The following is a 56641-nucleotide window of genomic DNA, read 5'->3' on the forward strand; positions in this document are numbered from 1 at the left end:
CAATGATTTTCTGAAGCTTTTGCGAGCGGTGCGGATGCTGACGGTCAGCGGGGGGAGGGAGAGACGATTGGGCGATGGGTAAAGGGTTCATCGTCAAGGTGCGAGCGGTACCAGGGGGTGGCGCTACCATGGGGCCGCTCGCGATTCAAAAGGGGGATGTCAAAGAGCAGCCGGGTCGGCCCTGGGGTGTGTTTACACCACGTAGCAGGGGGCGTCAAAGTGTGTGTAGGGCAGGCCTAACGCAGCAATGACACGATCTCCGCGGCCCTCGGACGGGCCGAGGGAGACGAAAAGCACCTGGTCCTCATCGTGTTTGATGAGGTCCTTCAGTTCGGTTTCGAGGCGCGCTTTTTCTCTTGGGTTCAGTTCGCACTCGAAGATGGAATACTGGAGATGGTTGCCATAGTTCCGGCAGGTTTTGAAGACCTTCCTCAATCGCCGGTCATTGGCGATGTCGTAGCAGACCAGGAAGGTGGTGCGTGTGCTGAGGAGGGGTTGTGGGGTGGCCATGGGAAGGGGGCGATGCGTTGGCGAGAACGGACCTGCCAAGCCTGGGCTTAGCGGGTCATCATGGGCACGTATTCGGGGATCTCGCTGGTCAGGTAGCGGGCCAGCATGCGGGCTTGCAGTTCCAGCACGCGCCGGTAGCTGGCCTTGTAGTCGAAGATGGGATGGGTCACCAGGCTGGACATGCGCTGTTCATAGGCTTGAAAAAATGCTTTGCGGCCATGGACGGTGAGGTTCACGGCTTCGCCGGCGCGCACAAAGTGGCCGGGATTGATCATGCGATTGTTCAGGGCGGTGAGCACGGCACTTTCGGCGATGAGGGGGCGAAATTCTTCCATCAGATCCAGGGCCAGTGCTGGGCGACCATGCCGGGGTTGGTGGAAAAAACCGATGTAGGGGTCAAAGCCCACCGCCAGGGCAGCCAGGGTGCAGTCTTTGGCGAGCAGGCTGTAGGCGAGGGACAGGAGGGCATTGACGGGATCTGTCGGTGGTCGGCGGGCGCGTTTGGTGAAGTCGAAAGTAAAGTCGGGGCGGTCCGCCTTTTTCACGGGCTCCAATCCTGGCAGCTCATCATCATCCGCGCCCACCTTGATCATGCCGGCGAAGTTTTGGAAGTACATGGCTGCGGCTGCACCTTCCATCCCCAGCAGCTCACCCAGGGAGCGGGCAGCCAGCACATCACCGGCAGCGCGCTTCATTTTGAGGCTGACCCCATCCGGCAGATTGACGTGGTTGCGCATGAGCTGGGTGCGATGGTTGCGGATTTTTCCATGGATGAACCGTTGCGCCAGGGCCAGGCAGCGGTGGGGATCCTGGGCGGACTGAAATTGCTCGATGCGGGTATAGACGTTCTTCAGGCCATGGCCGCGAGTGAGTCCATAAAACCATCCGCCCATGCTGAAATAGGCCACGGGGATCTCCGCTTCGCACAGCATTTGCACGGTCTGGGTGGTGATCTGGATGTTGCCGAACAAGGCCACATGGCTCAGGTCTTTGAGGCGAAATTCCCCCAGCACACTGTCCTGCTCCTTCACCACCACCACCTCTCCGCGCAGGGTCACCCGTGCACCTTGGGTGTTCAGGTAAAGCGCGCGTTCATCGTCTCGCGGAGCCATGAGCCGTCGCGGGGGCGGCATGGTGGAAAGTCGCTTGTCGGCGGACCTGTCCGGGCTGTCTGGCAGGAGTGGCGCGGTCACTCGTTTGAGCAGGCGTGTCTCATCCGGCAGGCAGACGGGGGCGAGTGAGCAGCGCACGCATTTGGGGCTGTTCATCAGGGGCGGCGGGATGCTGCGGGAGGCGGCCACCTGCCGCGCCTCGGCGATCTTTCCGATGATCCACCCTTCTAGCTCATCCGTCATCGCCAGCGGCACGCGTTGTTTTGTCGCCCGGTAATAGATCACGCCTTCATCACAGGTATAACCATTGTCCCGCAGGATCAGGATCTGGAGGCCCAGTTGCATCTTGTCCGCCTCCCACATTTCATTGCCATCTTCACCCCGGCGTGGAGCACCCAGCTTATAATCCACGGGTGTCACTTGGTGCACCACGCGTTGTTTCAGCTCCACATGCAGCAGGCGGGCGGTCGGTGCCACAGGGGCTGGCAGGCAGGGTGCATCAATGGCCGTTCCCGCTGCCGGGGGCGGAGTAATGGCGGCTGCAAACAGGTCTGGCTGATCCGCTGCGGGGCGTGATTTTTTTGACGTTCTTTTGGTTAGGTTGCACATGGTTCCGCTCTGCGTATCCAGAGGAGGACTGTCATCAGGCGGGCTAGGAGGGGACGGCATCGGAGCAGTCACACTCGGGGATGCCTCACGCTGAGCGTCTTTGAAAGATGTCACAGGCACCCAGCTGGAGCGGTCTTGCGCCACGGTCACCATCTGCACCTCGATCAAATCCATCTTTGCCAGCACGCCCAGCCGCTCGGACCCCAGGGTGGCGGAGCGTGAATGGATGGTCTCCAGCTTGGGCGATCCGTCAGCCGCCATGTCTTCCTGGGCCGCATCTGCATCGGCTATGTCCGCAGGTTGGGGTTCTTTTCCCGGCGTGGTATCCGGGGCCAGAGCAACGGCTGCCACCGCGGCAGGCTGGCTTTCTTTGCTGCCGCGCTGGGCTGCTTTGGGTGGCGGCAGATCACCCCGGCCTTTGTCCACTTTTTTGTGAATGGCGCTGCCGCGTTCCGTATCCGCACTCTCCAGGAATACGCCGTCCACGTGCTCGTAATAAAACAGGCGTGGGCAATAGACATACTCGTTCAGCATCCGCGCAGGCAGGGGTTCATCCGCCACGCGTGGGTGGAAAGCGGCCTCACTTTCCCTGCCTGTCCGCTCATTGAGCGCGGCGGGTATCGACGTCCCGGACAGGCCCTCCGAGATCGATTGCAACTCCTGGCTGAATAGGCCTAACTCAGGATGATCATCCGGGATGGGCAGCGGTTCATAGAGAAATTCCGGTTCCCACATCTCTGGTCGATGCGGATATAGCGCGCGGGCCGTACGGTAAACAGACGCTGTCATAGGCGGGAGAAGACTACTCTGGCGGGCGGTACTATGTCAGATCCGACGAGGTGCGCAAACAAAAAGCATGTAATGAAAAGTTTTAGCCGGGTTTCGTCTTCTGCACAGCCTCCGCCCATTGTACCCGGCGGAGGAAATCGCTGCGGATAAAGTCTAACAGGAAATCATTCAAGGCGCAGCAGATCACCACCAGGTTTGCCGAGGGCAGGCGATAGGGATTCGCCGTCAGGTGACCGTGGGCGAAGATGTGGCGGATGCACGCGGCCAGGGTCAGCACGGAAAAATCATGCCCGTCCCGGTAGCGGGCCAGATACATCTCATGCACCGGCAGCAGGGCCTGGGTGATGAGAAATCCCACCAGCTTATGCTCCGGGTCCTGGGCCCGGCACAGGGTCGCCAGTTCATGCACCCGCTGGCGTGGATGATGCGCAAACAGCTCTCGGAAAGGCGGGCGCGCATTCGCCAGGTCCGCATACCTTTCAAAGGCCGACCAAGTGAAAAACACCTGGGTCAGGGCATCATAACCCGTCGCCGTATCATCCGTGAATCCCTTCAGATGCAGCCCGCCAAAACAGGCCGCCAGCCTCAGCCGGTTGGCGAAGCGATAAAACTCCTGCTTCACCCCGATGAACCCCAACAACCCCATTGCATCCCCCGCCTCCTTCACCACCGCCCGTCCCCGATGAAACCCCGGCAACACCTCCTCCAAGTAAGGGTAGGGGAGTGGTGGGGCGTCAGGCATGATCGGCGGGAACGAAGAGGCCGAGGCCGAAGTGGGAACCGTAGCCAAGGGCGAGTGGGCCAGTGCGAGGTTCAAGAAATTCGATTACAAAGGCACCTGCGTCGCCATTGCCGCGTTTGCCAGCACCATCCGGGCGGGAAGTCTGGTATTGAAGACTGCGGAGCGTGCGTTGGTTCGGCAGGGTGATCTGCTTTTCTTGCCGAATACCAGCCGCAGCGTCTTCCTTGTTCAGCAGGCGCTTCAAATCGTGTCCTGCAGAGCCAATCTGCCAGCCGTTCATGACGTCAATCTTTGGGCGGCCATCACCATAGCTTTTCATGTGAAGCGTGGAGACAAAGGGAGTCAGCGAGCGCCAGACTTTGGATGCACCGAGTAATTGGCAATCAGGGAATGTGCCTGAGTCACCAATACCAATGAGCACGAGGCGGATGTCATGACCTTCGTGCCCCCAGACTTTGTTCAAGCGGCGGAGTGCGAGACGTGCGGCATGGTCAAAGCCCATCCTTGCCCAAACAGTGATGTGGGTGATTGCATCTCGGGGACCGTTTGCCTCACAGAAGATGTGGGCGTGCTGGTGGTCAGGTAGTGGCTGACCGTGCTCATCTTTGCCAGTGAAGACGGTAGCGCGGCCCTGGCCTTGATCGGACCATTTGCAAAGAGCCTTGTGCACGCGATCCGCCACGGAGACGGCTTGGGTAATGCGCGGTGCCACTTTGCTGACGACCTGATAACGGGCCACGGTATGGCGTGCGGAATCGTCACTGACAGTTTTGCGTTGCTGGGATGCCGGAGAGATGATCTGACGGCTGTAATTCACGGTGGCTGAGCCTGGAGGAAGGTTCCAGCCGACAGACTGGAGATCACCCGTGTCTGCATGAAGCGCAGTGTAGAGATCTTCCGGCACAGACGGGCTTTTGATCTTCTTCGTCTTGGGCTTTTTTTTGCCATCCGTGTCTTCCTGGGGAGCATTGGCAGCGATGAAGTCTGCACGCCATACAGTGTAGGCATCTGCTGAGACCGGAGCGAGCAAGCGTACGAGTTCTGCCCGCTTCGGCAACGGTTCGTCTTCAGCCAGTGGCACGGCATTGGCCTGGATGGCGGAGATGTCCTTCCGCAAGCGTGCTTCCACGAGGCTCTCTGCACGGCCAAAGTAGCCCATTCGCTCGGCGAGGAGACGTAGCGCTTCGAGCTGGATCTCTGGCAACTCCACCTCCCAGGCGATAAGCAGTGCATCCTCTGGGGCTAGCTGGAGGAAGGTGTCAAAGACCTTGGTCGTCTTCTCCTTTGATCCCTCCACATATGGCATGTAGTGCCTTGTGTGGCTGCCGGTGGTGGCGGGCAGTTGAAAATGAGGCAACCGTGAGGCCAGCGCGATGATTAGGCCGCTTAAAACGTCCTCCGGCACCTCAGTTCGGGCTTTCAGATGCCGGGTGGCGATGAGGCTGCGTAACAGTCGCCAAGGCGAGGGCGGCCACTCCACCGCACCTTCATTCACGTGACGGCCCCAGGGCGTGGCGTGGTAGCGCCCGGCTGGGAAACAGAGTTCTAGGATGGTCATGGCTCAAGAGTCGAAACTGACCGTGGTGAAACGCTGATCCGCTTTGCCGCCAAATGCCTTCTCGATCAGCGCAGGGAGTTCTTTTTCCAAAACCTCCAAGCTCGGCAGCTCGAAGCCCGCTTTGGGCCGGGTGACTTGCAGTTCTTCCAGATCAAGGTCGCAAGCGGTGCGGAGCCGGAGTCCTTCGTTCAGGAACTTTTGAATCTTGTAAAGCGAGATCGCGATGAGCAACGCTTCGACATCAGTGCCGAGTCCAAAGCCGCGAATCAGGGCGAGATCAAGATTGAAGAATGCGGTGATCTTACCGGTAAATTCTTCTCGGTGGAAGGGGACGTTGCCGAAGCCTTCTTTGGCCGTCTGTCCTTCATCGCCTTTCGAGGCTCTCACGCGATCATTTTTCACGCCGCCACTGGCCACTGTGCTGACCTCAGATGCCTCGATGAAACCCGTCAGTGCTCGCGGCAGGCGGATGACGCCAGCGATCTTCTCCAGGAAGATGCCGTGGATGAGCGAGTTCACATCATACTTGAGCAACGCTTTTAGCAGAGGGTCTCGGTCAAAAGGCTTCCTGTCGTCAAAGGCGATGGCTTTCTTGATCTCTTCGAAGTCCTTCGTGGTGGCAATATAGGGGCTGTTCAGTCGATGCGCTTCGAGCACGGAGTTTGTCAGCGGCTTGCCGTCCTTGCCATTTACCAGCACGGCGGGCAGCCCTTTGAGCGGTGTGACCCAGTCGTTATTCACGGTGTCCCAGCAGACGGCTTCGAGGCGGTTCGCCATGCTTTGGGCGGACTCGACAAGGAGCATTTTGGCACCTCCAGGTCCATCAAAGGTGGCGGCCCCGAGATCGGGAAAGCCGGTGGGCTGAAACCGACTGCCCTGCACAGGCTTGAGTTTGGCTTCGAGGAGGAGGCGTGGTTGGACGGCAAGCGTGGCGAGGTTCATGCGGTTTGTTCTTGGGTTTGATGTTGGAGGGTCAGTTTGAGGAGCTTCATATCGCTCGGGGAGATGGGAAAAAGCATTGCCGCAGCGGTGCGGCGGGCGGTGGTAGCTGCGACCGGCAGGTCGGTGACCAGTGGTGCCTCGCCTGAGGCACGCAGACGGCGGGCGGCGAGTCGTGAGGCTGCCTGCCCATTGCCAATGCGGGCGAGCTGATGAAGGGTCGCCTCAATGGGGATGCCGTCATTATTATGCCTGAAGCAGAGCTTCAGCAGTGCATAGAAGGAAGATGGGATGGCGCGGTGGCGGTATTCTTCGTCATCACGCCAGTCGTAGGTGATGCGCTCATCCTGCTCCTGCTCCCTGCCTTGCTTCTTCGCATATGCGACGGTCTGCCAGTCGATGAGGCTGAGTCCCCAGATCAAATCAGCTAACATAGCGGGATCAATGCGGCCTTCGATGAAGTCTGTGATGTCATCCAGCCGGGCATAACACGGAGACCAGTCTGGCCAGCCTTCGCAGCCTGCTTTCTCGACCCGGTGGATGCGACGAGCCATAATGGAGTTCAGGCAATCGGTGAGATCGCCATCGTGCCAGGTGACGTCATTGCTGGGGTTTTTCAGCCATGAAAGCCAGACGCGGTTTTCACCTGTTTTGATGTCCACCGGTTCTAACTGACTGCGGAGCCAAAATGTGCCCTTTCCGTCTCCACGACCAAGCCACGCATTCGTGCTGGCAAGTGAGGCGGCGAGACGGAACTCAGTGGTGGGATTATCAATTAACCACTCAGGCCGCAAACCCGAGAGAGGCGGGATAAATGACTCTGCTACCCAGGCGAAGCTGCGGGCGAGGGCACGCTGCGTCCGTCCTGCGGCGACGAGCAGTGCCACGCGTGCATGTGGCGAGTCATCCTGGCAGAACTCGAAAACCCTGCGTTCGATCTCGTTCAGGCCGCGAAGGACGGTAGCAGGTGCGTCATCGGCTTTTGAACGCAGGCGGCTATGCCAGGCATCAAGGTCGCTCAGAATATCCGAGTGTGCATTTCGGCGGACTCGCACACGATCCAGTGGAGTGGCGAAGTAGGCCAAGCCATTGCGCACCTGAAAGCCGTAACGCTGGAAGGCTGAGATGCCTCGGTCCACGCCGAGGCTCACTGCCGCACGGGCGAAATCCACCCCATTTTTCGCGGCACGTCCGCCTACTTGAGCACGGCCTTCGCTAAAAATGGCTCGCAGCTCGGGAAGGCTAGTTGCACGTTCCCAGAGCGGCATCCACATCTCACAGCGGGCATCTTTTTCATCTGCCATGCTGGCGCTGGCATAGCCCACCCCCGTTTGGCGGACACAGAAAGGGTATATCAGTGAGCCATCGCCACTGCTCTCCAGACGTTTCACGGACGCGGCGGCAAAGAGCAGTGCGCCTTCGATCATAAGAACGAAGTCCCATGGATTCACGGCAGAGGCCGCGTCGAAACCCGAAGTAGCATTTGCCCCGCCTGCGGCACCCGGGAAAAACTGTCCTATTGGAGCCTTAGCTGTTGAGCCAGAAGCGGCAGCGCCAAACAAGGCCGCACGCAGCCACCGCTCTGAATGCGGTGAGGGCTGACCAGTGGCACAGTCCATCAACTCAGTGATGCGCTGCATGAAGTTATTCGTGAACTCCAAACGGCCATCATTGCCGCCCGTGCCTAGCAATGGCGGAAATTTGGGTCCATCCTGGCTCAGGACGAAAACCGCATCCAGCCATCCAAGCGCATCATCGGGGAGCGTGTTACGGCAGATTTGGAGCAAGCTGGCTTTGGCTTCTCCATCTGGCTTTTCTTTGAGATCAAGCTGATTCACTGCCTGCCGGGCTGCGGTGAGACTATTCTGATAATTCAGTAGCCGCGCAGCACCGCTGGCCATGATTGCATCAATAGCCTCGCGGTTGTCCTTCTTGAAAAAGCCACTCCCACCATTCCATGGGGCGAGCACTGGCGTAGGCTGGTAGTCATGCAAAAAGAAGTTCAGCAGGCCTTTTCCATCGAAACGTGAGGTGAGGATGATCTGATCGTTGTTCCAAGCGGCGCTGGCAGATAGATCACCCTTCGGTGATTCACCGACGAGACGTAGGATGCCTAGGGCTTTCAGATAATGCGCGAGCGGCACGGGGGCGCAGCCGGAGAGAGTGAGAGTGGGCATGATTTGGGTATCAGTTGGTGGCTGGAAGCAAGGTCCAACCGCTCTTCTTCGTCCGCGTCGATGCGCGAATAAGGGTTTCCAGACGGCGCTTCGTAAAGCCAAGAATTTTGGATTGTGTAGCGATCACTCTGCATGGTGAGACTGTCGCTTTATTGAGCACGCCGTCAATAACACTTTGCAAGAGAGTGAAATAGGTGTTAGAGAAAATCTCGACACGCCCGCCTGCGATCTGCCCAGCCTTCTTCACGGATGGCAAAGGCAACTCCGCACTCCAACGAGTGCGGCTCCGTTGAAGTGCTAGAGAGTGGAATGATAATTTTCTAAAGGCTTTCATACCGCAGGTTGGGCGTGTTTCTTTTATGTGCATATTGGGTAACGCCTCAGTCGTTCAAGCCTGCCTCTCGCCAACAGCTTCCTCGGTTGCTTCTGCTGCCGAAGTCCTCATGTCCGCAGAGCGAAGGAGAGATTCCAGATAGGCTAGGGTGAAGGGACCAAGCTCATCTCGCAAAGAGATCATGCGGGCGAGCCAGGAGCGGCCGAGCTGCCCCTCTCCCATTAGCATGACGCTAAGATCGAGCACCATGGACTGCGCGGTAAGGCCGGGAACGGGCGGAAGTGCATCACCATCCCAGATGCCACGAGTGAAAAGTCGGGCGGGAGCGGTTCCATCGCCTTTTTCACCCGGCAAAGAGCGGATGGACAGGCGCACTTTGCCATGATGTGCGGCGATGATGTAGGCGGCCAAATCCCTTTGAGGAGTATCAACGGGACTGGCGATGAGAAAGGCAAGTGCGGAGGCCAGTTCATGGCGGAATCCATAGCGGTCGCAGGAAGTGACTTTGAGGGCCGACTTGGCCCTCAAGATAGCGGGCTCTTCCTCACCGCATAGCATCTTTTGGAACACGCGGTGTGCTTTGCCTGCATCATGCCAGAGGGCGGCGAGGCGCAGCAACTCCTGATCGGACTCCTTCATACACAGAGCACGAACAATGGCGTCAGCCCGCTGGATGACGCCATCCACGTGCTGCTGATAGCTCAGATCGTAGCGCGCGAAAGTGCTGTAATCGTCAGGATAGCCCTCAGGCGACATGCTCAAGGCGGGCGGATGAGCGGTGGGCTTCGTTTTACTATCCCCGGTCCAGCCAAGAGCATCCGCGTAGCCGCCGCTGCTGACGTGGAGCAGATACACTCCACCAGGTCGGACAACTTTGCTAGATTCCCATTTTTTATCGAGGGCGTTCCAGTGCCAGGCGCTGGCTTTGTCGCCTTTCAGAAATTTCGAGGCATCGCCGATGGAGACGCGACATAACTCAGAGCGTTGAGGCTGCGGCTCTGCGACAGCAGGCGCGTCGCTGCTGAAATCTCGCCAGAAAAACTGTACGTCGCTGTCCTCCCCATCGCGGATGTAGCGGGAGATGTCGAGATCCTGGCCGCAGAGATCGGGCGTGGTGTCGAAGAGGTCTAGCAAGTCCCGGCGGCGGATGACAGGTCGGATGATTTTTTCCCCCTCGACACGAACGCCGCTCAAGCTCTGCGGACTGGCATCTGTGAGCGACTGGAGGGCGGCGCGAGCTTTGTCGAGTTCTGCCTTCGTATAGGGCAAAGCGAGGTCATCTTTGTCATTCTTCAGTTCGAAGTCGATCCACTGCACAGCAGCGTCATCTTGGTCAGCACGGCGATTGCACCGGCCTATGCGCTGAACAAGCGAAGACCATGGAGCCAGCTCAGAAATCAGCAGCCGCGCCGAGACATCCACACCGGCCTCAACCGCCTGGGTGGCAATGACGATGCGGTCTCCCTCGCCAAACAGCAGCCGCGTGTGCCGATCCCGATCCACCGGGCGAAAACGGGAGTGGATGAGTGCGACGCGAGCGGAATCGACAAGCGGAGGAAGACTCTGTTTGCCCTTCTTTTCAGGCGTGGTGAGCGCCTCATAAACTTCACGGGCACGAGCCACGCGGTTCAGTATCACCAGAGTGAGTGTTCCTTCGCGGTGTAGCTTGTGTATGTAAGTGGCAAGCTGCCGGGCATAGCCAGACTTGTTGCTGGCGCTCAGTTTCAGTGATGCCGCGCAGAGCTGCTTTTTGGCATTAATGAGTGCAAAGGGTCTGCCACTGGCCTTCTCCTCATCACTCAACATAAGTTTTGGCCATCCATTCGTCGGCATGGGGTGATCTACCGTGGCGAGACGTGCATCCTCCAGCGTTGCACTCATCCACCATGTCTGACACGGGCCATACTGAAGCCACTTTGCAAGATGACGGAAGCCATCGAGCTGGGCGCTTGTCTCGACACCAACCCCCATAAGTTGAGTTTCATCTAGCACCCAAAGGCAGTCATTGTTCAGCAGACCGAAGTGCATGGGCCAGCGGTAGCGGCTCATGCCGTAACCGCGATTGAGGGTACGGCTGAGAAGCATGTCCTGGGTGCCGATGAGGATGGCGTCTTCTTCGGGGTAGAGGTCCCAGGGATCGGCATCCTCGCCGCCCATGAGGATGTGGAGGCCGACCTTTCCTGTGTGCGGCTCTTTGCCATCCCAAAGCAGTCCATGAGCCTCCAACCACTTCTTTGCTTCATCTCGTGTTTGCTCCACGAGTGTGCGCATGGGGAGGCAGTAAACGAGACGGCGGGGCCATTGGTTTCGATGGTCAGCTTGGGGATGTCCGACACGGTTCCAGAGCCAGGCGAGGACGACGGCGGCGGTTTTTCCGAGGCCGGTGGGGATGCTGATGAGGCGGCTTTGGCAGGGTTCGGCGGCTAGGCGAGACTGGTAGTCGTACGGCTGGCGATCTGGGCCGCTGGCGGTGGAGAAGAAGGTGCTGAAATCGGGGGCGGGCATGGCTTGGGGAATGGGGTCAGTTCATGCGGGGGGCTTCGGTTTTAAAGGGGGATGTCACACCGAGACGAAGATAAAGTGGCGGGTGGGTTTTTGCTTGAGAAGGATGCCTGAAATACGAGGATTTAATAAGAATCTATGTTTTGGGAATATTGGCAATCCATTAGAATGAGAATTTTATTTTTAAGGTGGATGGATATGATGATTTTTTTAATCAGCGGGGGTTATTGAGGTTTTTTCTCTTCTTCTTGGACGATTTCTTCGAGGGTTTTGGTGTCGTCGGCCTGGGCTTGGGCGTCCATTTGGCCGCTGGCTTTCATGCGGATGGAGCGGATTTTGCGGGCCATGGCGCTGCCGGTGGTTTTCATGCCCCGGGGGGTAAAGTCCACGGTGCCGCTGAGGGAGATGTCCATGCGCAGGGAGGCGGCGGTGGCGATGGCGTCCTGATTGGCGGCGAGGAAGAGGAAGTCCCAGTTTTTCTGGTCGCGGTAGAGGCGGATGAGGTCGCTGATGTGCGGGGTGGTGTATTGATGGGAGGCGTTTTCCTGGCCGTCGGTGAAGATGGCGAGGATGACTTTGCCGGGGCGGCTGGACTCGGGGAGGGCTTGGATGCGGCGGTCGGTCTCCTGGATGGTGCGGCCAATGGCGTCGAGGAGGGCGGTGCTGCCACGGGGGATGTAGGTGGCGGCGGTGAGCTGGGGGACGTCCTGGATGGGGCAGGCGGGGATGGGGACTTCGTAGGCGTCGTCAAACTGGATGAGGGTGAGGCGGGCGTCGCCAGGGACATCGAGCTGGGATTTGACGAAGTCGTTGAAGGCGGCGATGGCGGGTTCCTGCATGGGCTGCATGGAGCCGGAGCGGTCGAGGATGTAGGCGATTTCTGTGAGGTGGAGGTTCATGATCTGGTGGGAGGATGCATGAGGGGGTGGGACATTCGTAGGGTGACAAGTGAGGTTTTTTGATTATTATTGCTTAAGATGTCCAAAACGTTGTTTCCTGTGAAATCTGTGATTGCCACCGATGGCACGGCGATGCCGGTGCGGACGGGTGTGAGCCGGCCTGCGCTGTGGCGGATTTTGGAGATCCATAAGATCATCCGGGCGGGGCGGTATCCGAACTGCTCGTCGCTGGCGAAGGAGATCGAGGTGACACGGAAGACGATCCAGCGGGATGTGAGCTTCCTGCGGGAGCAGTGGGGGCTGCCGCTGGAGTATGATGCGGAGAGGAACGGGTATCATTATACCCAGGAGGTACATGAGTTTCCCATGCTGCATCTTTCGCGGAACGATCTGGTGGCGTTGTTTCTGGCGCGGCATGCGCTGGAGCCTTTGCGCGGGACGGGGCTGGAGCGGATGCTGGCGGCGAGTTTTAGCAAGATCGCGGAGGCGTGTCCGGGGGAGGTGTCCATCCAATGGCATGAGCTGGACGGTGCTTTTTCAGTCAAGGCGATGGGGGTGCTGGCGGCGGATGTGAGGCTTTTCAGCGATCTTTTGGACGCGGTGATGGCGCGACGGGAGGTGGCTTTCGACTACTGCAAGCTGACGGCTTCAAAGGCGGAGCGGCGGACGGTGCAGCCGTATCATGTGGGGCAGATCGAGCATGGATGGTATGTGCTGGCGTATGATCCGGGGCGGCAGGGGATGCGGACGTTTGCGCTGCAGCGGATGACGAACCTGGAGATGCTGGGGACGACCTTTGTCCGCGATGCCAGGTTCGATGTGAGTGATCACCTGGGAGGCGGATTCGGGGTGTGGAGTTATGAAGGGCAGGAGGGCGGGCCGCATGCGGTGCGCATCCGTTTTGAGGGATATGCGGCCAGGGTGGTGGCGGAGCGCTCCTGGCATCCCTCCCAAGAGATCAAGGAACTGGACAAGGATGGGGATGTGATTGAATTCCACGCGACTCTTTCTGGCCTGGAAGAAGTGACGCGATGGGTGCTGAGCTGGGGCAGCAAGGCGAAGGTGCTGGGGCCGCCAGAGCTGAAGCGGCGGGTGCGGGAGGAACTGGTGAAGATGATGGCGGACGGGGCTGAGCCTCCATGGCAGGCAGGAGTGCCCGCCTCACTTTAACCGCTGAGCCAGGCCACCTTTTAGATCTGCGGGCGGATGACGACGATGTCTCCGAGCATCTGCTCCTGCTCCACCATGAGGTGGTTTAGCTTCATGAGCTCCAGCATGGCCAGGAAGGTGACGATGACCTCGACACGGGAGGCGGCGGTGCTGAAGAGGGAATCAAAGCGGACGCGTCCGCCCATGGGGATGGCCTCCAGCAGGTGCTCGATCTTGTCGGCGACGCTGTAGCGGTCGCTGACGATCTCGCGGATGTCGGTGGTGTTTTCGAAGCGTTTGAGTACTTTTTGGAAAGCGCGGATGAGGTCGAAGATGCCCACCTGGCCTGCCACATTCGGGGCGGGGGCGGAGAGGTCCGGCAGCTCGGGGGTGGTGGCGAAAAATTCGTCGGCTTTGACTTCCTGAGTGCCGAGGAAGCTGGCCACGTCTTTGAACTTTTTGTATTCGACGAGCTGGCGGATGAGCTCCCAGCGCGGATCTTCCTCATCGGCGTCTTCATCGGGCGGCTGCTGCGTCTGGGGCAGGAGCTCGCGGCTTTTGATGTACATGAGGTTGGCGGCCATGACGATGAACTCGCTGGCCACCTCGATGTTGAGCATCTTGAAGGTGTTGATGTAATCGAGATACTGCTTGGTGATGCGGCCGATGGACACATCATAGATGTCGATCTCATCCTTTTTGATGAGGTACAGCAGCAGGTCGAGGGGGCCCTCGAAAATCTCCAGTTTGACCTTGTAATCCTTGTCTTCCACCGGCGGAGCTTATGGGCAGGACGGGAGGAGAAGCGAGGAGAAAATGCTGCGTGAAATTAATGATCGGGCTATTCGCGAATGCGATAACGGCCATCTCGGAGGGTGACTTGGGGAGGTGCGTTTTGAGTTTCGAAGGCGGTGTATCCGGGCTGGAGTTCACGCCAAAACGGGGCATGCGGATGTTCCGCAAATTCGGCCAGTCGCTGATCCGTCAGTGGAAAAGGGAAGGTATGGACGGGTACTTCCGGCTGGCCTTTTTTGAGGGCGGCGTCCACGATGAGGTATATCTCTTCGATGAGGGGATCGGTCATGGCAAAGCAGCCGATGCTGACTTCATTGCCATGGACCATGATGAAGGTGCCCGTGCGGCCATGATGCTGGTCATAGGCATTGGGATAGCCGATGTTAAAGGAGAGGTGGAAGGTGCTGCCGGGATTCAGGGAGGCCGGCGTGACGGAATAAAAGCCTTCGGGGGCCTGGCCGTCGCCTTCTTGCAGTTTGGGACCCAGCGTGCCGGACATGGCTGCGATGGGATAGGTACGAAAGAGCTGCCATTTTCCACCTGCCTGCATCCAGAGTTCCAGCTCACGGGTTTCTTTGAAGATGCGGATGAAGGCGGGGGCACCCAGGCGGAGCCCCTGTTTTTCCAGGAGTGCTGCCAGCGGGGCCTGCACGCGGTCTTTGACATGGGCCAGGCGCTCGTCAGGCTTCAGTGTGCGCCACTCATCAGGCGGTGGCGGGGCAGGGTAGGGGAGTTTCATTTTGGCGGAGCCGGTCCAGAGGGCAGTGAGATCTGGCATCTGGATGAGTGGGCTGCAATCTGCGCAGGCTGTCCCCGTGTGGCGTCCGCTCAGCAGCGCCAATGCGGCGGAAAGCGGGAGCATGACCCAGAGGATGTTTTTCATGTTTTGAGAGGCCAGGGCGGATGGCGTGCGGATGCCCCAAGGGGAAAGGGATCCTCTATAAGATAGCGATGCCGGGGTATTTGATCAAACTTCGCGCACATTGCGCACGGTTTTTCCGGGCTGCCATTCGCCTGCGGTCATGACGATCTTGGGATGGGCGGGAATGCCGCGCTCGTTTTGCTGCTCCTGGGCGACGAGCAAATCCACGGCGGCTGCGCCGAGCACCTCAGCCTGCTGATCCACCCCCGTGATGTCCGGGCTTTCCATCTGCCAGTCCAGGGTGACGAGGCCCAGGTCCTGCGGGATGTTTATTTCCTCCAGCCAGTCGCCCGCATTTTGGCCATTGCGGATGATGGCATCTGGCCGGGCGCGGGCTAACCAACGATGGAAATCTTCACGCGTCAGTTCCCGGCGCAGGCCCAGCAACTCAGCCGCCTGTTTTAAGGGCAGCGGATGATGCGCCAGGAAGCTGGCTGACCAGGCTCCAAACATGCGTTCATTGACGATGCTGCCTCCATAATAACCGATGCGTTTATAGCCCAGTTTTTTCAACTGCCGCATGGCGGTCATCATGCCCAGGTAGTGATGATGATGCACGCGGTGCAAAGCGGGCCGTGCATAACCGAGGCCGATGACGACGCTGCTGAATTTTTCCCAGCGCATGGAGACGTGGCCGCGGCTGCGGGAGATGAGCGGGGAAAGGATGAAGCCGGGGATGCCGCGCGCCTCCAGGATGTCCGAAAGCCGACGTCCGGTCATGCCTTTGGCGGAGAGGTAAAATTCATCCAGTTGAAAGCCGAGCTGGTCGGCCCGCTGCCGGGCACCCTGGATGAGCTGCTGCGACCAGGGGGAGAGGGAGATCTCTGAGACTTTTCTTTCGGCCCAGACAAAGGCCAGCGTGCGCGGTGCGTGCGTCCTGCGCTTCTGCCGCATGTGAGTCATCAGCTTGGAGATCTCCGGATCTGGCCGATAGCCGAGCGCAGCAGCGGTTTCCAGAATACGGGTCCGCAGGGTATCCTCCACATGGCGCTCCCCGCGCAGAGCCCGGGAGACGGTCATCTTGGAGATACCCAACTGATCGGCGATGGTCTGGAGGTTGGGACGGCTCACGATGAGGAGCCTGAGTATGGGCTGGGGACCGGAGCCTGCAAGATCATCTGTCCATGACGGCTGAGGCTTGTGAATTCTGGCGGGGCGTTTATGGGAGAGGCTGTCACTTCAGTTCCCAACCATGATCCGCCTCCTGCTTTTCCTTTCCGTCCCTTTATACATCCTCGACCAGTGGTCGAAACTTTGGATTGTGAAACACTTTGAGCTGCATGTGACGGAGCAGGAGGTCATTCCAGGAATTTTCTGGCTGCATCACACGGCGAATACGGGCGTGGCCTTTGGCATGTTCAATGGGACCGAATACGCCAATTACGCCTTTGGGGCTATTTCGCTGACTGCGCTGACAATCCTGACGGTGATGTATCGGAAAGGCCTTTTCCCTGGGATTTTGAGCCGCCTCTCGGTGGCGCTGCTCGTCGCTGGGATTTTTGGAAACCTGACGGACCGGCTGCTGCATGGTTACGTGGTGGACTTTTTGAGGTTTGATTTCGGCTTCCGGCCTTTCAATCCGTGGCCATCATTCAATGTCGCAGATTCCTGTGTGGTCGTCGCTGCGATCCTTTTAGCCATTGCTTCGTTTACAGAAGCCACTCCAGCGAAAGACAAAAAAGCCTAGCCGCTCACACTCTCTCATTATTGACCTCCTATGAAGGCCGCCCGTTTGGGCGGCCTTTTTTGTGTTCATATTCGATCATTCGATGAGCAGCAGGTCTGAATGGTGGGCTTGAGGGCGGTCAGAGACAGAGCTGTGGGAGTGCGGAAGGGAGTTCAGGGGGCGCCGATCGGTGTTTATCAAGGGTGCACTAGCTGTGATTTCAAAAAAACAGCGGTTTTAACACGCTGGAATCTATCGCATTTATTAGAAAAATCGGCAAAACTTGTTAATAAACTCTAAATGTTTTTAAATTATGATAAATGATAATTATTTTATTCTATGGGATTTAAATAACATAATACGTTCATAACCAACGTTAATACATTTTTAAAATGGAAAACATTAAGTTTATATTCAATCTAAATTTATAATAAAAGACTCTCATATTACGGAAATTCTACTTTTTGATGATTTAATCTTTGCAGTGATTCTAGTTTTTGATATAATTACCATATCAATCACAAGAAACTGCTATGAAACACGCATCCAAGTTCTTCGCCGCTCTCACATTGCTTGTCGCGATCACGGTTTTTCCTTCGGCGGTTTCTGCTCAGTATGGATATGCGACGAGCAACTACGCAGCCCAGCAGGCGGCCTACGCTCAGCAGCAGCAGTATGCCGCAGCGTATCAGGCGCAGATGCAGCAGCAGGCCTGGGCTGCTTATCACGCCCAGCAGCAACAGCAGGCTGCCTACCACGCCCAGATGCAGCAGCAGGCGGCCTATGCGGCCCAGCAGCAGCAGATGATGATGGCGGTGCGTGCAGTGCCTGTGGCACGCTCCGCACCAGCGGCGGGATCACTGATCCGCTATGATGGTAAATATGCTGCTTGCTCCTCCAGCCTGCCTTCCCAGGTGAAGTATCTCATCAATGCGGCCAACCACCTGCAGAGCAGCCCATATGTGCGCGGCGGTGGCCACGGCCGGGTGGAAGATCGTGCTTATGATTGCTCCAGCTCGACGTCTTATACCCTGATCAAGGCTGGCCTGCTGAAGAGCCCGCTGACTTCTGCTGGCTTCGCCAAGTATGGCCAGGCTGGGGAAGGCCGCTTCATCACCATCTGGGTCAAACCTGGTGACCATGTTTTCATGACAGTGTGCGGTCTTCGCCTGGACACGTCAGGTGGCAAGGTGGGCGAGGGCCCACGCTGGCGTCCACAGGGCCGTAGCTATGCTGGCTTCAGCCCACGTCATCCTTTTGGCCTGTAACCTCTCATATTTGTGACTCGCCTGTGTTTTTGAGTCAGTTTGGCGATTCATTATAAAGAATCACCTCTCACAGAGTCGATAAAGTTGCATTCCTGATCTCTCAAATTCTCAAATCTATGAAGACCACCACTTTCTCTGCTGCGACTCAGCCATTGCTGAATGAGTCACTTTCACTCGGGTGGTACCATATGAACGTTTTCGGACAAACTTTTGGGCGTCACGCTCAGGCAGATTTAGTGGCAGATTTTGTGGTGGAAGTGAATGCAGATGCTTCTGCGGCAGGTGTCAGGGTAAAATCATTTTGGGAATCCCTAGCAGGTTCCGGGTCCCCGTTTGCCATGGGTGAAAATTGACCAACGTGGGGCAGGAAACGGGCGCAAGGCTTATTGGATAAGGCTTTCAGCGCGATGGGAAGGATGGTGAAAAGGAAATCTTGAGGCCGCATATTGGGCGAGGCACGTATCTCGCTGGCCAGATGCGGGATTGATGGATGCTGCTTCGCAAGAGAGGATTTTCCTCCTTGCTTGCCAAGTCGTGCATCCTCTCCAAAGTAATCGGCCCGACCTCCCTGCCACCAAGCTAGGCGGCGGTCTTTTCGTTTTTCCTTTTCGTTATGTTTGACTGGATCATTAAAAAAATCATCGGCACCAAGAACCAGCGCACTGTGAAGCGCCTGCAACCGGTCGTCGTGGAGATCAATCGCTTCGAAGCGCAGTATCAAAATGAAACAGACGATGCCCTGCGTGAGCGGGTGGCGAATTGGAAAGCCCAGTTCCGTGCTTTTCATACCCCTCACTTTCTAGGGGGCGTGGGTCTGCGCATCGCCGATGAAGCCACCGTGGAGGCCTGCCTGCGACATATTGAAGAATACTTCAAGGCACTGAAGCCCCATTTCCCATCCTTGGATGGCAGCTATCTGGCGGAGAGTTCCTGGAATGGTGCGGCCATTGCAGATAAGAAGGCGCGGATCGACAAGGCGCGCGATGCCTGGAATGAGATCCAGCCTAAATTTGCCGCCATCATCTCGAAGATGCTTAACGAGATCCTGCCGCAGGTGTATGCCGTGGTGAAATGCGCCGCGCGCCGCCTCGTCGGCCAGGAGCACATCGTTTGTGACAATCCGCTGAAGTGGAACATGGTGCACTTCGATGTGCAGCTCATCGGCGGTATTGCCCTGCACAAGGGCATGATCGCTGAAATGGCGACGGGTGAGGGCAAGACGCTCGTCGGTACGCTGCCGGTGACGCTGAATGCGCTGACCGGGCGTGGCGTGCACGTCATCACGGTGAATGATTACCTAGCCCGTCGTGACTCCGAATGGATGGGCTATCTGTTCAAGTTCCTTGGCCTAACCGTGGGTTGTATTCAAAACGACCAGCCCAGCCATCTGCGCCGTGAGCAGTATCAGGCGGACATCACTTACGGGACCAACAGTGAATTCGGTTTTGATTACCTGCGTGATAACGGCATGGCCTCCAGCAAGGAGCAGCAGGTGCAGCGCGGCCATTATTTCGCCATCGTGGATGAGGTGGACTCCGTGCTCATTGATGAAGCGCGCACGCCTCTCATCATCAGCGGTCCGGTGGCCGGTGCGGAAAGTACGCACCAGTATGAGCGGTACAAGCCCCTGGTTGAACAGTTGGTTAGGCGTCAAAACACCCTTTGCAACAGCCTTGTTTCTGAAGCCAAGGAAGATGCCAAGAAGGGCGAATTCGACGTGGCCGGGCGCAAGCTTTACCAATGCCGTCTGGGCCAGCCCAAGAACCGCGCCTTGATGCGCTGCATGGAAGATCACGAGCTGCGCCGCGCCCTGGAAAAGGCCGAGCTGAAGATGTATGAGGACACGCAGAAGAAGGATCTCTTCGCCCTCAAAGAAGGCCTGTATTTCTCCATCGAAGAGAAGAGCCACGATGCTGACCTGAGCGAAATGGGCCGTACTTTCCTGAGCCCGGATGAGCCGGATGCCTTCGTGCTGCCAGACCTGGCCACGCTGTATTCTGAAATCGACGGTGACGGCCTGCTGACGGATGCGCAGAAGCTGCAAAAGAAAAACGAGCTGCAGGACCGCCTGTCCCACCAGGGGCAGCGCATCCACCAGATCAGCCAGCTCCTGCGTGCCTACTGCCTTTATGAGAAGGACGTGGAATACGTCGTGGAGGAAAACAAAGTCGTCATCGTGGATGAGCAGACCGGCCGTAAAATGTCCGGCCGCCGCTGGAGCGACGGTCTTCATCAGGCGGTGGAAGCCAAGGAAGGTGTGCAGATCGATGCTGAAACGCAGACCCTGGCCACCATCACCATCCAGAACTATTTCCGCCTTTATGAAAAGCTGGGCGGCATGACCGGTACGGCTGAAACGGATGCCTCCGAATTCCATGACATCTATGGCCTGGACGTGCTGACCATCCCGACTAACCGCGTTGTGAAGCGCCTGGACCATAACGACAGCATTTTCAAAACCCGTCGCGAAAAGTACAGTGCCGTGATCGACATGATCCGTGAGCGCCACGCCAAGGGCCAGCCGATGCTCGTCGGTACGGCCAGCGTGGAAGCTTCGGAAACCGTCAGCCGCATGCTGAAACTGCAAAAGATCCCTCACTCAGTGCTGAATGCCAAGTATCACCGGCAGGAGGCCGAGATCGTGGCGCGTGCCGGTCAGAAAGGTTCTGTGACCATCTCCACCAACATGGCTGGACGTGGTACGGACATCAAGCTGGGCGAGGGTGTGGGTGACCTGGGCGGCCTGCTGGTGCTGGCCACTGAGCGTCATGAATCCCGCCGTGTGGACCGTCAGCTTCGTGGCCGTTGCGCCCGTCAGGGAGATCCAGGTGAGAGCAAATTCTTCCTCAGCTTTGAGGATGACCTGATGCGTAACTTCGGCGCTGCGGACCGCATGACGAAGATCATGGAACGCTTTGGCATGGCTGAAGGCGAAGAGTTGCAGCATCCATGGCTGAACCGCTCCGTAGAAACAGCGCAGAAGCGTGTGGAGCAGCGGAACTATGGCTGGCGCAAGCGCGTGCTGGAATACGATGACGTGATGAACCAGCAGCGTGAGGTGGTCTATGAGTGGCGCAATGACGTGCTCGAAAGCAATGACCCACGCCTGCTCATCAATGAATCTGTGGAAAAGGGCCTCAAGGAGCGTCTGGAAGAATTCCTGCCGAAGGAAAAAGGCAGCGACATGGAGCCAGATTACGAAAACTTGGTTCAGTGGATCAATGCCACAGTGCCGATCGGCCTGCGTGAGTTTGATGATGAATTCAAGGCGCTGGATTTCGATGCCCAGGCTGAATGGCTGAAGGAAAAGATCTTTGCCGCTTACGATATCAAAGTCAGCGGGGCCAATCCGCAGGCCCTACAAGAGATCGAGAAGATGATCCTGCTCAATGCCATCGACCGTCTGTGGCAGGAGCACCTGTATGCTCTGGATGCCCTGAAGGAAGGCATCAGCCTGCGCAGTTATGGCCAGAAGGATCCGCTCATCGAATTCAAGCAGGAGGCATTCACCATCTTCTCCGAGCTGATGCGCAACATCAATGGCGAGGTGGTTAACAACCTCTTCCGCAGCACGCAGCAGCTGGCCGCGTTTGAGCAGTTCCTGGCTCAGATCGCCATGATGCAGCAGGGAGGCGGCGGTCTCCCCGGCGCACAGGCTAACGTGCCACCGCTGCAAGAGGCAGCCGAGGCTCCTAAACCGAAGCCGCACAATCCGAGCAGCGATGGCCCAAAGCTGATCCTGCCCAGTGCCATGGCCCAGAAAAAGCCCCTGGCTAATGTCGGCCGCAATGACGCCTGCCCCTGCGGCAGCGGGAAAAAATTCAAGAACTGCTGCGGACGCACGGCCTAATTAAGGCCGAGTGTCAGCTCCTGGCTACTGTCCTTTTGGATGGCAGCCGGGTGGCAGGCTTCCTCTATCTTTTGAAACGATCCGGCCAGCCGCAGGGCTGGCTTGTTCGTAATATCACCGAACCTTTTTCATGAACGAATCCACCCTCCAGACTGCTCTTTCCAATCCGCAAAACCTTGGCGAGATGCCGGATGCGGATGCCGTGGGGACCGTCGGCTCTCCAGATTGCGGTGACATGGTGCGCATGTGGCTGAAGTATAAAGATCAGGATGGGCGCAAGGTGATTGATAAGGCCAGCTTTCAAAGCTTCGGCTGCCAGACCGCGATTGCCGTGGCCAGTCTTGCCACAGAGTTGATCCGTGGAAAAACGAAGGAAGAAGCCTTGCAGATGAGTGCGGCTGAACTGAGCGCTCCCTTGGGGCCGCTGCCGCCGATGAAGATTCATTGCGGCCAGATGGTGGAAGGCGCGCTCAAAGCTGCGCTGGAGGCTGAATCTGGTGTCGCGAGTCCTGCGTTGAGCACAAGCCCTTCACAGCCCCTTGGCCCGACTCTGGTGGACAGCCTGAATGCGGCTGGCAAGACCGCCGGGAAGATCAAAATCGTCCTGGAAAGCTGAGGCGGCTCCCACGGGTGGAATCCATAAAAAAGCCCCAGTTTGCACTGGGGCTTTTGTGTTTTTGAGGATTGAAAAGCGGAGGCTTAGTTGGAGCGGCCGAGGTAGCTGTTGTCTTCGGTCTTGACGCTGATTTTATCGCCAGGGCCAATGAACAGAGGAACCTGAACGACGAGTCCGGTTTCCAGTTTGGCTGCTTTGTAAACGTTGTTCGCGGAGTCGCCTTTGACGCCTTCAGGAGATTCGGTGACAGTCATGATCACGGAGGGTGGCAGTTCGATACCGATGACGATGTCATCCGCGAACTGGACCGTGTACTTTTGGCCTTCGATGAGGTAATCCTTGGCGTTTTTCACCTGGGATTCCATGAGGATCACGTCTTCGAACGTCTCAGGATGCATGAAGTGGTAATCTTCACCGTCCTTGTAGCTGTACTCATGTGGCTCGCGGTTCAGGTTCACGGCTTCGAGCGACTCGTTGGAGGTCATGCGAAGGTTGTACACTTTACCCGTGCTGAGGGTGCGGACGGACATCTGCACATAAGACGCCATGCGAGGAGGCGTCTTGAGTTCGAAATCAGAGACGAGGCAGACTTCGTTATTATAACGAACCGCGTGCCCCTTGCGGAGGTTGATGACTGGGGTTGATGCCATAGAGAGCGAGGGTTTTAGGCGTAAATGCGGGAAAAGCAAGCCGGAAAGGCCGGACCTATGCCGTGAGGGCACCGATGACCGCCTGGGCGGCGCGGCGATAAGCCCCGCCGTGACCGAGTGTGGCCACGACTTCGGCCAGGTCTTCCTGCAGATCGCGGCGACGGACGTCATTGGTCAGCAGGTCCACCATTTCAGCCGCCAAGGTATCCGAATTGAGCCGCCCCTGGACGAGTTCTTTGACGATATCCCGCTTGGCCAGCACATTCACGATGCCGATGTTTTTGATGCGGACGACGGTCTTGGCCGCGATGTAGGTGAGGAGATTCACCTGGTAAACCAGGGCATAGGGCAGGCCAAAACAGGCTGCCTCCAGCGTGGCTGTGCCACTGGCCACAGCGCCAACCTGGGCACGCTGCATGAGATCATAGACCGTACCGGTCTCGATCCATGTTTTCGCCTCGGGCATGCCAGCGTCATCGGCCATTTGGCGCAGGTGACCGGCCAGTGTTTCATTGGCTGCCGAAACGGCGAAACGGACCTGCGGATGCATCATGCGGATGGCCAGGGCGGCCTGGAGCATGATGGGAAAAAGACGCTTCACTTCATTCAAGCGGCTGCCAGGAAACCAGCCCACCAGGGCACGCTCACGCTCCCAGTTCCGCCGCAGGGCCACAACGCGGTCCACCATGGGATGCCCGCTGAATTCAGTAGGCAGGCCGCTTTTTTCATAGAAGTCTTTTTCGAAGGGGAAGATGCAGATCATCAGATCCAGCACCTTGGCCATGGTTTTCACACGGCCCTTTTTCCAGGCCCAGACCTGGGGGCTGATGTAATAGATGATCTTCCCGGTGTAACCTTTCGTTCGCAGGTCTTTGGCCACGCGCAGATTGAAGCCGGGGTAATCCACCAGGATGACGGCAGCGGGCTGCTGCGTCAGAATGGAGGTGACGGTGGCAGTGAACTTTTGCTTGAAATAGGAGTACATTTTCAGCACCTCCCACAGTCCCACCACCCCGGCAGTCTCCACCCAGTCCTCAATGCCGTGACCCGCGATCTCCTTCATGCGCGGTCCACCCAGCCCGGTGATTTTCACCTCAGGATCGAGGACCAGCAGTTCTTTGATAAGCCCCGCGCCATGGGTGTCCCCGCTGACTTCACCGGCGATGATGTAAATGGATGTCATACATTCGTGTCCACGAGTACCATGGATCAGTCCTCCCCGCGTGTCATCTTCATGAGAGCATCTGTTGTCAAAGCAGTTGTGGCGGACCCTGTCGCCTTGGCCAGCCAAGCATCAACGATGGGTTTTGAATGCCGCTGCGCTTTTTGAGTAACGAGATGCAATCCGTCTTCCATCGGAAGAAACTCCACCTGGGTGCCGGGACGCAGGCTGTAGCGATTCCTCAGGGCTTGAGGAATGGTCACCTGGCCTTTGGCAGTGATGGTCATGACTCCAAAAGTATCGGTAACAGCCTGCTTGGTCAACTTCATGTATGGGAAGTCAGTTTGCACCAAGTGCAGCATTCTTCTCAATCTGGTCGGTGATTTCCAAGGCGATGCGGACGGCTTCTGCGCCTTCCTGGCCCGTGACGACGGGGCGTTTGCCGTGGCGGGAGCATTCGACGAAGGCGTTGATTTCTAGCTTCAATGGCTCGTCTTTTTCCACTTCGACGGCTTCGCGGACGATCTGCATGCCGTCTTTTTTGTAGATCCAGCCGCTTTGTTCCTGGTAGTCCAGGGAGAGGTAGCTGTCCTGCTGGAAGACGCGAATTTTGCGCATCTTCTCCGGGCTGATGCGGCTGGCGGTGATGTTGGCGATGCAGCCGTTGGCAAATTTGAAACGGGCGTTGGCGATGTCCTCGCGCTTGGTCAGTACGGGGATGCCCACGGCATCGATTTGAACCAGCGGGGACTTCACCAGGTGCAGTACGATTTCAATGTCGTGGATCATTACATCCAGCACAACGCCGATGTCCATGCTGCGATTGGGGAAGGGGGAGAGGCGGTGGACCTCGATGAAACGAGGCTGGTCCATGCGCTCTTCGAGCTGGCGCAGCACCGGGTTGAACCGCTCGATGTGGCCGACCTGGAGGATGACGTTTTTGGCCTGAGCCAGTTCAATCAGAGCCTGGGCTTCGGCATAGGATTCGCTGATGGGTTTTTCCACCATCACATGGACTCCTTTTTCCATGAGGGGCTCGGCCACGCGGCGGTGATAGATGGTGGGCACGGCCACGGTGGCGGCATCCACACGGGAGGCGAAGTCGGCCAGATCGCTGGCGGCCTGGGTGCCATACTGTGCGGCGAATTCGGCCGCGCGCGCCGGGTCCGCGTCATACACGGCGGCAAAGGTGACGGCCCCCGCACTGCGGCTGGCGATCTCCGCCATGATGCGGGCATGATTTTTACCGATGGCACCCACACCGGCCACGCCGATGCGGAAAGGTTGGGCTGCTGATTCCATGAACCACCAGCGTTAATGAGGACGGTGCTACGTGGCAAGAGGAATGACACGGTGGGAATGACGAAATCCGCAGCGTAAATTTGCATTGTGGGCCTTGAGCGGACGGGGGTAGCTCTGCATTCTTAGCCCCCATGCCTGGCCCCGTCCTCCTTTCTGATATCGGCAATGTGCTGACCTTTTTTGATTTTACCATCGCCGCCCAGCGTGTGTCTGAGCGCTGCCCCTTTCCCCCGGAGGCTCTTTCGTCAAGGCTAGATGACATCAAAGGCCCTTTTGAAAATGGGGACATGGATGATGATACCTTTGTGCGCGCGGCCATCCAGGCGCTGGAGTTTCAAGGCACAACGGCGGATTTCGTGGCCATCTGGTGCGATATTTTTATAGAAAACGAGGCGATGAAGCGCTCCCTGGCACCGCTCGTGGGCAAGGTGCCGATGAAACTGCTCTCCAATACTAGCGGCCTGCACAAGGACTATCTGCTGCGCACCTTTGATATCTTCCGTCCCTTCACCGGCGGTGTTTATTCCTATTCCGCCAAATGCAGCAAACCGTGGGAGCCGATCTTTCGCGTGACCATTGAGGAACTGGATCTGGATCCTGCGCAGACCTTTTACATTGATGACCTGGAGCCAAACATCGCCACTGCACGCAGTCTGGGATTTGACGTGCATCATTATCATCATCAGGCCCATGACCGGCTGGACGCTGACCTGACCGCCTGGGCCCGCAAGCACGGGCTGGCGGTGTGAACGGTGGATTCATTTTAAACGAAGTTTAGGGGTCTTCACGACGTTCATTCTGACTATGCTTTTCCGTCTTTCCTTAACCGCCGCTCTCGCTGGCAGCCTCCTCGCCTCCGCCGCGGAGCCTCAGGTGCGCATTGAAAAAAACACCTCTTATTTGCCGGAAGGCCGGGCTGAAAAAGCCGACCTGTATCTGCCAGTGGAAGATGGGAAAAAACATCCCGCCGTGGTCATTATCCATGGTGGTGGCTGGGCCGGCGGGGTCAAGGATGCCAAGCGTGAGATCAACATCGGCACGACTCTGGCTGGCCAGGGATATGTGTGCATGAGCATTGAATATTTCCTCCATTCTGCGGAGAGCGAGCAGCCCTGCTGGCCTCAGAATTTGCATGATTGCAAGACGGCAGTGCGCTGGCTGCGGGCCAATGCGGAGCGGCTGAAGGTGGACGCGGACCACATCGGCGTCATCGGTGGCTCGGCAGGCGGGCACCTGGCCAGCATGGTCGGTGTGACCCAGGCCAAGGACGGTCTGGACCCCGCTGGACCGTATGGAGAATATTCCTGTCAGGTAAATTGCGTGGTGGATATGTATGGGCCTACGGACCTGGTCGTGCGGAACAAAGACCTCACACCGCTGCGGGCCACCCTGGCGGAAAATCCTGAGCTTTACCGCCAGTTTTCCGTCACCACGCATCTGGACAAGGACGATCCCCCATTCCTGATCCTGCACGGCACGGCGGATAAAACGGTGGACCTCAGTCAGTCAGAGATCCTGGCCAAAGCCTTGGCGGAAAAGGGCATCGAGCATCATCTGGAGGTCATTCCCGGTGCCCCACACACCTTCCATCTTCAGCCAAAGGAAAAGGACTTGCGTCCGCTGGTGATTGCCTTTTTTGACAAACATCTGAAGCCCGCAGCCAAGTGACCGCTTGCAGCGGGCGGGGTCTTCGCTCAGATCCAGGGCATGTCTGACATTGCCGACCGTCTCCAGGAAATCCGGGATCGCCTAACCAAATCTGCCGAACGCGCTGGCCGCAAGCCGGAGGAGGTGGATCTGTTGGCCGTCTCCAAAACCTATCCAGTGGAAACTATCCATGAGGCGGTGGATGCGGGTCAGATCCTTTTTGGGGAAAACCGGGTGCAGGAGGTCCTGCTGAAGCAGCCGCAACTTCCAGGGAAATTGCAATGGCATCTCATCGGCCCTTTGCAGTCCAACAAAGTGCGCAAGGTGCTGCCACTGGTGCAGATGATCCACGCAGTGGACTCCGTGGACATTGCGAAGGACATCAACCGCATCGGCGGGGAACTGGGCCTGCATCCCAAGGTGCTGATCGAGATCAATGTGGCAGCGGAATCTTCAAAGCATGGTTTCACGCCATCCGCTATCCGGGCGCAGTTGGATGCCCTGTATGAGCTGGACCGTCTTTATATCCAGGGCGTGATGTGCATCCCGCCTTTTGATCCGGTGGCTGAAAAGAGCCGCCGGTATTTTAAGATGCTGCGGGAGATCCGTGACGAACTGGAAAAACTGGGCGGTGCACCGCTGCCCGTCCTTTCCATGGGCATGAGCCATGACTTTGAAGTGGCCATTGAAGAAGGCGCCACCATCGTCCGCGTAGGCAGTGCCATTTTCGGAGCACGGGGAAAGTAATCCAGAGCTTTAGCTCGATCAGTGCGCAGTCATCCAATGTGCGTGTTTCGGTATCCCGTGCGCATTGAAGACAGGCTGGGATTTCGGGAGGGTGGCCAGCCAAAGCTCCAGAGCACTTTCATTGCCCCAAAATTGCCTCTGTCATGCGCATGGCTTCCACGTTGGGTTTCACCTCATGCACGCGGACGATACGTGCTCCCAGCTCTCGTGTGTGGGAGGTCAGGGCCACGGTCGGCCACTCCCGGTCGTCCACGTCATCGGTTTCCAGCAGCTTACTGATCATGCTCTTGCGGGAGATGCCCACCAGCACGGGGCGGCCCTGCACGGCCAGAGTGGGCAGGGCTTTCATCAGGGCGATGTTGTGTTCCAGCGTCTTACCAAAGCCAAATCCAGGGTCCAAAACCACACGCTCTGGGGCGATGCCCAGCTCCGCGAGAATACGCAGCCGCTCGGCGAAATAAGCCTGCACTTCCGCCACCACGTCTCCATATTCAGGCTGCTTTTGCATCGTACGCGGCGTGCCGATCATGTGCATGACCACCAGCCCCGCCTCCGTCTCCGCAGCCACCCGCAGCATCATCGGATCTCCCCGCAGACCAGTGACATCATTGATGATGTCCGCCCCCGCCTCCAGAGCCGCACGCGCCACATTGGCCTTCATGGTATCAATGGAAATGAGCGTCTTAGTTTCCGATCTCAAGGCACGGATCACGGGTAGCACGCGTTTCAATTCTTCCGCTTCCTCCACCGGGTCAGCCCCAGGACGGGTGGACTCTCCGCCGATGTCCAGGATATCAGCTCCCTCTGCTACCAAAGTCAGCGCATGTTCCACGGCCCGGCCCGTATCCAGATAGCGACCACCATCGGAAAAGGAATCCGGGGTTACATTGACAATGCCCATGACGAGACCGCGCTGGGTGAGGTCGTGGTCCAGTCCGTGAATGCGCCAATGGAAGTTCATGGCACTAGTTCAGGCGAATTGCAGCCAAATCACAACACTGATTTCAAAAGTGCCGCCAGATTCGTGGAGGCGGCTTGGCCGACGCTGACGACCTCCGCATGGTGCAGCGTCTGCGCTTTCAGCCCGGCGGCCCAATTTGTCAGCATGGAAATGCCCGCCACTTCCATGCCCAGGGCACGCGCCTGGATCGCCTCTGGCACGGTGGACATGCCCACAGCATCCGCCCCCAGCGTGCGCATCATGCGGATCTCCGCCGGGGTCTCGTATTGCGGCCCCAGTGTGGCTGCATACACCCCTTGATGCAAAGGCAGGACCAGCTTTTCAGCAGCCCGCAAAAACTCCGTGCGCCATGCCTGCGAATACACCTCGCTCATGTCATGAAAATGCGGCCCTCCCAGCAATGGCGTCGTGCCCAGGAGATTCAGGTGATCCGTGATGAGCATCAGATCACCCACGGCAAAGCTCGCGTTGATGGCCCCCGCCGCATTCGTTAATACGATGCGTCTAACGCCAAGTGTGCTCATGAAGCGGATGCCTGCTGTCACTTCATATGCGGACAGACCTTCATACAAATGCCGCCGCCCCTGGGCGATGAGGACCGGCTTTTCATTCACCCGGCTGAGCACAAAACGTCCCGCATGTCCCGGAACCGTGGAGGCGCTGAGGCCCGGGATATCCGAATACGAAACCTCTGCTTCAATGCCCAGTGCCTCCGCCACACCGCCCAGACCAGAGCCAAGCACGATGGCGGTTTCAGGGCTGGCTTCATGGAGGCGCGTTATGGACATCGCCGATGAACGTCCATGGTCGTAAAAATGCAAATTGTCCTCAGGGCGCTACAGCGGCATACCACGCGTGGATGAGTCCAGTCTGGAGAAAGAGCACAGGTTTTTCAAAACCACCGGCAGTCATGATCGAGGCCACTTCCTCCAGGGGGAGAAGGGCGACATCCCGGCTATAGGCAATACGTATGGATTCCATCTTTTCTTCGGAAACCTCGGCATCGGCCATCATCCGCATCCACACATCCAGGAGGCCTGGGTATGCCGGAGAAGCCCTGTCATAAGCCAGATCCGCACTGACAAGCAGGCTGCCTGGGCGCAGGCGGCTGGAGATGCTGCGGAAAAAGGCAATGCGGTCTGCTGGGGTGAGTATGAAATGGGAAACGAGCAGAGAGGTAGCCGCATCGAAGGAATCCGCAGACGGCAAACTGTCGAGGTATCCCACATGAAATTCACAGCGTGGTGTGATCCCGCACTCCTCGGCCTTTCGGTGGAAGACGTCCAGCATCGGCGCAGATGGCTCCACGGCAGTGAAATGCCAGCCGGGATTTTTCTGGGCCAAATAAATGATTTCCGCCCCAGTCCCAGCGCCAACACAGAGGATTCGCGCCTGCGTGGGAAGCTTGGAAAAAACTGCATACATGAGCAGATTCAAGGCATCCCTGATGGGGGCTAGCTTGGCGAAATTTTTGTCATAGGCAGCCGCGTGAGCTTCATCAAACGCGACCACCGAGGTTTGATTTTGCGTAGGGAAAATGGTGGGGTGTGTTTTATGCCTTTTCGGCCAGGCGGTTTTTTAGTTCATCATACAGCTCCTGAACAAAGGGCATCGCAATACCCGCCTGGGCCGCCTGCCGGATGGGTTCCCCCCAGATAGCCTCCAGTTCGACCTCCTTGCCATCGAGGTAATCAATGAGAGAGGAAGGTTTATAGGCGGCCATGGTACGGGTGTTGGAGATCATGGTTTCAACCAAGTCTGGCGGCAGGGTGTGCCCCAGGCAGGCTGCTGTTTGGATGATTTCAACCATGAGGGCGCGCACTCGGGTTTCCAAAGCGGGATTTGCCAGGATGACCTCCGTATCAATGCCACCGGCGGCGATGGACAGGCCGTTGAAGGGAATGTTCCAGACCAGCTTTTGCCAGCGCGCTGCGGCCAGGCTTTCGACCACGTGACAGTCAATGAGGCTACGTCGAAATTCCTCCGCGATGAGTTGTGTGCGGGGCAGGGGAGTGCGGGTGTGCTCTCCCATGTTGATCCGCCCCTGGGCGATGTGATGAATCTGCCCAGGGCCAATGCGGTTGATGCAGACGAAACAAAGCCCGCCGAGCACACGCTCCGCACCAAAGTGCTGCGCCAGGAATTCCTCGTTGCCGAGACCGTTTTGCAGCGTCAGCAGCACGGTTTTTTCCTTCAGCAGCGGCGGAATGAGATCCAGGAGCGCAGCATTGGACGTCACCTTCATGGCGATAATGACCAGATCACAAGGGCCGATGTCCTCCGCGGTCTTGTGGGCATTGACAGGCAGATGCACATCCCCCTGATAACTGGTGATGCGCAGCCCCTCCCGGACCACCGCTTCATAATCACTTCGCATCAGGAAATGCACCTCATGCCCATGCTGGGCCAGACGCCCTCCATAATAACAGCCCACCGCCCCAGCACCGATGATGGCAATGCGGCCTAACGAGGAAGAAATTTCAGGGGAGCGAGGTTGCATGGGAGCCACTTAGTTTAGAGTGCAAGCAGCCCTACGTTATTCCGTGTGTGTCTGCTTTTCCAGAATTCCTAAAGCTTGCAGCGCCGCAACTCGCTCATACCGGTCATCGAAATAAAAATGAGCATCAATTGGGTGCATCAAGCCGCTTATGCTCCCTTGGATCACATTGTTCTCGTGAAGATCGTAAACGTAAATGGTGCCTGCTGGGCTGTCCTCGATCATAAAGGTGGGAATCTTGGATGAGGGACTTTCGTGACGTAATCCCTGTGCCTCCAGTTCAGCCTTCAGGGTCTCCCAATCTGGATGGATTCCGTGCACATACGGCTGGGATATGACGATATGGATCCTGTCCTTCTCTTCGTAGAAACCTTCCAGTCTCACATCATCATTAAAAAAAAGATTGGAGAGGAGGTGGTCCGTCAGGTAGTCAAACAAGGACTCCGTGGCGATGGATTGTGAATCGAGATCTTTAACGACCCTATTTTCTAGGATGTGATGAGCCACTTTGTGCTCACTGCCACTTCTCATGGCATTCATACGCATCAACTGACCTATGCCGATGCCATCCAGAAGGAGACCATTGTTTTCCGCAAAACGGATCAATGCCTCGGCTTCATGGTCGCCTGTAGCGCCTGAACTTTGGCCACAGTCATGGGTCCTTGAAGGCTCAATTGCCGTTGCAGCGCTTCGGAGAAGACCTTGCGGATTTCCAAAACGGTCATGGGCTTGACGGTATGCGTCTGGGGTTTTGGCATAATCTGTAAGCAACAGAGAAAGCTGCTTCTAGTCCCCCTGGAATCAAGTGAAATTGCGCTGCCGGAAAAAGGTGGTGGTCACCTGTTCCGGCAGTTGCCCCCCAGCATCCCATCATGCAATCATCTTGCCCATAACAGGCTTCTTCAGCTCTTCCGTCACCAGGCTGACCACTTGGTCCGCAGCCACCAGTTCCTGACTGCGGCTGACGAGGTTCTTGAGGGCCACCTGTGGATACTCCTGGCCGAAGACGATGGCGAGGCGGGCCTTTTGGTTTTCGGCGGCCTGGAACTGCTTGCCCACTTTTTGCGCACCGAAGCTGAAGTCCACCCGCACACCCGCACTGCGCAGCGCCTGCACAGCCGCCAGGGCCGGCGCGCGCTGGGCTTCATCAGCCACCACGACGTAAGCGTCCACACCCTGCTGGGAGTTGAGGTATTCGGTGATGCCAAACTGTGCTCCGGGTGTTTTGGAAAGCAGGATGCCGAGCACGACATCCCCCATGGCAAAACCAGCGGCGGGCATGTCCACGCTGCCATCGCTCATCAGGGCGCACAGCTTGTCATAACGTCCCCCACCGGCCACAGCACGCAGGCCATGCTTGAGGTCGAAGACTTCAAAGACAGTGCCGGTATAATAGGCAAGGCCACGCACGATGCTAGCGTCTATCTTCACATACTGCCACAGGCCACGGGCACTGAGGTCCGCACGCAGCGCTGCAAAGGCGGGATGGTCCCCATCGGTCGCCGTCATGAAGGACCGCACCACATCCAGACTGAGGCCGATGGCTTCGAGCTTCTTGGCTGTGTCCTCCGTCTTAGCTCGTTCGATCTTATCGATGATCTGTAGAAAGGCGGAGGTATGCTCCTCTGCGATGTTGTTTTCGGCGAGGAAGGTCGTCCAGATCTGGCGGTTGCTCAGGCGGATCACAAAGTCCTCCGCCTGGATGCCAAAGGCCAGCATCACATCAATGGAAAGGGCCACCAGCTCCGCATCCGTGCCCTGGCTGGCATCACCCAGGATGTCGGCATTGAACTGGATGAACTCGCGGGAGCGGCCTTCCTGCGGCTCTTCATAGCGGAAGCACGAGCCGATTTGAAACCACTTCATCGGCTTCTTGAAGTCGCGATGACGCGTCGTGGCCATGCGGGCCAGGGAAGGGGTCACCTCCGGGCGCAGCGAGATTTCACGCTCAGCCTTGTCCAAAAAACAGAAGAGCTGGCTGGTGATCTCGTCACCGCTTTTCTTGCGGTACAGGTCGGTGGACTCCACGACGGGAGCTTCGTATTCGACAAAACCATAGCGGCGCGCGACAGAGCGCCAGGTGTCGAAGATATAATTGCGCAACGCGCACTCCTCGGGGAAGAAGTCGCGAAAGCCTTTGACGGTGCGGAAGGAGGCCATTAGAAGGGCCGGACACATGGCCCCCTGCACAATGAATTCAACCAAAATTCAGGCCGGGGACCATGTCTCATGACTCATGCTGACGGATCTGCTGCTTCGAGATTTTCGCTGCTTTGACGAATGCCGCGTCACGCTGCATCCGGAAATGACGGTCTTTGTCGGGCGCAATGCCCAGGGGAAAACCTCGCTGATGGAGGCCGCCTGCGTCTTGCTGCGGTTGCAATCTCCGCGCACCAGCAACCGCGCGGAAGTCATCCGCCTTGGGGCAAAGACGATGCTCATTGAGGGCACGTTGAAGGATAAAAAACTCCGCTGCGCACAGTCCGCCACCGTCCGGCGTCTCGCAGTGGATGGAGCCGTTTGTGGAAAATCCGCCGAATATCTCAGCCAGAGTGGCCTGGTCGTCTGGATGGATCATCGGGATATGAATCTGCTGCGTGGCAGTGCAGAGCACCGGCGTCGTTATCTGGACTTCGCTGCCAGCCAGATGTTTCCAGATTATCTGAAGGCGCTGCGTGGCTATGAGCGCGCATTGCGCGGGCGCAATCATGTACTGAAAAGGGATGCCGTCATTGGCTGGCGGCAGGCGGATGCCTTTGCCAAAGTGATGGATGAATTTGCCCGCGTGATCATCACCCGGCGGCATGAGCTCACGCAGATGCTTCAGCCTCATGTCACCCGCATCCATGCTGAGTTAAGCGGCGGCAGTGAGCGCGGTATAACTAATTATGCACCCAGTTTTTTTGGCGCCAGCCTGTTTAAAGCACTGGGTGAAAAACGTGATGAGGAACAACGCCTGCGCCAGACCGCATTGGGACCTCATCGCGATGACCTGCATTTGCTGCTCAATGACCTGGACGCCACATCGTATGCCTCGGAGGGGCAGCAACGCAGTCTGGCCTTGTCGCTAAAGATCGCCCAAGCGCATGCTTTGGAGCAGGTGGGCGGATCTCCACCATTGCTCCTGCTGGATGATGTATTTGGGGAGCTGGACGCACACCGCCGCCGGGCCCTGCTGCGGCTACTGCCCACAGGCACCCAAAAAGTCATCACCACGACAAATCTGGAGTGGGCTCAAGGAGAGGTCGTGCCTGGTCGGGTGTATGAGGTGGAGGGGGCAAGGGTGCAAAAGGCAGGGGGTGAGTGAAACAAGTTATTTAATTGGAGCCGCGTGATCCTTTGGAGTGAGTTTGTCCGCATGAACAGTCATGGCTACCCAATCACTATTCTCGGTTAAAGCGGCGATCAAAATTGCAGTCATTCATTTTGCATTAACCTATGTCTTTGCCCTCCTGGCATTTTTTACGGCCATGGGATCTTTCACAAAGAGCGTTACTGATGAAATGGCTTTCTGGAACATGGTCATGTGGGTATGGACCCCGCTGGCCAGAGCGGCATTTGATCATGCAAAAGACAATTTGGACATAGTCAGACTGCTGGCAATAAGCTGGTCATGCATCGTTGGAGTTGCTGCGGGATTTTTCCGGAAGAATTTCCGTTTTAAAGGCGATCCGGGCTGGGATGAGAAATAAGCCAGTCCAGGAGAAGAGGCTGAAACTTCGGGTTTGTTCTCGACAAAAGCGCTATTTGACCTGCAATTCCGCGAATTCTGCCTCTTTCACCTCTTTTTCACCTTGGGGAATCTCCCCTTGACCCTAAAAAACGCCGCCCTTAAGCTCGCAGCTTGTCAGGAGCCCCGTGGGTGGCGCTGCTTTTGTGAACTGAAAAAGCCGGAATCCCTTCCACACCACACAGGGTCCGTTCATTTTTTTCAATCTCAACATTTCTAAAGCCCCATCATGCTAGGCAAACTTTTTGGCTTCGTCGCCAACGACATCGGTATTGACCTCGGAACCGCAAACACCCTCGTTTACGTTAAAGATCACGGCATCGTGCTCCGCGAACCCTCCGTGGTCGCCGTAAAAACCGGCACCAATGAAGTGGTCGCCGTGGGTGATGATGCAAAACGCATGCTGGGCAGAACGCCCGGTGGCATCACCGCCATCCGCCCGCTCAAAGACGGTGTGATTGCAGACTTCCGCGTTACGGAGGCCATGCTGCGCCATTTCATTCGTAAGGTTCACAACAACCGCCGTGCCATGCGCGGACCACGTGTTGTGATCGCCGTTCCTTCTGGGATCACCGAAGTGGAAAAGCGCGCCGTCAAAGAAAGCGCCGAACAGGCCGGAGCACGTGAAGTTTATCTCATCGAAGAACCCATGGCTGCTGCCATCGGCGTCGGTCTGCCAGTGCAGGAAGCCGCAGGCAACATGATCGTGGACATCGGCGGCGGCACGACGGAGGTGGCCATCATCTCCCTCAGCGGCATCGTTTACAGCCGCAGCGTGCGGGTGGCGGGTGATGAACTGGATGAGGCCATCATCAATTACATGAAGCGTGCCTACAACCTCATGATCGGTGAGCGCACAGCGGAAGAAATCAAACTGCGCATCGGCTCCGCCTTCCCTCTGGGCAAGGAGACCACCATGGAAGTGAAAGGCCGCGACATGGTCGCTGGCCTGCCTAAGACCATCACCATCACCAGCCAGGAAGTGCGTGAGGCGATGCTGGAACCTTTGAATGCGATCATCGACGCAGTGCGCACCACTCTGGAGCGCTGCCCGCCTGAACTCTCTGCTGACCTTGTGGACCGTGGCATCATGCTGGCCGGTGGCGGCGCCCTGCTGCGTGGTCTGGACAAGCTCCTTCAGGAAGAAACCGCCCTGCCTGTGCACGTGGCGGAAGATCCGTTGAGCGCCGTGGGTGAAGGCACCGGGCGCGTGCTGAGCGAACTTGAGTTCCTTCGCAAGGTGAGCACCACGGAGGTGTGATGCATGTCCCCAGGTGGAATCCCAATCCTGTTCAATCCTTTGTTAGGTTGAGCCGGATGAAAGGCTGAATCATGAAAAAGCTCAACATCCTGGCGCTGCTGCTCTTCACTGCGGCAGTGGTATCCGTGTTCACCATGGACACACCCGTCACGCGTGACATCCAGAGCCGCACCATGACGGTGCTCTCTCCCTTCATTCACTCCAGCGCTGCGGTCGAGCAGAGCGTGGGTGGCGTCGTGGCCTCACCTGAGGATCCCCGTGAAATGGGCCGCGACAACGAGCGGCTACAGATCGAGGTGGAGCGCCTGCGCATCATTTCCCAAAAGTATGCTCAGACCCTGGAGGAAAACAACCGCCTCCGTGGTCTCATCGATTTTAAACAAGCCGCGCCTTTCAAGATGACGGCTGCGCGCGTGATCAAGCGCGTTTCATCCACCTGGTGGAATAGCATGATCATTGACAAGGGGCTGCTTGACGGTCTGGCCACGGACAGTCCGGTCATCAGTGCCACAGGCCTCATCGGCAAGACGGGCAAGATGGCGGATCACATGGCGGAAATCGTTTTGCTGACGGATGAGATGTGCCGTGTGTCTTCCAAGATCGAAGGCACGCTGGAGCAGGGGATCCTGGCCGGTGAGCGGGCAGGCTTGGACATGCGACCAGATCTGCGTCTTCGCTTTCTGAACAAGAATGTGCTGATCAATCCGGGTGCCAATGTGATCTCCACGGGGGAAGGCGGCGTCTTTCCCGCCGGGCTGCTCATTGGCCGTGTGAAACGTTTTGAAAACCGGGACCTTTCCGGTGAGGCCATCGTGGAGCCTGCGGTGGACTTCTCCTCTCTGGAATATGTCTTTGTGGTAGAAATGCAGCCCGTGCTGGAACCTGAGCCGGACAAGGAAACGCCAGTCCCCGCAGTCAGCGGGAAATGAGGCGCGTAACCACTGATGCATTAAAATGAATCACGGACTCACCCCCATGAAACAGCGGAGATCCGGCGGCCCTTCGGCTGCTGCATATTTCTGCTGTCCGTTTTTCATCTCTGCAGGAGGCATTGCCTGGAGGTCATGATCTTTTATCCTGCCACTGTCCTGTTGCTGCTGCTCACCTTTGTGGTGCAGGAGTTTATCCCCGGTATTCCGATGGCCCAGTATGCCACACTGTTTCTGCCGCCGGTGTTTTTCTTTGCCGCCTCCGTGGCAGTACCTTTTCCCATGATGCTGCTACTGGCCTTCATCACCGGTTTCCTCTGGGATGCCCGTTATGTGCCCGGCGTTTTTGAGCCGGCGGAAAAAGCTGTTCATTCTCTGATGAGCACTGGCAATCATCTGCCAGAGCTGGACATGGCAGGTGGCGGTTTCGGCTTTGGACTTTCCATTCTCCTCTTCGGCCTGCTGGGCACCTTTTTGCAAGGCGTCCGGCCATTGTTTAAACGCGGCCGTCTTGAACTGCCCGTCTTGCTCGTCGGATTCACCACTTTTGCCTGGCTGCTCAGTGAATATATGGTCATGACCTTCCTGCGTGGCAGCCTCCATTTTCCATCAGCCGTCTGGACAAAGATGATCACCGATACCCTGCTGGCCATGCTGGCATCTCCGTTGATTTTTCTTGTGATGTATTCTCTGGCCGGTCTGTCACGTTATGAAATTAAATACGAAGGACTGAGGTACTCATTCGATGGTCGTTAAATACCGTTTCCGCTTATACCTGCTGACCCTCGCTATGATGTGCGGGTTTGGCGTTCTTGTGTACCGGTTGTGGACCTTGCAGATCGTCCGCCATGAGGAGTTTGTGAACAAAGTCCCCGAGGCTAAGCAGCTTCGCGCCCGTATCCCCGGGGTGCGTGGGGAAATCAAGGACCGCAATGGCATCGTCCTGGCCACAAACAAGGCCAGCTTTGAAGTACGGGTCAATCTGCGTGAGGTTTATGAGGAATACGCCCGCCAGTGCCAGGCCAAAAAAGTGGATATTCCCACGGTGCCTTTTGAATACATGGACCGTGGCCTGCCTCGCAAAAAGGAGGAGCCGGACATCGTACGCATGTTTCAGGAGCTCATCATCGCCCGGCTGAAGGAAATGGGCCTGCCCGCCCCCAGCTTCGATGAAGCCCTGCGTGTGCATTATCGCAGTTTCGGTGGCGTCATTCCCTGGGTTTACCAGGACAGCCTCACCTTTTCAGAATTCAGCCGCTTTGCCGAGCATAACCTGGGCCTACCCGGCGTGACCGTGGCGGAGCGTGGCAGCCGCGTTTATCCTTTTGGGGCCATGGCCTGCCACATCATGGGTTATGTCCGCCTGCCGGATGACCAGCGTGTTTCTGTGGAAGATCGCAAAGGCTGGGATTATTACATGCCCGATGACTACGGCGGCGCAGGCGTGGAAAAAAGTTTCGACAAATACATGCGCGGCAAGCCGGGTGTACGCACCATGCAGGTCAACGAGCGCGGGCGCATCGTGGGTGAGGTCAGCTTCGAAGAACCTCGCAAAGGCAATGATGTCTATCTGACCCTGGATGCCCGCATCCAATACATCGCGGAAAAGGCTCTTCGAGATGGCAACATTGGCCGCGGTTCCGTCGTCGTCATCCAGCCGCAGACGGGTGAAGTGCTGGCGATGGCCTCCGTCCCCAGCTATGATCCCAACCGTTTCATCCCCAGCATTTCCCAGGCGGATTATAACGTCCTGCTTTCCAATCGTACCGTGCCTTTGATGAACCGTGCCACGCGCACCTTCGTTCCAGGCTCCACGTATAAGGTCCCCATCGCGCTGGCAGGCTGTCTGGCCGGTATTCAAAGCCGCAATTTTAATTGCAGTGGCAGCGTCACGTACGGTAGCAAGGCCATGCAATGCTGGATCCAGCGCCAGGGCGGCGGATCCCACGGTTCTCTGGGCCTCAGCGATGCCCTCATGCGCTCCTGTAACTGTTTCTTCTACCAGTATGGGAACAGCGCCGGTATTGATAACATCACCAAAGCGGGCAAACTTCTCGGCCTGGGTGAGCGCACCGGCATTGAGCTGGAAGAAGATGACGGCGGCATCCTGCCGAATCCAGCCTGGCTGCGCATGGCCAGTCCGAAGGACCGCTGGAGCAACGGCCACACAGCGAATACCTCCATCGGCCAGGGCAGCGTACTGGCCTCGCCACTTCAGATGGCCTCCGTCACTGGCGCTGTGGCCGCTGGCAAGTCTTATGTCCCCCATCTCCTTCACCGGGTGATGGACAATGATGAATTGGTGATGGAGAACAAACCCGTCCTCCGCTCAGACCTCTCCCAGCACTTCGATGCCAAATCCCTGGAAATGGTGCGCAAAGGCATGTGGAAAGTGGTCAATGATGCGGGCGGCACCGCCAAAGGCGCGCGCATTCCCGGTGTGGAGGTCGCGGGTAAAACTGGCACGGCCCAGAACTGGCGCCGGGATGAAAGAAACGTCCGTGTGGTGGATAACCATACCTTGTTCATCAGCTTTGCCCCCTATGTGAATCCCAAATATGCCATCTGCATTCTTGTGCAGGGCGGGAAATCCGGCGGCGGCTGTGCAGCCCCGGTCGCCCACCGCGTGCTGGAGCAGGCCCTCGCGCTTGAAAACGGCTATCAAGTCACCCCGGAAACGCTGGGTGAAGTCGAGGGCAACTTTAAACCCATCGAGGCCGTCACCTATGCGGACCTCGGCGTGCCTGTCGTCGCCGCTGCCGATGAGGACGGCGATACCGGCACCAATGAGCCGGCCAATGAATCTACTGACGAAGCACCGCGGACATCTGCGGCACCCAGCATCCGCAGGGAGGCTGACCGCGAGGCCTCGGCAGGTGCCGGTTCCAGCAAACCCGCACGCAAAGCGGAGCCTGTTCGCAGGGCTCCTCTTTTCAAACGCGGCGGCAGCAGTGACGAATCCAATCCCTCCAACCCGGGAGGCGGATTTTTCCGCCGGATTTTCCGCCAGTAGCTGTTCCCATTTTACCCCTAACCCGACCTAATTTTTTTATGCCCCTTGGAATCGTGAAACGAATCAAAGAGTTTATCACCGGAAAAAAAGACATCAAAAGCGGCACCCGTCTTGTCATTAACTGTGAAAAGCTGGAAAACCGTGTCGCCCTTTTGGACAATGGCGTCTTGGAAGAATATACCATTGAGCGTGTTGGTACCAGCACCATCGTTGGCTCCATTTTCAAAGGCCGTGTCAAAAATATCGAGCAGGGTCTCAAGGCCATGTTCATTGACATCGGCCTGGATAAGAATGCCTTCCTTCACTTCTGGGATGCCATTCCCGAAGCTCTTTCCAACCAGGGCATGGAAGAAGTGACCCGTGGTGGTGCCCAGAAGAAGCGCAAGCGCATCGAGGCCAAGGACATCCCAGACCTCTACCCAGTCGGCTCAGAAATCATGGTCCAGGTCACCAAAGGCCCCATCGGTAATAAAGGCCCGCGTGTCACCACCAACATCTCCCTCGCCGGTCGTCTCCTGGTGCTCATGCCGCAGAACGATCAGTTCGGCATCTCCCGCAAGGTGGAGGACCCCAAAGAGCGCGCCCGTCTGCGCAAGATCATCGAAAAGGTGAACCTGCCAGAAAGCATGGGCCTCATCATGCGCACCGAGGCCGCCGGCAAGCGCGCCCGCCACATCATTCGTGACCTCAGCCTCCTCATTGAGCAGTGGAATGACATCGTCGCCAAGCGTGACGGTCAGAAAGCCCCGGTCTGCTGCTTCCAGGAGCCAGAATTGATCGAGCGCACCGTGCGTGACTTCCTCACCGAGGAGATCGATGAAGTGGCCTGCGATGATCAGGCCACCGTCGAGCGCATGCAGAAAATGGCCGCTCAAATCTCCCGCCGTGCCAAGAGCCGCATCACCCATTACCAGGGCCAGACCGCTTTGTTTGAGCATTACGGCATCCAGAAGCAGATCGACAATGCCTTTTACCGTCAGGTCTGGTTGCCTTGCGGCGGTTACATCGTCATTGACCAGACGGAGGCCCTGGTCTCCATCGACGTCAATACTGGCCGTAACAAAGGAGCCAAGGATCAGGATAAACTTCTTCTGGATACCAACCTGGAAGCAGCCCAGGAAGTCGCCCGCCAGCTCCGTCTGCGCAACATGGGTGGCCTCATCGTGGTGGACTTCATTGATATGAAGCACCGCAAGGACCAGCAGGCTGTGTACAAGTTCATGATGGACCATCTCAAGCGGGACAAGGCTAAGACCCAGGTCCTGCCCATCAGCCAGTTTGGCCTCATGGAAATGACCCGCCAGCGCCTGCATGAGAGCCTCAGCAGCGCCCTTTATGAGCCATGCCCATATTGCAAAGGCCATGGCCAGGTGAAGACCACCATGACCATGAGCGTGGAGCTTCAGCGCCGCCTCAGCGCCATTCTCGGCCGCGGTAAGGAAGACCAAAAAAGCCTCCTCGTCGTCGTTCATCCGGAAGTGATGCAACGCCTAAAAACCGAAGACGGTGAACTCCTCGTGGACCTCGAGCGCAAATATGGCGCACGTCTCACTTTCCGCAGCGATCCAAACCTGCATCGCGAAGAAATGAAGCTGGCTCATGCCACGACAGGTGAAGAGATTCGTAATTGAACCTCGGATCAGCCAGATTGGATTTGAACAGATTCTAAACTGCTGCTTGTCATAGCCTCATATGTCTTCCGCCCCCATGTCCACCAAGAAACGTCTCATCTTCATCGGAGCAGGCATCTTCATGGTCGCAGCTCTTTACATCGGCTGGCAGTACGCTGGTTCGACGCCAGAGCTGCCGCCCGTTGCTTCAAAGCCGAAAGATCAGCCCGCTCCCCGGACGGACATCCAGCCGCTGGCTCCCAAGGTCACCCCGGCCATGCCTGGCATCGCTACCCAACTGACCACGGCTGAGGAAGGGGATGTGCTCATTGATGACATCCTCCGCTCGGACAAGGAAATTCCCGCCATGGCGCAGGACCTGCATAATTTGGTCAAAACCCTCAACGGGGAAGCCCAGGTGAATGCCAGCCGCCATCTGGTCAACCTGACCAGCGATGAAGACTATAACCTCATCTCCGGTTTCCTGGTGGACCCCAAGACGAATCCTGAAGTGATCGAAGTTCTGTTTTCAGATCTCATGAACCGTGATCGTGCCCTCCAGATCCCGCTCTTCCTGAACATCCTCAAAAATCCTCAGCACCCGCAAAATGAAGAAGTGCGCAATGTGATGACCATACTTGCGGGGGAAGATTTTGAAAACAACTATGCCGCCTGGGACCAGTGGGGCGCGGATGAACTGAAGTCCCTTCGGGAATAGTCATAGGGTTATTTTCAAGTCGGGCGCAAAGTTTGAACCGTCTTTGTGACCTTGCTGTCTCCCTTCATGCCTTGCACACTGCATAGGCATTTGATACTCTCACGGCTTTACTATTCGGCCCCATGAAAAACCCTGACGAACTCATGCTCATTCCTCACGAGGAAGGATTCCGCGCATGGCGTCTGCGCGGGGGCCAGGTCGCCCGGCCCGAGGCCGAATCCCGCTCTCGTCGTGGAACCGCATGGATCGCGCTGCCCGCGCGCAGCCTTGTCACCATACCATTTCGGTTTCAGGGCGTGGATGCAGGCCGTCGGGAAGCCATGGCCCAACTGGAGCTGGAGGCAGCCGGTTTCGGCCAGGAAACCTCAGACCGGAATAACTTTGACCTGTGGAATCTCGGCAATGATGAGCGGGACCAGCGCTCCATCGGCTTTATTCAGGTCGCTCCGTTGCCGGCGGATATCTTGGAAGAAGGCGGAAATGCCCAATTTGCACCCTCAGTCGCCTTTCATCAGTTGCTGCCTGGGGAGGCCCTCATCTGGCGTGAAGATGGCACCCTCGTCCTGGCCATTCCCCATGAAACGGGGGCACCTCTTCACTGCCAGGCCCTCGCCGCCCGTGTTCTGGATGCGGATGCCGCAGCGGAGATCCGCTGCATCCTCGCCTCCCTGGAGCTCGGCGGCCTTTCACCCAATATCCAGACACTCGCCGTCGTCAGCACTGCCCTCGTTCCCACTGCTGCCGAAGGGCAGGAGGCTCTCTTGCCTCGGGAGGATGCCATCACCGAGGATTTCACCCAGGCCCTGGATCTGCCTGTAACCCTGCGTGCGGAGCAGATCCCCTCTCTGCCCGGACACGCCTCCCGGCTCATCCCCGCCCCGGTCGTCAAAGACCGCCATGACCGCCAGCAACGCCGCATGGTCATGATGGGTGCGCTGGCTTTTGCCTTCGTCCTCCTCGCTGCCCTCGGTGCCTTCGCCGCTCGCGTCGCTCTTCGCCAGCACACGGTGAATAGCGAACTCGCCCGGCTGGATTCCCTGGAGCCGGAGCTCATGACTATCCGCGATGCCCAGGCCGCCTGGGAAGACATGCGCTTCGCCATTTCACCCGACCTTTACCCTGTCGAGACCTTGCACCAGCTCGTCCAGTTGCTACCTCAGGAAAACATCCGCATCACCCGTTTCGAGGTTCGCGAAGACGGCATTGTTATTGATGGAGCCGCCTCCAGCCTGGGGCATGGCATTGATTTCCGGGATAAACTGCTCTCCCATGAAGCCTTCAAGCGCTGGATTTGGGACGCGCCTAACCCTACCAATCTAAACGATGGCACCGCCACCTTCCGTGCTGAAGGCCGCCCTGCCGATGGCGCTGAACCAGAATCGGAGGTGACCACCCTATGACCGCCAGTGAACAAAGACTGGCTCTAGGCCTGGGTGCCGTTGTCGTGCTTGGCGGTGCCTTCATTGGCCTCACTAAATTACGCGTCTGGAAGCAGACGGTGGACATGCGCTCCATCGAGATGGAGACCCGTCGCATAGAGGCGGATGACCTGATGGCGCAAAAGGATTTTTGGAATCAGCGCTTCACCTGGCTCACGGATAAGCAGCCCATCTTCACCCGCCGTGGCGACGTGGACAGAGGCTTCCTGGAGCAGCTCGAAGCCTCGGCCACCTCCCACGGAGTGACCTTGCCCCAAATCCAGCCCATCGAGCCCTCCGAGCGCGCCGGTCTGGTATCCTCCACCTTCACCATCGAGGCCCGTGCCGACTGGGAATCCATGAACAAATGGCTTCATGATCTGCAAAAACCGGATGCCTACATCAGCATCCCGTCCCTGACCATGATCCCCAATGAGGAGGATACCAGTCTGGTCATCGTCACCATGAACATCCAGAAATGGTTCCGCCTGCCTCCCTCATGAAACGTTTCCTCACTGGTATCTCCGCATGCTTTTTCAGCATCCTGGCCCTGCCTGCCCAGGATGCCTCTCCCATTCTTGAGCCACAGGTGATTCCATCATCGTATAACCACATGCGTTATCACGCCACCTGGAGCAGCAATCCCTTTTTAAGCAGGTCCGTTCCTCAGCCTGCTCAGATAGTGAGCTGGGCTCAGGATTGGACGCTCACCGGCATGTATAAAAGTTCGGGTGGCAGCGTCGCTATCCACATGATCAACCAAAAAACCGGTCAAACCCGTCGCGTGATGACTGGAGAACAGGGGGAATACAGGCTCCTAGACACCCGGTTCAGCCGGTATCGCAACGAAGCGTCCGCAGAACTCGAAAAAGGCGGTGTGAAAGCCATCCTCAAATACGACAAAACCCTGACCGGGGGATTGTGAACGCCAGCTTCCCCTCATCGGTCTATCCTCATCCTTTCATGAAACAAGCGCTCAAAACCCTGGGATTTCTTTGCCTGGCTTTCACCAGCCTCCAGGCCCAGGAAGCCTCGAGCGAGGATGCCGTTGTCGATGAATCTGCACCGGCACCTGCCGCGACATCTGTTTTGGATGAGGCCGTCATTCCCCAGGCTTTCCCGGACGCCCGGTATCAGACGACCTGGAGCAGCAATCCTTTCCTTCGCAAGACCGTCGTCATCGCTGGCCCCAGGGTGGATTGGTCTCAGGACTGGGCCCTCTCCAGCATGTATAAAAGTGAATCTGGCAAGATCACCATCAGCCTGCAAAACAAGCAGACCGGTGAATTCAAACGAGTCACCAGTGAAGACACAGACACTGAATTTCGTCTCATCAAAGCCAACTTCAACCGCAACCGCACCGAGGCCTCAGCCGATATTGCTCGGGGCAGTGAAACGGCCACCGTCAAATACGATGACAACCTGACCTCCCGTCCCGTCACGGTGAACAATACCTTCAAAGCCCCTGCCACTCAACCCGGTGCAGTGGGCAATCCAAACGCCCGCCCAGGCCAGCCGGGCCAGCCCGGGCAGCCGGTTAATGTCACCCAGCCAGGCGGCGTGCCAGGGACTATCCCGCCCACCGCCGCCAATCGCCCGATGGTGCCTAACAACTCACCCGTGGCATCCGCTCCGGGCACCGCCCAGCCAGCCGTCACGCCGCCGACAATGTCCCGCCGTCGCCAGTTAGTCCCGGCCCCCATCGTTCCCACGCCCCAGCAGTAAGCCTTTCGCCAGCCCCTTTGACATGACCCTTTCTTTCTTTCGTTTTTTACTGGCCCTGGGCCTGCTCGGATTCCCGCTGGCCGCGCTGGCGCAGATTCCGCCTCAGCTCCAGCGTCCGGGTAATCCCAATGGCACACCCCCTCCGGGTGCCGGTGGTTTCAACCGCCCTCGCCCTGGCGCTGCCCCAGGCAGTGCCGCTGCCGGAGAAGAGCGTGAGTCCATCCGGCCGGAAGATGCCGTCCTGCCCAGCGGTGGCGTACTGCTGCAGTTCCCTAACGCCCCCCTCTCGCAGATCCTCTTCGTTTATGAAGAGTTGACCGGCCTTAAAATCATCCGGGATGCCAGCATTGAGCAGGCCATCGTTTCCATTGATACCACTGGGGAGCTTCCCAAAGACCGCGCCATCATGTTCATCGAAAAGAGCCTGTTGCTCAATGGATACTCCTTTGTCCCAGCCGGCGATGGCATGGTCAAGATCCTCGGTTCGGACAAAAAACCCACCAGCGATGGTGCCCCCCTGTATGAATCCGCAGCGGATCTGCCAGAGACGGATCAGGTCGTCAGCTTTGTCGCCCTGCTCAAATACCTGAATCCAGATGATGCCGTCAAGGCCATCGACCAGATCATCCCCCGCCATAGCTACGGCATCATCACCCCCGTGCCCAATGCCAAGGCCCTCGTCATCGTGGAAAACAGCAACACCATCCGCTCCATCCTGGCACTGCTGGAGCGCCTGGACGTCAAGCCCGGAGCCACCGTCACCAAGCGCATCCAGCTCGTCCGCGCCGATGCGGAGGACGTCAAAACCGCCCTAGATGAGATCCTCGGCCTGGAGGATAAAGATGCCGCTGCCAATCCTGGCAACCCCGGTGCACGCGCCGTCATCCCACAGCCAGGCGCAGCCATTCCTCCGCAGATCGCCCAGATGCCCGGTGAGGGCAATGCCGCCACCGCTGCGGAGGTAAAGCCGAAGATCCTCGCCATCCCCCGCACCAATCGCCTCCTGGTCATCGCCATGCCAGAGACCGCTGAATACATCGAGACCCTCGTCACCGAGCTGGATTCCGCCTCAGAGCTCCGCACCTTCGTCTCCCGCACCCTCAAATATCTCAGCGTCGAAGCCGCCATGGGCATCATTAGCGATGCCATTTCCCGCACGGAAGGGGACGGCTCCGGCGGTGCTGGTGGCGGTGTCAACAGCCTGGGCCAGTCTAACAATTCATCCAACAACCGCAATAACACCGGAACCGGCACAGGCACCGGCACGGGGACTGGCAGCAGCAGCGGCCTATTTGGAAACAACAACAACAGCAGCGGTTTCGGCAGCAATAGTTCCGGTCTCGGTAGCAACGGTAACAACAACGGCAGCGGCTTCGGTGGCGGTGGCGGCTTCAGCGGCGCAGGCGGCGGGGGCAATCTCCAGCCTCTTCGCACCAATAACGGCCCTACATCCATCGTCGTCGGCAAGACCCTGCTCATCAGCGATCCTACCGCCAACTCCCTATTCGCCTCCGGCCCGCCTGAGCACCTGCGCGCCCTCAATGAAATCCTGGATGAACTCGACCGCCGCCCGCAGCAGATCCTCATCTCCGCCGTCATCGCCGAGGTCCAACTCGTGGATAACGAATCCTTTGGTATCCGCGCCCTCATCCGCGCCCGTGAAAATGCTAATGGCGATACCGCCAGCCGTGGCCTCGCCAGCGGCATCGGCTCACTGCTTACCGACACGCCCATCTTTGATCCCCGCTCCGACATCCCCCTCGCCGACACCGCCACTGCGGCAGGTCTGGCTTCCGGCGGTGGCCTGTCTTTCTATGGCGGCATTCGTGAAGGGCTTGATCTCATCATCAGTGCGGTCGAAACCGACTCCCGGGCTAAGATCATCTCCCGCCCTACCATATTCACGCTGAATAACACCCCCGCTGCCATCAGCACCGGCACCTCATTCCCCATCGCCTCCTCCAGCCAGAACCTCGGCACCGCCGGCGGCTTGATCTCCAACGTCCAATACCAGGACGTCGCCCTCAGCCTGAACATCGTCCCCCTCATCAACACACCGGACGAGCTCACCCTGCAAATCTCCCAGGAAAATAGCGACCTGCTGGATGAACGTCTCGTCGGTGAAGACCTCTACCCCACACTCTCCAAGCAGTTGCTCACCACCGTCGTTATGTGCAAAAACAACTCCACCGTCCTGCTCGGTGGCCTCATTCGCGATTCCGACAAAGGCAGCGGTTCCAAGGTGCCCTTCCTCTCCCGCATCCCCGTCCTCAACCTCCTCACCAAATCCACCGCCAAGTCCGATGACCGCCGTGAGCTGCTGATCTTCATCCAGCCCCGCATTGTCGAAGGCACCCATGACCTCCCACCCACCTATCAGGACGGCCTAGGCACCAGCCCCTTCGCCACCGAAGCTATGGGCTTCATGCAGGATGAAAAACGCATCGCCGCCGAGGCCGAGGCAGCCGCCAAAGCCGCCATGAATCCCGTCAAGCGCAGCCGCATTCGTGCCCTCGTGGACAAGCTCTTCGGCCGCGATGAAGTCCGCAGTGTCGAGCATCCCTATCAAGCCTATCCGGGCCCCTAATCGCCCGAAAGGTCTCCTAAACTTGAGCCTGTGCCCCCAGCCGTAAGCTGGCCCTATTTGGTTGCCGGAAGGTAGGCTTGAGGTGTTTTGCGCATACCCGCATCGTCCGCCGCTTGCCCCCCAAGAAGGTGGATAATTTGGCAGTTGCCCGCCTTTGCCAAAGAACCTGCTTCCCCGGCTAAATACATGCTTCCTGCGGTAGGTATTCCAGCCTCGTTGCCCCAGGTACTCCATCCCGCCATCAAAAACGACGGTCAAAACGCTCGACAAACCTTCGTATTCTGGACCAGCCTGCCCATCCGGCGAAGCCTCACCACGGCCTCCGTCAATCATCGGCCTAACCATGAATGCCATTCTCCTTTTCATCACGCTCGTCGCAGCCCCATTCGCGCTCGGCCAGATTTCCCAGCCCGAAATCATCGTGGACCAGGCAGACTCCCACATCTTCCCCGCCGTCTGGAGAAACTCCAAAACCGCACCCTCCGCCGTGCCCCTGTCCGGGCCAGATCAGCCGCAGGCCCGCGCCCTGGTGGAAGAAGCCCTCTCTCATTATCCGGCGGAGGTTTTAAGCACAAGCCTGAAAAAAGTCTATGTCGTCGCTGCACTGAAATACAGAGGCGTCAGCACCGGCGGCACAAATTCCCGCAGCATCGTTTACGTCGTCAGCCATCCTAAATACACCGCCGCGCAGATCGAAAGAATCTTCCACGCGGAGTATTCCAGCATCCTCTTCAGGAACCACCACTCGCAGTTTGATCTCATCGCCTGGCAGGCCATCAACCCTCCCGGCTTTGCGTATCGCGGTAGTGGAGTGGCAGCCATCAAAAACAAGCAGGCCTCCGTCCGCATCAAGGAGGACGTCCATACCGACGGTTTCCTCCACGAATACGGCCTGGCCAGCATCGAAGAAGATTTCAATTCCTATGCCGCCCTCCTTTTCATGGGCGACCGCGCCCTCTGGTCCGCCATCGAAACGCACCCCAAAGTGAAAGCCAAGGCCGACCTCGTCATCGCCTTCTACCATAAAATCCACCCCACCTTCACCCTAGCTTACTTCCACGCACTTCGTCCTGCCTCCGCCACGCCATAGCCAAATCAAAAGATTTTCCCCAACCCCGGAGCCATCAAAGTACTCCAGAGATTTAGCTCGCCAAAACCTCCATTGTAGCATCCAGCTACTCCCCGGTCTTGCTCCTTCCATGCGTAACCCCACCTAGAATTCGCAGCCCCCGTCCTCTCAGATCACCAGGCTCGTCCTCATCTTCTCCCCCTCCAGCAGCGCACGGAAACGCTGTTCATCACTCTCACGCGTATCGCTCACCAGGCAGTAGCGGTAGTTACTCCAATGCTGCAACTCCGCCTCCGCATTCAGCATCCGCAGTTCAAACGCCTCCGCACTTTCCGTATTCCTCCCGCTCAGGCGCTGGCGCAGTTCCTCCATGCTCGGCGGCATCACAAAAATGTCCGTCAGACAGCGCTCCACCAGCTCATCGTCACAGCCGCGTACCTGCACTGCCCCCTGGACATCGATGTCCATAAAGACATCCACCCCCCGCCGCAGGTAATCATAGACATAGCTCTTCAGCGTCCCATACCACCGGTTATGCACCCGCGCGTATTCGAAGAATTCTCCCCGGTCCACCCGGGCCAGGAAATCCTCTTCCTCCAGGAAAAAGTAATCTTTTCCATGCTCCTCCCCCGGCCTTGGCGCACGCGTCGTACAGGAGACGGAAAACACACCCTTTTCCCCATCGCACACCTTCCTGCACAGCGTCGTTTTCCCCGTGCCGGATGGACCGGAAACAACGACGAGCAGACCCAGGCGCGGAGACGAAAGATTCATGCCCCAGCGTTTAGCGATGCCATCGCCCGCTGCAACTGAAAGCACTATTCATCCTCTTCATCCGCCTGCCCGCTGCCATCCGCCGCATCCTCTTTTTTGATGCGTTTAAAATGCAGTTGCAGCACCCGGCGTAGATCCGCCTTCGTCGTTGTCACTTCGTAATCCTCGATAATCACCTGCTCACCCACCTTCGGCAGATGCCCCAGCAGATGCGTCACATAGCCGCCGATGGTCGTCACATCCTCGCTCTCGATCTCCAGGCCCGCTTGGTCCGTCAGCTCATACAGGTTCAGCATCCCCTCCACGATGAACTCATCCTCGTTCACCCGGCGGAATTCACTGTTCTCCTGGTCAAATTCGTCCTGGATGTCCCCCACGATCTCCTCCATCACATTGTCCAGCGTCACCACCCCCACCGTCCCGCCGTACTCATCCACCGCCAGGGCGATGTGCACATGCCGGTCCAGGAAAAACCGCAGCAGTTTGTCGATGGGCATCATCTCCGGCACCATCGGCAGGTCCCGCTTGATCTTGCGCAGATCCGCCGTCGGTTTGCCGATCAGTGAAAGCAGATCTTTGATGTGAATCAGGCCGATGCTGTGGTCCAGGTGTCCTTCCACCAGCGGGTAGCGCGTATGCTTGCTGTCCACCGCCACCTTCAGGTTCGCCTCGAAGGAATCATCCGCATCCAGGGAGATCACCTGGTTGCGTGGCGTCATCACATCCCGCACGCAGCGGTCATTCAGCGCCAGCGCGTTCAGCAGGATGTCCTTCTCCGTTTCCGTCACTTCCTTGGATTTCTGGCTCTCCGCCACGATGTGCCGCAGCTCTTCCTCAGAGTGTGCCAGCTCACTTTCGGAGGCGGGCTCCAGCCGAAATAAAACCTTCAGCAGCCAGTTGGCCGCACCATTGAGGATCCAGATCGCCGGTTTGAAAAGCACATAAAAAAAGTGCAGCGGCGCACTGATCACCAGTACCGTCGCCAAGGACTTGCGGATGGCCAGGGACTTCGGCGTCAGCTCGCCCAGCACCACATGCAGGAAAGTCACCACACCAAATCCGATACCGATGGAAACAGATGAAATGATCGGGTCACTCGTCACCCCCATCTTCCACATCAGCGGCTGGATCACCCGCGCCACATACGGCTCACCGATCATCCCCAGGGCAATACTGGCCAGGGTAATGCCTAGTTGAGTGGCTGACAGATAGCCATCCAGATTCTTCAGCGCCTTGCGCGCCACCATCGCACTCGCATGGCCTTCCTCCACCAGCGCATCCAGTTGTGTACTGCGCACCTTCACAATCGCAAATTCAGCCGCCACAAAGAAGGCATTCAGCAGCACAAAGAAAAGTACCAGCGCCGCAGACCACGCCACCTCTCCGGCCGTTAAATTCCATTCATGGATCACCTCATGGGAACCCCCGCCCATGGCGAGGTGGGTGAGGAAGGGAAAAAGGGGGTTCATGGGGGAGCGCTGACAACGGTCGATACAGCAAGATTAAAGCCGTTCGTAACTACCATCACACCGCTTTTCCAGGATGGTGAAGCCCGCACTTTTAGCGTCCGATGTGGACACGGGCTTAGTGTATTTAGGGGTTGAAAAACCACTGATCTGCTTCTTCACCGGCTTCCGGCATAGCGGGCAGTGGGTCAGCGGAGCACGCTCCATCGGACGGCGGAGGTCAAAGCCGCGTCTGCACGAGGGGCAGCTCTCTTCAGGATTTTCCGCGATGTAGGAATACGTGGGCATAATTAGATTATCCACGTCTCCCCAGAACTGGTCCAGAGAGACTTTCCCTGGACCGGCGACAAGCGCTTACCAGCTGGACTTGGTAACTCCGGGAATCAGACCAGCGAGGGCCATTTCACGGAAAGTCAGACGGGACATCTGGAAGCGGCGCATGAAAGCACGACGGCGACCAGAAACGCGGCAGCGATTGGTCAGGCGGGTCGGGCTGGCATCACGGGGAAGCAGGGCCAGGCCCTGGTGATCACCATTCGCCTTCAACTCCGCGCGGAGTTTAGCGTACTTATTGACGGTCTTCTGTTTGCGCTTCTCGCGCTCAAGCCAAGCTGTTTTTGCCATAGGGGCGGCGAAATTGCCTCAAGTATTCCACTACGCAAGGAGAAATTTCATTTGTCAGCCACAGAGATTCTGTCAATTTGGGTACGTCATGATCATCGGAATCCTCGTCGCTACTGCTTTCCTCCTCCTCGGTGTCTTCGTCTTTGCCTTTTTGCAGAAGGCTTAAGTCTCCGGTCCCGCGCTATTAATCCTCGCCATCTGTGCGGGAGATCCCAGCATATAGCTCCGGGAAACGGCGCTCCAGTGCCTTTGGCGTTACGTAGCCGATCAATTGCGCCTCGCCCCAGTCCGCCAGCCCCCAAAAGGCATGCGGCAGCGCCAATAGCACCGCCGTGCAAGTCGGCATTTTAGGTACATGCGCCCGCGCCAGGATGCGCTCCGCAAAGTCGTGCAGCCCCGGATTGTGGCCAAAAAACACCACATGCCTCCAGTTCTCATCGAGCTGCCTCACCGCATTGAGCACTTTCGGAGCCTCTGCCAGATACAGCGTCGAATCCAGGATGAGGGATTCCGTAGTCATCCCCATCACCTCCTGCATGATCTTCGCCGTCGCCAGCGCTCGTGCCGCTGTACTCGTCATCAACCGGTCCGGAGGCGGGATCAACGCCTGGCTCTCCCCCCCACCAAAGTAGGTGCGGTGTAGAAACGAAGCCACCGCTCCAGCAGCGCTCAGCCCCCGTTCATTCAAAGGCCGGTCATGATCCGCCCGCCCAGGCTGTGCCCAGCTAGATTTGGCATGACGGATAACAGTGAGATACTTCATGGATAAGACTTCGCACACGTCACCTCGCATGAGGGGTGCCAAGTGTCAAATCGCAGGCGAAAACTATCCCGGCCCCCTCTTCCCCTAAAAACCGCATTCTCAAGCACAAGCCAGCTGGCATCCCGACATTCTTCACATCTGTCCAGTTTTTCCAGCACGGCATTGTGCAAGCACCCCCTGCACTTTTAAAAGCGGCTATTATCAGCTTGGGGCAAATAGCTGTAGCCGGGCAAAGACGAATATTCTTCATTCCCACTATAAAAAATACAGCGCCATTTGCTGCAGTCCTGTCATACAGTGGCTGTTAGTCGTTTACGGAAACCTGTTTCATGTCATCCGCCTCAGCCACGCTCCTCCTGGCCCGTATTCATGGGCAGATGCTCCGGCATCGGATCAGTCATGGGCTGGCTTCAAACCGGCTGCTCATTCTTACCATTGGCAGTTTCCTGGGCTTATACTGCGTGGCGGCTTATGTGCTGGTTTCACGCGGTTTGGAATTCGTCAACCGCATGCCGTTGTTCGGCCCGCTGCTGCTGGAGCGGTTGATTTACCTGCTGTTCTTTTTCTTCTTTGTCATGCTGGTGCTCTCGAATGCCACCATCACCGGCATGGGTATGTTTCGCCGCAAGGATATGGACTGGCAGGTGGCGTTGCCGCTGCCATATCGCAGTCTGGTATTGTGGAAAACTCTGGAGGGAATGGCCCTGGCCAGTTGGGGGCTGCTGGTGCTGAGTGCTCCTATTCTGGTGGCATTGGGAGGATTGTATCATGCCGGACCGGCTTTTTACTTTTTTGGTGCTCCCGCACTTCTGTGCCTGGTCACCATCTCGGCCAATCTCTCCTCCTGGCTTCTCCTTCTGCTGGTCCGCCATGCCAAGCAATGGTGGTGGAAGCCGGTGGCTCTGCTGGGCCTATGGCTGCTGGGCAGTACACTGGTTAGTTTCTTTACTGCTCGTGATCCCATGCAGGATCATAAAGGCGGTAGCGACATCGTCTCCAGTCTCCATGGGGTGCTCCAGCATACGGAAATCTGCATGCATCCGCTGCTGCCCAGCTCCTGGGTGGCGGAGGTCATCATTGCCTCCGGCCGGGGGCTGCATGAGCAGGCTGCATTTTTTGGATCTGCGTTGCTGGCCAATGCCCTCTTTGCCCTGACGCTCACCGTGGGCATCGGCGGGCGGCTTTTCTACCCTGCGTGGAACCGGGTCATGGCTGCCGTCCCCATGGCGCGGCAGCAGGCCGCCTCCGAAGCCTGGTTCAATCACCCGGATAAAACAGCCCGCCCCAGCCTGATGCGGCGCGTCTGGGGGCTGAGTCGGCCCGAGCACGCTTCCATCCTCAAAGACATCCGTACTTTCATCCGCGAGCCTACCCAGTGGGGGCAGAGCCTGCTCATCTTTGGGCTGTTGCTGATGTATACGACGAATCTGCGCCAGCTAGGCTATGACCTGCAAAGCCCGTTTTGGATCATCGTCATCAGCCACCTCAACCTCCTAGTATGCTGCTTGGCGCTGTCCACCCTCACTACCCGTTTCATCTTCCCACAGTTCAGCCTGGAAGGGCAGCGGATGTGGATCATCGGGCTTTCACCCCTGTCTTTGCAGCGCGTGCTCAGCCTGAAACTCCGCCTCAGCGGGGGAGTGATGGCGCTGCTGACCACCGCCCTCGTCTTCACCTCCAGCCTCTCGCTCGCCTTACCCTGGCAGCGCACCGTGTTCTTCTGCGCGGCGGTGCTCATGCTTAGCTATGGACTGAATGCCCTGGCTTTGTCCCTGGGAGCCCTGCTGCCCAATTTCCGCGAGCCGAATCCTGCCCGCATCATCTCCGGCTTTGGGGGTACTCTTTGCCTCATTAGCAGCTTTCTTTACATCCTATTCAGCGCCACCGCCCTGGCTTTACCTGAGGCCCTGCGCTGGAAAGCCCAGGCCGCGGGCCTTTTCCAATCCCCCCGCAGCATCCTGTTTCAAGACCTCTCCGCTTTGGCGGCGGTACTCGTCCTCTCCCTCATCTTCGGTGCAGCCCCCTACTGGCTGGCCAAAAAACGCACGAAAAGCCTAGATTATTTAAAAGAGCTGTAATATTACTGTCACTGAAATAAAACTCATGACAGCCATGGCCCGCCGCTCTCCCGCAAATGCTACGGTTCCCGCCGCTGAGGATAACAATATCCTTCGCTTCGATGACGCCCCGGAATTCACCATCGGTCATGCCGATGAATCTCCCATGGAGGACATGGACCAGCAGGTCCGTGAAGCCCAGCATCGGCTCACCAAACTGCGGGCCGAGCAGGAAGAGCTGGAGCATCAGCGAAAAATCCTGGAAAACCTAAAGCAGAAGCAGGAGCGCTTCATCGCAGGTCGTAAGGACATCACTGAAAAACTGGAACGCAGCCTGCGGGTCATCACCGATGACCTTGAGGATGCCCGCCGCCGGTTTGAGGACATGTCCGCCACCCAGCAGGAGTTTCGCGACCGCCTCGAAGAACTGAAAATGTTTCTCCCTGAGCGCTGGCACCGCAGCCAGCTCGACCAGGAACTGGACAAAGCCATCTCCTCCCTCATTGAGGCGGAGACGAGCTTTGAAAAAGGTATCCGCCGCGTGACCGCACACCGCAATGCCGATAGCTCTCACCATCATCAGGATGAGAACGATGAGGAAAGTGGAGATGAAGAATACGTCAGCCACAGCCCACGTCGCTTCACCAGTTCCCTCTCGGGAAGTGATGATCTGGCCGCCTGGACTCGCCGTGGCTTTGCTTTCACTCTGCCTCTCATGGTGACAGTGCTGATTGCAGTCATTCTAGCCAAGCTGATGTTTTAACTCCCTGCTCCTATGAACAAACGCGTCGCCTCCCGTCGTCCGAAGACCGTTCAGTCCGTTGCCCAAGAAATCCAGCCCGCCCGACTGAAGCAAATGCGCAGCCGCTCCCGCAGTTTGCAGGAGGAAATCCATGTCCTGGAATGTGCCATTGTGGCCGCTCCGCATGCCATGCGCCGTCAGCGCATGGCGACCAAAGATGTACTTCCGGCCCCAGAGCCAATGTATGTCAAGAAAGCCCTGCGTTCCCCGCAGCGCATCCCTCTTCACCTGCGTAAGGCAGCGAAGCGTCGCCGCTTGGCCTTGCTCCTGGAATTCGGCATTGTCGTCACCAGCCTGATCGCGGCGTTGGGTTGGATGAAACAGTGGTTCGGCTGGACGATCTAACGATCCTTGCCAGCCCGTTGTTATAGTTCTGGAAAGGCAGCCAGACCATTGAGCCGGATGTCTTCTAAGTCTTTGGGCTGAATGCTGCGCAGGGGCAGTTCATAACGGGCTTTGGGATGAAAGGCGGGCTCTTCACGTTTCTTGCGTACGAGCACCCAGGCCAGATCCACCAGCAGGGGGTGATAAAAGGTGGCGTCGATTTCACCATCACTCACCAGGGTGATGCCGCCTTCAGGACCGCGGAAACCGTCTGTGCCGATGACCATCACATTGTCCCGCAGGTTCTTTTGGGACAGAGCCATGGACGCGCCCAGGGCCATGAGGTCATTGTGGGCATAGACGACATC

General features: G+C 57.7%; 54 protein-coding genes (1 of these 54 cut by a window edge). 26 read left to right on the forward strand and 28 right to left on the reverse strand.

All coding sequences use genetic code 11. The annotated features are described in order from the left end of the window. Positions 1-192: 192 nt before the first annotated feature. The 9 genes from cas2 to EI77_RS16305 all read right to left on the reverse strand — a co-directional run bounded on the left by cas2 (position 193) and on the right by EI77_RS16305 (position 12171). On the reverse strand, positions 193-510 hold the full coding sequence (gene cas2, locus EI77_RS16265; protein ID WP_133796357.1) for a CRISPR-associated endonuclease Cas2: 318 nt from the start codon (positions 508-510) through the stop codon (positions 193-195). Between the two features lie 47 nt (positions 511-557). Further along, complete coding sequence (gene cas4g/cas1g / locus EI77_RS16270; RefSeq protein ID WP_243838892.1) at positions 558-3020, reverse strand: CRISPR-associated endonuclease Cas4g/Cas1g; 2463 nt, start codon at positions 3018-3020, stop codon at positions 558-560. A gap of 82 nt (positions 3021-3102) precedes the next feature. Continuing rightward, entirely contained in the window at positions 3103-3762 is a 660-nt protein-coding gene (locus tag EI77_RS16275) for a hypothetical protein (protein WP_133796358.1), read from the reverse strand. After that, entirely contained in the window at positions 3755-5320 is a 1566-nt protein-coding gene (gene csb2 / locus EI77_RS16280; RefSeq protein WP_133796359.1) for a type I-G CRISPR-associated protein Csb2, read from the reverse strand. The genes EI77_RS16275 and csb2 overlap by 8 nt, the downstream gene beginning before the upstream one ends. Positions 5321-5323: 3 nt before the next feature. Continuing rightward, positions 5324-6262, reverse strand: coding sequence for a type I-G CRISPR-associated RAMP protein Csb1/Cas7g (gene cas7g, locus EI77_RS16285; protein WP_133796360.1), 939 nt, complete (start codon positions 6260-6262; stop codon positions 5324-5326). Beyond that, positions 6259-8436, reverse strand: coding sequence for a type I-G CRISPR-associated protein Cas8g1/Csx17 (gene cas8g1 / locus EI77_RS16290; protein ID WP_133796361.1), 2178 nt, complete (start codon positions 8434-8436; stop codon positions 6259-6261). The genes cas7g and cas8g1 overlap by 4 nt, the downstream gene beginning before the upstream one ends. Before the next feature lie 10 nt (positions 8437-8446). Beyond that, the gene (locus EI77_RS16295; RefSeq protein ID WP_133796362.1) at positions 8447-8803 is read right to left on the reverse strand and encodes a hypothetical protein; all 357 of its coding nucleotides are present in this window, start codon (positions 8801-8803) and stop codon (positions 8447-8449) included. Between the two features lie 21 nt (positions 8804-8824). Beyond that, positions 8825-11275 carry a type I-G CRISPR-associated helicase/endonuclease Cas3g gene (cas3g, locus tag EI77_RS16300; RefSeq protein WP_133796363.1) on the reverse strand — a complete coding sequence of 817 codons (2451 nt, stop codon included), beginning with the start codon at positions 11273-11275 and terminating at the stop codon, positions 8825-8827. 221 nt (positions 11276-11496) lie between these two features. Then, a complete protein-coding gene (locus EI77_RS16305; RefSeq protein ID WP_133796364.1) occupies positions 11497-12171 on the reverse strand; it encodes a vWA domain-containing protein in 675 nt (224 codons plus the stop codon). Positions 12172-12249: 78 nt separating this feature from the next. On the opposite strand from EI77_RS16305, the gene EI77_RS16310 reads away from it, so the two are divergent. Next, the gene (locus EI77_RS16310) at positions 12250-13341 is read left to right on the forward strand and encodes a helix-turn-helix transcriptional regulator (protein WP_133796365.1); all 1092 of its coding nucleotides are present in this window, start codon (positions 12250-12252) and stop codon (positions 13339-13341) included. A 20-nt stretch (positions 13342-13361) separates the two neighbouring features. Here the strand turns inward: EI77_RS16310 and EI77_RS16315 are convergent, their stop codons facing one another. From EI77_RS16315 to EI77_RS16325, 3 genes are all read right to left on the reverse strand, one after another. Then, positions 13362-14093: a segregation and condensation protein A gene (locus EI77_RS16315; protein WP_133796366.1), complete on the reverse strand. Its 732-nt coding sequence runs from the start codon at positions 14091-14093 to the stop codon at positions 13362-13364. Between the two features lie 68 nt (positions 14094-14161). Continuing rightward, positions 14162-14998 carry a L,D-transpeptidase family protein gene (locus EI77_RS16320; RefSeq protein ID WP_243838896.1) on the reverse strand — a complete coding sequence of 279 codons (837 nt, stop codon included), beginning with the start codon at positions 14996-14998 and terminating at the stop codon, positions 14162-14164. Positions 14999-15082: 84 nt separating this feature from the next. Beyond that, positions 15083-16108, reverse strand: coding sequence for a LacI family DNA-binding transcriptional regulator (locus tag EI77_RS16325; RefSeq protein WP_133796367.1), 1026 nt, complete (start codon positions 16106-16108; stop codon positions 15083-15085). A gap of 121 nt (positions 16109-16229) precedes the next feature. On the opposite strand from EI77_RS16325, the gene lspA reads away from it, so the two are divergent. The 5 genes from lspA to EI77_RS16350 all read left to right on the forward strand — a co-directional run bounded on the left by lspA (position 16230) and on the right by EI77_RS16350 (position 22437). Beyond that, the gene (gene lspA, locus EI77_RS16330) at positions 16230-16724 is read left to right on the forward strand and encodes a signal peptidase II (protein ID WP_133796368.1); all 495 of its coding nucleotides are present in this window, start codon (positions 16230-16232) and stop codon (positions 16722-16724) included. Between the two features lie 512 nt (positions 16725-17236). Further along, entirely contained in the window at positions 17237-17971 is a 735-nt protein-coding gene (locus EI77_RS16335; RefSeq protein ID WP_133796369.1) for a hypothetical protein, read from the forward strand. A gap of 116 nt (positions 17972-18087) precedes the next feature. Next, positions 18088-18324 (forward strand): hypothetical protein, encoded by a 237-nt coding sequence (locus EI77_RS16340; protein WP_133796370.1) that lies wholly within the window; start codon positions 18088-18090, stop codon positions 18322-18324. A gap of 260 nt (positions 18325-18584) precedes the next feature. After that, positions 18585-21821 (forward strand): preprotein translocase subunit SecA, encoded by a 3237-nt coding sequence (gene secA, locus EI77_RS16345; RefSeq protein WP_133796371.1) that lies wholly within the window; start codon positions 18585-18587, stop codon positions 21819-21821. A 130-nt stretch (positions 21822-21951) separates the two neighbouring features. Further along, positions 21952-22437 (forward strand): iron-sulfur cluster assembly scaffold protein, encoded by a 486-nt coding sequence (locus EI77_RS16350; RefSeq protein ID WP_133796372.1) that lies wholly within the window; start codon positions 21952-21954, stop codon positions 22435-22437. An 83-nt stretch (positions 22438-22520) separates the two neighbouring features. Here the strand turns inward: EI77_RS16350 and efp are convergent, their stop codons facing one another. Genes efp through EI77_RS16370 form a run of 4 tightly spaced genes read right to left on the reverse strand, consistent with a single transcriptional unit; the run spans position 22521 to position 25551 of the window. Then, positions 22521-23087 carry an elongation factor P gene (gene efp / locus EI77_RS16355; RefSeq protein ID WP_133796373.1) on the reverse strand — a complete coding sequence of 189 codons (567 nt, stop codon included), beginning with the start codon at positions 23085-23087 and terminating at the stop codon, positions 22521-22523. Positions 23088-23142: 55 nt separating this feature from the next. Beyond that, complete coding sequence (gene lpxB / locus EI77_RS16360) at positions 23143-24270, reverse strand: lipid-A-disaccharide synthase (RefSeq protein ID WP_133796374.1); 1128 nt, start codon at positions 24268-24270, stop codon at positions 23143-23145. Positions 24271-24296: 26 nt separating this feature from the next. Beyond that, positions 24297-24578, reverse strand: coding sequence for an AbrB/MazE/SpoVT family DNA-binding domain-containing protein (locus EI77_RS16365; protein ID WP_166647302.1), 282 nt, complete (start codon positions 24576-24578; stop codon positions 24297-24299). A gap of 10 nt (positions 24579-24588) precedes the next feature. Then, positions 24589-25551 (reverse strand): Gfo/Idh/MocA family protein, encoded by a 963-nt coding sequence (locus EI77_RS16370; RefSeq protein ID WP_133796376.1) that lies wholly within the window; start codon positions 25549-25551, stop codon positions 24589-24591. A 131-nt stretch (positions 25552-25682) separates the two neighbouring features. On the opposite strand from EI77_RS16370, the gene EI77_RS16375 reads away from it, so the two are divergent. From EI77_RS16375 to EI77_RS16385, 3 genes are read left to right on the forward strand one after another with little or no spacing between them, the layout of a single operon-like run. After that, on the forward strand, positions 25683-26300 hold the full coding sequence (locus tag EI77_RS16375; RefSeq protein ID WP_133796377.1) for an HAD family hydrolase: 618 nt from the start codon (positions 25683-25685) through the stop codon (positions 26298-26300). Between the two features lie 55 nt (positions 26301-26355). Continuing rightward, the gene (locus EI77_RS16380; protein WP_133796378.1) at positions 26356-27219 is read left to right on the forward strand and encodes an alpha/beta hydrolase; all 864 of its coding nucleotides are present in this window, start codon (positions 26356-26358) and stop codon (positions 27217-27219) included. A gap of 39 nt (positions 27220-27258) precedes the next feature. Then, positions 27259-27945: a YggS family pyridoxal phosphate-dependent enzyme gene (locus tag EI77_RS16385; protein ID WP_133796379.1), complete on the forward strand. Its 687-nt coding sequence runs from the start codon at positions 27259-27261 to the stop codon at positions 27943-27945. A gap of 118 nt (positions 27946-28063) precedes the next feature. On the opposite strand, the gene folP is transcribed toward EI77_RS16385, so the two are convergent. The 6 genes from folP to hisS all read right to left on the reverse strand — a co-directional run bounded on the left by folP (position 28064) and on the right by hisS (position 33563). After that, positions 28064-28906: a dihydropteroate synthase gene (gene folP / locus EI77_RS16390; protein WP_133796380.1), complete on the reverse strand. Its 843-nt coding sequence runs from the start codon at positions 28904-28906 to the stop codon at positions 28064-28066. A gap of 29 nt (positions 28907-28935) precedes the next feature. Further along, complete coding sequence (locus EI77_RS16395; RefSeq protein WP_133796381.1) at positions 28936-29694, reverse strand: purine-nucleoside phosphorylase; 759 nt, start codon at positions 29692-29694, stop codon at positions 28936-28938. Between the two features lie 40 nt (positions 29695-29734). Next, positions 29735-30331 (reverse strand): class I SAM-dependent methyltransferase, encoded by a 597-nt coding sequence (locus EI77_RS16400; RefSeq protein ID WP_133796382.1) that lies wholly within the window; start codon positions 30329-30331, stop codon positions 29735-29737. A gap of 127 nt (positions 30332-30458) precedes the next feature. Then, complete coding sequence (locus EI77_RS16405; RefSeq protein WP_133796383.1) at positions 30459-31406, reverse strand: 2-dehydropantoate 2-reductase; 948 nt, start codon at positions 31404-31406, stop codon at positions 30459-30461. 36 nt (positions 31407-31442) lie between these two features. Beyond that, positions 31443-32174, reverse strand: a complete 732-nt coding sequence (locus tag EI77_RS16410) for a putative polyvalent protein kinase domain-containing protein (RefSeq protein WP_133796384.1) — start codon at positions 32172-32174, stop codon at positions 31443-31445. A 99-nt stretch (positions 32175-32273) separates the two neighbouring features. Next, complete coding sequence (hisS, locus tag EI77_RS16415) at positions 32274-33563, reverse strand: histidine--tRNA ligase (RefSeq protein WP_243838900.1); 1290 nt, start codon at positions 33561-33563, stop codon at positions 32274-32276. 76 nt (positions 33564-33639) lie between these two features. Here hisS and recF point away from each other — a divergent pair, with 76 nt between their 5' ends. The 14 genes from recF to EI77_RS16485 all read left to right on the forward strand — a co-directional run bounded on the left by recF (position 33640) and on the right by EI77_RS16485 (position 49484). Further along, on the forward strand, positions 33640-34710 hold the full coding sequence (recF, locus tag EI77_RS16420; RefSeq protein ID WP_133796386.1) for a DNA replication/repair protein RecF: 1071 nt from the start codon (positions 33640-33642) through the stop codon (positions 34708-34710). Between the two features lie 61 nt (positions 34711-34771). Further along, on the forward strand, positions 34772-35095 hold the full coding sequence (locus EI77_RS16425; RefSeq protein ID WP_133796387.1) for a hypothetical protein: 324 nt from the start codon (positions 34772-34774) through the stop codon (positions 35093-35095). A gap of 267 nt (positions 35096-35362) precedes the next feature. Beyond that, positions 35363-36394 (forward strand): rod shape-determining protein, encoded by a 1032-nt coding sequence (locus tag EI77_RS16430; protein ID WP_133796388.1) that lies wholly within the window; start codon positions 35363-35365, stop codon positions 36392-36394. 71 nt (positions 36395-36465) lie between these two features. Beyond that, positions 36466-37323, forward strand: coding sequence for a rod shape-determining protein MreC (mreC, locus tag EI77_RS16435; RefSeq protein WP_133796389.1), 858 nt, complete (start codon positions 36466-36468; stop codon positions 37321-37323). 135 nt (positions 37324-37458) lie between these two features. Then, positions 37459-38079, forward strand: a complete 621-nt coding sequence (locus EI77_RS16440) for a hypothetical protein (RefSeq protein WP_133796390.1) — start codon at positions 37459-37461, stop codon at positions 38077-38079. After that, entirely contained in the window at positions 38069-40336 is a 2268-nt protein-coding gene (mrdA, locus tag EI77_RS16445) for a penicillin-binding protein 2 (protein WP_133796391.1), read from the forward strand. Before EI77_RS16440 ends, mrdA begins: the two co-directional genes overlap by 11 nt. Before the next feature lie 53 nt (positions 40337-40389). Next, on the forward strand, positions 40390-41967 hold the full coding sequence (locus EI77_RS16450; RefSeq protein ID WP_243838903.1) for an Rne/Rng family ribonuclease: 1578 nt from the start codon (positions 40390-40392) through the stop codon (positions 41965-41967). Positions 41968-42043: 76 nt separating this feature from the next. Beyond that, the gene (locus tag EI77_RS16455; protein ID WP_166647303.1) at positions 42044-42664 is read left to right on the forward strand and encodes a hypothetical protein; all 621 of its coding nucleotides are present in this window, start codon (positions 42044-42046) and stop codon (positions 42662-42664) included. Between the two features lie 122 nt (positions 42665-42786). Next, positions 42787-44064, forward strand: coding sequence for a hypothetical protein (locus EI77_RS16460; RefSeq protein WP_133796394.1), 1278 nt, complete (start codon positions 42787-42789; stop codon positions 44062-44064). Continuing rightward, positions 44061-44585 carry a hypothetical protein gene (locus EI77_RS16465; protein ID WP_133796395.1) on the forward strand — a complete coding sequence of 175 codons (525 nt, stop codon included), beginning with the start codon at positions 44061-44063 and terminating at the stop codon, positions 44583-44585. The genes EI77_RS16460 and EI77_RS16465 overlap by 4 nt, the downstream gene beginning before the upstream one ends. After that, positions 44582-45007 carry a hypothetical protein gene (locus tag EI77_RS16470; RefSeq protein ID WP_133796396.1) on the forward strand — a complete coding sequence of 142 codons (426 nt, stop codon included), beginning with the start codon at positions 44582-44584 and terminating at the stop codon, positions 45005-45007. The genes EI77_RS16465 and EI77_RS16470 overlap by 4 nt, the downstream gene beginning before the upstream one ends. Positions 45008-45045: 38 nt before the next feature. Then, positions 45046-45807 carry a hypothetical protein gene (locus EI77_RS16475; protein WP_133796397.1) on the forward strand — a complete coding sequence of 254 codons (762 nt, stop codon included), beginning with the start codon at positions 45046-45048 and terminating at the stop codon, positions 45805-45807. Positions 45808-45829: 22 nt separating this feature from the next. Beyond that, positions 45830-48394: a secretin N-terminal domain-containing protein gene (locus EI77_RS16480; protein ID WP_133796398.1), complete on the forward strand. Its 2565-nt coding sequence runs from the start codon at positions 45830-45832 to the stop codon at positions 48392-48394. A gap of 343 nt (positions 48395-48737) precedes the next feature. Continuing rightward, positions 48738-49484 carry a hypothetical protein gene (locus EI77_RS16485; RefSeq protein WP_133796399.1) on the forward strand — a complete coding sequence of 249 codons (747 nt, stop codon included), beginning with the start codon at positions 48738-48740 and terminating at the stop codon, positions 49482-49484. A gap of 147 nt (positions 49485-49631) precedes the next feature. Here the strand turns inward: EI77_RS16485 and gmk are convergent, their stop codons facing one another. The 5 genes from gmk to EI77_RS16510 all read right to left on the reverse strand — a co-directional run bounded on the left by gmk (position 49632) and on the right by EI77_RS16510 (position 53090). Beyond that, the gene (gene gmk, locus EI77_RS16490) at positions 49632-50237 is read right to left on the reverse strand and encodes a guanylate kinase (protein ID WP_133796400.1); all 606 of its coding nucleotides are present in this window, start codon (positions 50235-50237) and stop codon (positions 49632-49634) included. 44 nt (positions 50238-50281) lie between these two features. Further along, positions 50282-51706 (reverse strand): hemolysin family protein, encoded by a 1425-nt coding sequence (locus tag EI77_RS16495; RefSeq protein ID WP_133796401.1) that lies wholly within the window; start codon positions 51704-51706, stop codon positions 50282-50284. Between the two features lie 33 nt (positions 51707-51739). Further along, positions 51740-51991, reverse strand: a complete 252-nt coding sequence (locus EI77_RS16500) for an FmdB family zinc ribbon protein (RefSeq protein ID WP_133796402.1) — start codon at positions 51989-51991, stop codon at positions 51740-51742. Between the two features lie 66 nt (positions 51992-52057). Beyond that, a complete protein-coding gene (rpsN, locus tag EI77_RS16505) occupies positions 52058-52327 on the reverse strand; it encodes a 30S ribosomal protein S14 (RefSeq protein ID WP_133796403.1) in 270 nt (89 codons plus the stop codon). Positions 52328-52511: 184 nt separating this feature from the next. Next, complete coding sequence (locus EI77_RS16510) at positions 52512-53090, reverse strand: SixA phosphatase family protein (protein ID WP_166647304.1); 579 nt, start codon at positions 53088-53090, stop codon at positions 52512-52514. Between the two features lie 329 nt (positions 53091-53419). Here EI77_RS16510 and EI77_RS16515 point away from each other — a divergent pair, with 329 nt between their 5' ends. The 3 genes from EI77_RS16515 to EI77_RS16525 are packed head-to-tail and all read left to right on the forward strand — an operon-like array spanning position 53420 to position 56294. After that, positions 53420-55168, forward strand: coding sequence for a putative ABC transporter permease subunit (locus tag EI77_RS16515; protein ID WP_133796405.1), 1749 nt, complete (start codon positions 53420-53422; stop codon positions 55166-55168). A 34-nt stretch (positions 55169-55202) separates the two neighbouring features. Next, positions 55203-55910: a hypothetical protein gene (locus tag EI77_RS16520; RefSeq protein ID WP_133796406.1), complete on the forward strand. Its 708-nt coding sequence runs from the start codon at positions 55203-55205 to the stop codon at positions 55908-55910. Between the two features lie 12 nt (positions 55911-55922). Next, positions 55923-56294, forward strand: a complete 372-nt coding sequence (locus EI77_RS16525) for a hypothetical protein (RefSeq protein ID WP_133796407.1) — start codon at positions 55923-55925, stop codon at positions 56292-56294. A 20-nt stretch (positions 56295-56314) separates the two neighbouring features. On the opposite strand, the gene EI77_RS16530 is transcribed toward EI77_RS16525, so the two are convergent. Beyond that, positions 56315-56641 carry the end of a substrate-binding domain-containing protein gene (locus EI77_RS16530; RefSeq protein ID WP_133796408.1) on the reverse strand. The gene runs 687 nt beyond the window's last position, so the window shows 327 of its 1014 coding nt (coding positions 688-1014); the start codon falls outside the window, past its right edge — the gene reads right to left on this strand; its stop codon occupies positions 56315-56317.

This window comes from Prosthecobacter fusiformis (assembly GCF_004364345.1).
GTDB classification, from domain to species: Bacteria; Verrucomicrobiota; Verrucomicrobiia; order Verrucomicrobiales; family Verrucomicrobiaceae; genus Prosthecobacter; species Prosthecobacter fusiformis.

Excerpts from the sequence above, each read along its gene's own strand:
- cas2 (WP_133796357.1), bottom strand. The coding sequence starts at position 510 with ATGGCCACCCCACAACCCCTCCTCAGCACACGCACCACCTTCCTGGTC.
- EI77_RS16480 (WP_133796398.1), top strand. The coding sequence starts at position 45,830 with ATGACCCTTTCTTTCTTTCGTTTTTTACTGGCCCTGGGCCTGCTCGGA.
- EI77_RS16295 (WP_133796362.1), bottom strand. The coding sequence starts at position 8,803 with ATGCACATAAAAGAAACACGCCCAACCTGCGGTATGAAAGCCTTTAGA.
- EI77_RS16425 (WP_133796387.1), top strand. The coding sequence starts at position 34,772 with ATGGCTACCCAATCACTATTCTCGGTTAAAGCGGCGATCAAAATTGCA.
- secA (WP_133796371.1), top strand. The coding sequence starts at position 18,585 with ATGTTTGACTGGATCATTAAAAAAATCATCGGCACCAAGAACCAGCGC.
- EI77_RS16520 (WP_133796406.1), top strand. The coding sequence starts at position 55,203 with ATGGCCCGCCGCTCTCCCGCAAATGCTACGGTTCCCGCCGCTGAGGAT.
- csb2 (WP_133796359.1), bottom strand. The coding sequence starts at position 5,320 with ATGACCATCCTAGAACTCTGTTTCCCAGCCGGGCGCTACCACGCCACG.
- EI77_RS16365 (WP_166647302.1), bottom strand. The coding sequence starts at position 24,578 with ATGAAGTTGACCAAGCAGGCTGTTACCGATACTTTTGGAGTCATGACC.
- EI77_RS16465 (WP_133796395.1), top strand. The coding sequence starts at position 44,061 with ATGACCGCCAGTGAACAAAGACTGGCTCTAGGCCTGGGTGCCGTTGTC.
- cas7g (WP_133796360.1), bottom strand. The coding sequence starts at position 6,262 with ATGAACCTCGCCACGCTTGCCGTCCAACCACGCCTCCTCCTCGAAGCC.
- EI77_RS16440 (WP_133796390.1), top strand. The coding sequence starts at position 37,459 with ATGATCTTTTATCCTGCCACTGTCCTGTTGCTGCTGCTCACCTTTGTG.
- lspA (WP_133796368.1), top strand. The coding sequence starts at position 16,230 with ATGATCCGCCTCCTGCTTTTCCTTTCCGTCCCTTTATACATCCTCGAC.
- cas8g1 (WP_133796361.1), bottom strand. The coding sequence starts at position 8,436 with ATGCCCACTCTCACTCTCTCCGGCTGCGCCCCCGTGCCGCTCGCGCAT.
- EI77_RS16475 (WP_133796397.1), top strand. The coding sequence starts at position 45,046 with ATGAAACAAGCGCTCAAAACCCTGGGATTTCTTTGCCTGGCTTTCACC.
- EI77_RS16305 (WP_133796364.1), bottom strand. The coding sequence starts at position 12,171 with ATGAACCTCCACCTCACAGAAATCGCCTACATCCTCGACCGCTCCGGC.
- mreC (WP_133796389.1), top strand. The coding sequence starts at position 36,466 with ATGAAAAAGCTCAACATCCTGGCGCTGCTGCTCTTCACTGCGGCAGTG.
- EI77_RS16485 (WP_133796399.1), top strand. The coding sequence starts at position 48,738 with ATGAATGCCATTCTCCTTTTCATCACGCTCGTCGCAGCCCCATTCGCG.
- EI77_RS16405 (WP_133796383.1), bottom strand. The coding sequence starts at position 31,406 with ATGCAACCTCGCTCCCCTGAAATTTCTTCCTCGTTAGGCCGCATTGCC.
- EI77_RS16460 (WP_133796394.1), top strand. The coding sequence starts at position 42,787 with ATGAAAAACCCTGACGAACTCATGCTCATTCCTCACGAGGAAGGATTC.
- EI77_RS16510 (WP_166647304.1), bottom strand. The coding sequence starts at position 53,090 with ATGAAGTATCTCACTGTTATCCGTCATGCCAAATCTAGCTGGGCACAG.
- rpsN (WP_133796403.1), bottom strand. The coding sequence starts at position 52,327 with ATGGCAAAAACAGCTTGGCTTGAGCGCGAGAAGCGCAAACAGAAGACC.
- hisS (WP_243838900.1), bottom strand. The coding sequence starts at position 33,563 with ATGGCCTCCTTCCGCACCGTCAAAGGCTTTCGCGACTTCTTCCCCGAG.
- EI77_RS16400 (WP_133796382.1), bottom strand. The coding sequence starts at position 30,331 with ATGTATGCAGTTTTTTCCAAGCTTCCCACGCAGGCGCGAATCCTCTGT.
- EI77_RS16500 (WP_133796402.1), bottom strand. The coding sequence starts at position 51,991 with ATGCCCACGTATTCCTACATCGCGGAAAATCCTGAAGAGAGCTGCCCC.
- cas4g/cas1g (WP_243838892.1), bottom strand. The coding sequence starts at position 3,020 with ATGACAGCGTCTGTTTACCGTACGGCCCGCGCGCTATATCCGCATCGA.
- EI77_RS16340 (WP_133796370.1), top strand. The coding sequence starts at position 18,088 with ATGAAGACCACCACTTTCTCTGCTGCGACTCAGCCATTGCTGAATGAG.
- EI77_RS16370 (WP_133796376.1), bottom strand. The coding sequence starts at position 25,551 with ATGGAATCAGCAGCCCAACCTTTCCGCATCGGCGTGGCCGGTGTGGGT.
- EI77_RS16320 (WP_243838896.1), bottom strand. The coding sequence starts at position 14,998 with ATGAAAAACATCCTCTGGGTCATGCTCCCGCTTTCCGCCGCATTGGCG.
- EI77_RS16470 (WP_133796396.1), top strand. The coding sequence starts at position 44,582 with ATGAAACGTTTCCTCACTGGTATCTCCGCATGCTTTTTCAGCATCCTG.
- EI77_RS16515 (WP_133796405.1), top strand. The coding sequence starts at position 53,420 with ATGTCATCCGCCTCAGCCACGCTCCTCCTGGCCCGTATTCATGGGCAG.
- EI77_RS16455 (WP_166647303.1), top strand. The coding sequence starts at position 42,044 with ATGTCCACCAAGAAACGTCTCATCTTCATCGGAGCAGGCATCTTCATG.
- EI77_RS16395 (WP_133796381.1), bottom strand. The coding sequence starts at position 29,694 with ATGTCCATAACGCGCCTCCATGAAGCCAGCCCTGAAACCGCCATCGTG.
- EI77_RS16495 (WP_133796401.1), bottom strand. The coding sequence starts at position 51,706 with ATGAACCCCCTTTTTCCCTTCCTCACCCACCTCGCCATGGGCGGGGGT.
- recF (WP_133796386.1), top strand. The coding sequence starts at position 33,640 with ATGCTGACGGATCTGCTGCTTCGAGATTTTCGCTGCTTTGACGAATGC.
- lpxB (WP_133796374.1), bottom strand. The coding sequence starts at position 24,270 with ATGACATCCATTTACATCATCGCCGGTGAAGTCAGCGGGGACACCCAT.
- EI77_RS16525 (WP_133796407.1), top strand. The coding sequence starts at position 55,923 with ATGAACAAACGCGTCGCCTCCCGTCGTCCGAAGACCGTTCAGTCCGTT.
- EI77_RS16310 (WP_133796365.1), top strand. The coding sequence starts at position 12,250 with ATGTCCAAAACGTTGTTTCCTGTGAAATCTGTGATTGCCACCGATGGC.
- cas3g (WP_133796363.1), bottom strand. The coding sequence starts at position 11,275 with ATGCCCGCCCCCGATTTCAGCACCTTCTTCTCCACCGCCAGCGGCCCA.
- mrdA (WP_133796391.1), top strand. The coding sequence starts at position 38,069 with ATGGTCGTTAAATACCGTTTCCGCTTATACCTGCTGACCCTCGCTATG.
- folP (WP_133796380.1), bottom strand. The coding sequence starts at position 28,906 with ATGAACTTCCATTGGCGCATTCACGGACTGGACCACGACCTCACCCAG.
- EI77_RS16430 (WP_133796388.1), top strand. The coding sequence starts at position 35,363 with ATGCTAGGCAAACTTTTTGGCTTCGTCGCCAACGACATCGGTATTGAC.
- efp (WP_133796373.1), bottom strand. The coding sequence starts at position 23,087 with ATGGCATCAACCCCAGTCATCAACCTCCGCAAGGGGCACGCGGTTCGT.
- EI77_RS16375 (WP_133796377.1), top strand. The coding sequence starts at position 25,683 with ATGCCTGGCCCCGTCCTCCTTTCTGATATCGGCAATGTGCTGACCTTT.
- EI77_RS16275 (WP_133796358.1), bottom strand. The coding sequence starts at position 3,762 with ATGCCTGACGCCCCACCACTCCCCTACCCTTACTTGGAGGAGGTGTTG.
- EI77_RS16385 (WP_133796379.1), top strand. The coding sequence starts at position 27,259 with ATGTCTGACATTGCCGACCGTCTCCAGGAAATCCGGGATCGCCTAACC.
- gmk (WP_133796400.1), bottom strand. The coding sequence starts at position 50,237 with ATGAATCTTTCGTCTCCGCGCCTGGGTCTGCTCGTCGTTGTTTCCGGT.
- EI77_RS16335 (WP_133796369.1), top strand. The coding sequence starts at position 17,237 with ATGAAACACGCATCCAAGTTCTTCGCCGCTCTCACATTGCTTGTCGCG.
- EI77_RS16380 (WP_133796378.1), top strand. The coding sequence starts at position 26,356 with ATGCTTTTCCGTCTTTCCTTAACCGCCGCTCTCGCTGGCAGCCTCCTC.
- EI77_RS16350 (WP_133796372.1), top strand. The coding sequence starts at position 21,952 with ATGAACGAATCCACCCTCCAGACTGCTCTTTCCAATCCGCAAAACCTT.